Here is a 49,797-nt window from a genome sequence, read left to right as displayed (position 1 = left end):
ACCCTCCATCTAGTCGGGGCGGGGGGCGGCGTTTTGTTTATAACCCCCCGGGGTCAGGGTCCCGGGGGGGGGGGGGGGCGGGGGCCGGCCCCGCCAGGCGCTTCTTTCAGCTTGCCTTCTTGGTGACAAGGGTCAGCGCGCCATCGGTGGTCATGCTGGCGGCGACCACCTGTGCCGAGGTGAGCCCCTTGGCTTCGAGCGCCGACTTGATCTGCGGCGTCGCGTCGATCGAAGAGCGCAGTTTCTGCAGCCCGGCATCGCCACGCTGGGCAATCACCTGATTGACCTGCGTCTGGGTGGCCTTGGGCAATTCGCTGATATCGACGATGTTGACCTTCTGGATCGCCGGCGCCGCCGGCTGAGCGCTAGGCGCCGCCGGCTTCGGTTGCGGCGTGGGCTGCTGCTGGGCGCCGGCTACGGTTGCGGAGGCCAGCGTGGCGGCGGCTGCAAGAACGATGATTTTGCGCATGTATTTTCCTTTCATCGATTTGGCCAAGGGTTTGGCAAACGGGCGGTTTGGGGTGGCACGGCCACCTCAACGGCCAAATGGGATCAGAAGGTGTCGCCGGGCGGGTCATTGCATGACCATTGGATGGCGACGATGTGGAGTTCGGCTGCGGCCGGCCTCTCGTTTGGGGAGCATTGACTGATGGCTAGAATTACCCGCGCCGCCTACGCGCAGATGTATGGCCCGACGGTCGGCGACAGAGTGCGCCTGGCCGACACCGAGCTGTTTATCGAGGTCGAAAAGGACCTCACCGTCCATGGCGAGGAGGTGAAATTCGGCGGCGGCAAGGTCATCCGCGACGGCATGGGCCAGAGCCAGGTGTCGCGCGCCGGCGGCGCGGTAGACACGGTCATCACCAACGCGCTGGTGGTCGATGCCACGGCCGGCATCTTCAAGGCCGATATAGGTCTCAGGGACGGCCGCATCGCGGCGATCGGCAAGGCCGGCAATCCCGACACGCAGGACGGCGTCACCATCATCATCGGCCCCGGTACAGAGATCATCGCGGGCGAGGGCAAGATCCTCACCGCCGGCGGCTTCGACGCGCACATCCACTTCATCTGCCCGCAGCAGATCGACGAAGCGCTGATGTCGGGCATCACCACCATGCTTGGCGGCGGCACCGGCCCGGCGCATGGCACGCTGGCCACCACCTGCACGCCGGGACCCTGGCACATGGCGCGCATGATCCAGTCCTTCGACGCTTTCCCGATGAACATCGGCCTGTCCGGCAAGGGCAATGCCTCGCTGCCGACGGCGCTGGAGGAAATGGTGCTGGGCGGGGCCTGCTCGCTGAAGCTGCACGAGGACTGGGGGACGACGCCGGCGGCCATCGACTGCTGCCTGTCGGTTGCCGACGATTACGACGTGCAGGTGATGATCCACACCGACACGCTGAACGAATCCGGCTTTGTCGAGAACACCGTCGCCGCCATCAAGGGCCGCACCATCCACGCCTTCCACACCGAGGGTGCCGGCGGCGGCCATGCGCCCGATATCATCAAGGTCTGCGGCCTGCCGAACGTCATTCCGTCTTCGACCAACCCGACCCGGCCCTACACCGTCAACACGCTGGCCGAGCATCTCGACATGCTGATGGTCTGCCACCATCTGTCGCCATCGATCCCTGAAGACATCGCCTTTGCCGAAAGCCGTATCCGCAAGGAGACCATCGCGGCGGAAGACATTCTGCACGATATCGGCGCCTTCTCGATCATCTCGTCGGACTCGCAGGCAATGGGCCGTGTCGGCGAGGTGGCGATCCGCACCTGGCAGACCGCCGACAAGATGAAGCGCCAGCGCGGGTCATTGCCGCAGGAGATCGGCAACAACGACAATTTCCGCGTCCGCCGCTACATCGCCAAATACACCATCAACCCGGCCATCGCGCATGGCCTGTCCAGGGACATCGGTTCGATCGCGGTCGGCAAGCGCGCCGATCTGGTGCTGTGGAACCCAGCCTTTTTCGGCGTCAAGCCCGACATGGTGCTGATCGGCGGCATGATCGCCGCTGCCCCGATGGGCGACCCCAACGCCTCTATCCCGACGCCGCAGCCCATGCACTACCGCCCGATGTTCGGCGCCTATGGCAAGGCTAGGACCAACTCGTCGGTGACCTTCGTTTCAAAGGCCGCGCTGGAGTCCGGCCTGCATGGCCGGCTCGGCGTCGACAAGCAGTTCGTGGCGGTGGAAAACACCCGCGGCGGCATCGGCAAGCATTCGATGGTGCTCAACGACGCTACGCCGCATGTCGAAGTCGACCCGGAGACTTACGAGGTGCGCGCCGATGGCGAGCTACTGACCTGCGAGCCGGCAAGCGTGCTGCCGATGGCGCAGCGGTATTTCCTGTTTTGAGGCGAGGGGCGATTTGATCGACCCGGCAAATTCCGTTGCGACCCGGTCGGTCCCGCCGCAATATGCGGCTCAAAGAAACCGCGTAGCAGGTCATGGCCACCGAAATAGCCTCCGCCCACGATATCTTCCCGCATATCCGCATCGTCATGGGCATGGTGATCGGACTTGGCGTCGCTCGCCTCCTGTCGGGGGTGGCGCGGATCGTTCAGCATCCGGGCCAGTACAGGCTCTATCCCGTGCACCTCGGCTGGGTCGCCTCCATGCTGTTGCTGCTGGTGCATTTCTGGTGGTGGGAGTTCGGCCTCTACACCATAGAGGTCTGGACTTTCGGCAAGTACCTGTTCCTGATCTTCTACGCCATCACGCTGTTCCTGCTGTGCGCGCTGCTGTTTCCGGATTCGATGCTCGACTACACCAGCTATGAGGATTTCTTCTATTCGCGTCGCGGCTGGTTCTTCGGCCTGCTGGCGACGACCTATCTGCTCGATGTCGTCGACACGCTGCTGAAAGGACCCGAGCATTTCGCCCGCTACGGCAATGAATATCTGTTCCGAACGCCGGTTTTCGTGGTGTTGTGCATTGCCGCCATACTGGTGCGTGACCGCCGTTTCCACATCGCCTTCGTCGTGGGCACGCTGATTTACCAAATATCGTTCATCCTGCGGCTCTTCGACACCATCGTCTGAACAGTGGCTATGGTTTAGGGTCGCAGGAAAGAGGGTTCAACGATGTACAAGGCCATCGGATCGCGTGGATCCCGCGTCAGCCGCGTTCTGTGGATGCTCGAGGAACTCGGGCAGCCCTATGAATTCGTCGAGGTCAAATTGCGTTCGCCCGAAGCCTATGCGCTCAACCCGTCGGGCAAGGTGCCGATCCTGATCGATGGCGAACTGACGGTGACCGATTCGGCGGCAATCTGCGTCTATCTCGCCGACAAGCACGCCGACAAAGGCATGGGTGCCAATCCAGGTGTGGCCGGACGCGCCGAGATGGATTCCTGGATGCATTTTGCCCAGAGCGAATTCGAAGCGCCGCTGTGGAACAAGCTGCGCCACCGCTTCCTCTTGCCGAAGGACGTGCGGGTCGATGTCGGCCCCGCCGCCGCCTACGATTTCGCCTCGGAGGCCAAGGCGCTCGACGGCCGGCTGGAGGATCGGGAGTTTGCGCTGGGCGTCCGGTTTTCCGCCGTCGACGTGCTGTTGGGCGACATGGGCGGCTGGGCCCGCGCCGGAAAATTTCCGATCGAATCCGAGCGCGTCAACGCGTATTTCGACCGCGTCCTGGCGCGGCCTGCCCGTGCGAGAGCCCAGGCTAACGGTGGAGCCATGCGATGAAACTCAACCTGAACACCGACTTCACCAAGTTCCCGCGCGCCGTCTCGGTGGTGCCTGCCGGCACTGCCGGAACCACGGCCCCATCCGGCCGTGCCGTCCTGCCCCATGACGAGCGCCATCTGCGCCGCCGCGCCATCGAGCTTGCTGATGGTAGCAAGGTGCTGGTCGACCTGCCCGAGCCTGTGACCCTGAACGATGGCGACAGGCTGGTCTTGGAAGACGGCGGCCAGGTCGAGATCACCGCGGCACCCGAAGAGGTCTACGACATCCGCGCCCGCCACGCCGTGCATCTGACCGAACTCGCCTGGCATATCGGCAACCGGCATCTGGCGGCTGCAATCGAGCCCAGCCGCATCCTGATTTTGCGCGACCATGTCGTCAAGGCTATGCTGGAAGGGCTGGGCGCCACGGTGCGCGAAGTCTCCGAACCGTTCAAGCCGGTGCGCGGCGCCTATTCCGCCCAAGGTGCGCATGGTCACGATCATGGCCATGCGCATGCGCACGCCGAAGCGCATTCCCATGATGGACGTTCCCACGCACACACCGAGTCGCATTTGCACAGCCATCCCCATGACGGGCATCATCACGACCATGACTGACCAGCCATCCGGCATCGCTCTGCTGCGGCTGATGGCGTGGCTGTCGCCGGCGTTTCCCGTCGGCGGCTTTGCCTACAGCCATGGTCTCGAACGCGCCGTGCAAGACGGGCTGGTTGCCGATACCGCCAGCCTCGCCTTCTGGCTGGAGACGCTGGTCGAGATGGGCTCGGGCTGGAACGACGCCGTGCTCTTCACGGAAGCCTGGCGCCGCGCCCGCCACGGCGGCGACCTCCATGAAGGCGACCTCCATGAAATTGCCGATCTCGCCGAAGCGCTGGCCGGCTCGCGTGAGCGCCACACCGAAACCATGCTGCAAGGCGCCGCCTTCCTGAAAGCGGCAGCGGCGTGGGCGAATCCGGTGTTGGGCCGCCTGCCGGCCGAATGCGCCTACTGTGTCGCCGTCGGCGCCGTTGCAGGCGGCAACGGCATCGCGCTTCAGGACGCGATGTCGGCCTTCCTGCAGGCCTTCTTCTCCAACCTCGTCCAGGCGGCGATCCGACTCGGAATCATCGGCCAGACGGACGCTATGGCCTTGCTCGCCGGCTTCGAGCCGTTGGCGTTGTCGACGGCCGCGCGCGCCGCCGGCTCGACATTGGACGATCTCGGCGGCTGCGCCTTCATCTCCGACATCATGGCGATGAAGCACGAGACGCAGTATTCCAGGCTGTTCCGCTCATGATCGTCCTCGCCTTCGCCCTCTCGGCCGTCCTGCTGCTGATCACCGCGCTGCATGTCTATTGGGGCCTTGGCGGCATCTGGCCGGGCAGGGACGGCGTCTCCTGCGCCCACGCCGTCGTCGGCTTTCGCGGCGTCGACGAGATGCCGACGCCGTTTGCCTGTTTCGCCGTTGCCGCGTGCCTGTGCCTGGCGACCCTGTGGCCGCTGGCGCTGACAGGGGTCTTCGCCACCCCCTTTCCACGGGAAGGCCTTGCCGCCACAGCGCTGCTCATCGGGCTGGTCTTCCTCGGCCGCGGCATCGCCGGCTTCACGCCGTGGTGGCGCCGCCTGGCGCCGGAACAGCCTTTTGCGCGGCTCGATGTCAGCTTCTATTCGCCGCTCTGCCTGTTGATCGGGCTAAGCTTCGCCATCCTCGCCATCACGGAGTTTCCGGCATGACGGATTTTTCGCTATGACTCAGGCCAACGGTCCCCTGCGCATCGGCATCGGCGGTCCCGTCGGCTCCGGCAAGACGACGCTAACCGAAAAGCTCTGCAAGGCGCTGCGCGACGATTTCTCCATCGCCGTCGTCACCAACGACATCTACACCAAGGAAGACGCCATGATGCTGGCTCGCCTGCAGGCGCTGCCTGAGGACCGCATCGTCGGCGTGGAGACCGGCGGCTGCCCGCACACCGCCATCCGTGAGGACGCCTCGATCAATTTGCAGGCGATCGCCGGACTGAACAGGAAATTCCCCGATCTCGACATCGTCTTCATCGAATCCGGCGGCGACAACCTCGCCGCCACCTTCTCGCCCGACCTTGCCGACCTGACCCTCTATGTCATCTCGGTTTGCCAGGGCGAGGAAATCCCCAGGAAGGGCGGGCCGGCGATCACCCGTTCCGATTTCCTGGTCATCAACAAGAGCGATCTGGCGCCCTATGTGAACGTCAACCTCGATGTCATGGAGAGCGACGCCGCCCGTATGCGCGGCAAGCGCCCGTTCGGCTTCACCGATCTGTCGCGCGGAAAAGGCCTGGAGGAGGTGATCGACTTCATCGTCGAGCATGGCGGGCTGCAGTCGGCCCGTTCGGCGGCTTAATGCGTGTCGCCCAAAAGTGCGTAGCGGTTTTGGGACAACGGACAATGCGGAGACAGCCTGACCCACCAGTTTGCGGTTGCTGGCCACGGCTGAGCGCGGCATTCTCTTGAAAACGGAGGTTTTTCGGATGAGCATCGCCCGCCTGCAAAAGGAAACGCTGACCAACCTGCCCTATTATGAGGAGCGCGTCGATCTGGCCGCCGCCTTCCGCTGGACGGCGCGGCTCAACATGCATGAGGCGGTGGCCAACCACTTCTCGCTGTCGGTCAACGAGGACGGCAGCAAATTCCTGATGAACCCCAACCAGGTGCATTTCTCGCGCATCAAGGCGAGCGAACTTTTGCTAATCGACGCCAACGATCCCGAGACGCTGACCGGTCCCAACGCCCCTGACCCTACCGCCTGGGGCCTGCACGGCGCCATTCACCGCAACGTGCCGCATGCGCGCTGCGCCATGCATGTGCATTCCATTCATGCCACTGTGCTTGCATCGCTGGCCGACTCGACTCTGCCGCCGATCGACCAGAACTCGGCCATGTTCTTCAACCGCCACGTCGTCGATGCCCACTATGGCGGGCTGGCCTTCGAGGAGGAAGGCGAGCGCTGCTCGCAACTGCTCACCGACCCGAAGGTCAAAGTGATGGTGATGGGCAATCACGGCGTCATGGTCATCGGCGACACCGTTGCCGACGCCTTCAACCGCATGTTCTATTTCGAGCGTGCCGCCGAGACCTACATCAAGGCGCTGTGGACCGGCCGTCCGCTGCGCACGCTCTCCGACGCCATTGCCGAAAAGACCGCCAGCGAAATGGACGACTATCCCGGCCAGGCGGAGCGTCACCTTGCCGAGCTGAAGGCGATCCTCGACGAGGAGGAGCCGGTGTACCGCAGTTGAATGAGTTCACCCTTCTCCCCGTTCACGGGGAGAAGGTCCCGGCAGGGGGATGAGGGGCAGCGCCGACGTTCATAGGCTCACTCAGAGTCCCAACTGAGCCCGCAACTCTTCCGCACTGTTGATCACGACAGCGCCCTTCGGTCCTGCCATCGGCGCTTCCGGCCAGAAGATCGTCCGCATCCCCGCGGCCAGGCCTGATGTGGCGCCGGTAACGCTGTCGTCGACGGCCACCGCGTCTGAAGGATCGACGCCGGCCAGCCATGCGGCGCGCAGGAACGGTTCGGGATGCGGCTTGCCTTCGCGCACGTCGTTTCGGCTGATCGTGCGCATGCCGGGATAGATCAGGCCGACGGCGCTCAGATTTGCATCGACGATCACCCGGTCGGAATTGGACACCACCGCCTGCTGCACGCCGAGCGCGCGCAATTCGTTGAACACTTCGATCGCGCCGGGGCGCGGCTTCAGCGTCTCGGCCATCGGCATGTAGTGATCGTATTTGCGCACGATCCAGTCGTCGAAGGGCAGGTCGAGGCCGAACTCGCTGCGCAGCATCTCGTAGACCGGTGCGGCGGCGACGCCCAGCACCCGCTCATGCAGGTCGGCCGGCGGCGTGATACCGACGCTGCGCAGCGCCGCCACCAAGGCCGCCTCATGCAGCGGCTCGCTGTCGACCAGCGTGCCGTCCATATCCCAGAAAACCGCTTTCGGCGTCATGCGAGGCTCCTTTGCCGATCCCCTTAAAGCGTTTGTATCAGGAGATAAACCGCCGAGCCCGTCCGCTGGCGATTTTCGCTTGGTTGGTTGCCGCGCGGCGGCCGGATCGAAGCAGCAAGCAATTGCCCTGCCGATAGACAATTGCGCGCCGACACATTCCCTGCAAGACTATGACGCTTCGCCTAAGGGCGGGCAAAGGGGCAGGGCTGGAGGCACATTTTGAATTCGCGGCAAGACGGCGGCAGCAGCAGGCTGGACGAGGCAGCGCGCGCCGGCTGGCTTTATTATGTTGCCGGCAACACCCAGGACCAGATCGCCGCCACGCTCGGCATTTCCCGGCAGACGGCGCAGCGGCTGGTGTCGCTGGCGGTATCGGAGGGGCTGATCAAGGTTCGCGTCGATCACCCGATCGCCAATTGCCTTGATCTCGCAGCTAGACTGAAGTCGCGCTTCGCGCTCGACCTGGTCGAAGTGGTGCCGAGCGATCCGACCTCATCCTCGACCACGATCGGCATTGCCGAGGCGGCCGCGGCCGAGATCGAGCGGCGGCTGCGGTCACCGACGCCCATCGTCTTGGCCATCGGCACCGGCCGCACGCTGAAGGCGGCGATCGAGCAATTGCCGCCGATGGAATGCTCGCAGCACAAGGTTGTGTCCTTGACCGGCAACATCTCGCCCGACGGTTCGGCCGCCTTCTACAACGTCATCTTCACCATGGCCGACCGGGTCAAGGCGCGTTCGTTCCCGATGCCGCTGCCGGTCATCGCCTCGTCGCCGGAAGAGCGCGAGATGCTGCTTGCCCAGCCGATGATCCAACCGACGCTGGCACTGGCCGCGGAAGCCGACGTCACCTTTGTCGGCATCGGCGATCTCGGCCCGAAGGCGCCGCTCTACGAGGACGGTTTTATCTCGGAAAGCGAGTTGAAGGCGTTGCAAAAGGCTGGCGGCGTCGCCGAGATCGTCGGCTGGGTGTTCGATCGGGAAGGCCGCATGATCGAGGGCATCACCAACGACCGGGTATCGTCGGCAGCCTTGCCGTCACGCGAAAAGTCGCTGGTCATTGCGCTCGCCATGGGCGAGCGCAAATTGCCGGGCATCCTGGCCGCTGTGAACCGCCGGCTGGTCAATGGCCTCATCACCGACGAGCGGACCGCCACGGCCTTGCTCGACGGTTCCTGATAGATTAAGCGGCCCATCGATAAAATCCAACACGTTTATTTGCAGCGCCCGGACGGGTCGTTGCCGTCGAGAAAACCCATGTCGCGCTGCAGATGCGGCGACAACTCCCGGACGTCGACGTAGCCGCGCCGGCGGTGCACAAGCAGGGAAAATTCATGCACCAGCAGGGAAAACCAGCTCTGCGCCGGGGTCGAATGGAGCTTTTGCTGTACCGTGGTCATGATCTTCAGCCTCCGCTATGCTTGAACTTGATTGATCGTTGACACCAGATATCGGCCTGATTGGCTCTTGCCGCCAATCAAACGTCGATCACGACCCATAAGGAGGGCTTATGCCCGATCTCAAGGCACCACAGCTCGCCCAGTTGCCGCCGCTGCAGGCCATCAGGGTGTTCGAAGCCGTCGCGCGGCATCTCTCCTTCACCAAGGCCGCGCAGGAACTCGGCATGACGCAGGCCGCCGCCAGCTACCAGATCAAGCTTCTGGAAGAGCGCATCGGTTCGCCGCTGTTCCTGCGCCAGCCGCGCCAGATTGTGCTGACGGAACCCGGCCAGCGCCTGGCGCCCGCCGTCAGCGAGGCGTTCAGCCTGCTCTCAAGCGCCTATTCCGCCGCGCGTGGGGGCGCCGATGGTGTGCTGTGCGTCTCGACGCTGCTGACCTTTGCCTCGAACTGGCTGGCGCAGCACCTCGGCTCCTTCCAGGTCGCGCATCCGTCGCTGGCGGTGCGCGTCGATACCTCGAACAGGGTGATCGATTTTGCCCGCGAGGACATGGACATCGCTATCCGCTCCGGCAGCGGCAAGTGGCCTGGAGTGGAGACCCATCTTTTGTTCAAGGCCGATTTCACCCCGGTGCTGAGCCCGGCACTCGCTGCCACCATAGGTGGCGTCCACGAACCCGCCGACCTGTTCAAGCTGCCCATTCTCGATCCCGGCGACATCTGGTGGCGGGAATGGTTCGCCCTTGCCGGCGTCCCGGCGGACGAACTTGCCAGGCGCACCGGCACCAGCATGGGCGCGCAGGCCTATGAGGCGAACGCGGCCATCGCCGGCCATGGTGTGGCGATCCTGACCACCGCATTGTTCAAGACCGAGCTCGCCGCCGGCCGCCTGATCCAGCCCTTCGACCTGGTCGGCGACGACGGCCACGCCTATTGGCTGGTCTACCCGACGGCGCGTCGCAACGTGCCGAAGATAAAGGCCTTCCGCGACTGGATCCTGGCCGAGATCGCCTGCGCCTGAAGGCGAGCGATTCGCGGATTGATTTCCGAGATGCAAAGCGAGCCATGGATCCGCGACGAATGCTCCTTTCGCGGACCAACAGCTGCGATCAGGCCGCCGGGTTAACCAAGCTTGACAAAAACGCTGTCGATATCACTCGCCCGGCATAGGCTTGTGCTTGTGACGACCCAATTGAGCAGGATCAATCGTCTGCAGATTGAAACAGGGTCGATCAGCCGGCTGATGAAAGTCTATCGCGTCGAAGAAATCGAAAACAACACCGTGCGCACGACGCAGGTGATCGAAGCATTTACGCCGTTTCAAGCTGCCGTGAAGGCAATCGGCCGGGAAGTTAGGCTGCGCAAGGACGAGCCCAGCTGGATCCAGGTGACGGAAGTGCTGACCAGAGCCAAGCAAACACGCGACGGCAGGGTTTTCGAATATTCCGTGGGAAGCTACCCGTCCCACGGCTGATGGACTCGGCCCTATCGCTCCCCTGGCGCGACGATTGGGTTGCGATGGGTCGGCATCAACGCGCTCTCACATCCCCTGCAAACAGCTTCCCAAATCCGTTCAATATCCTCTACGCGCGCAACGCCGCGCTCCGCCTTGCGTGCTGCGCTGCAGCATCGAATCTGGCTTGACATAATTTATGCCAAGTGAGTAATTGCCCATTACCAAGGCAAATGCTCATCTTGGTTCATGGGAGGAATTTGATGAAACTGCGCACGCTCACCCTGGGCTTGTTGTCGGCCAGCGCTTTCGCTTTTGCCGCACACGCCGAATCCATCACCATCGCCACGGTCAACAATGGCGACATGGTCCGCATGCAAAAGCTGACGGACGACTTCACCAAGGCGAACCCCGACATCCAGCTGAACTGGGTCACGCTCGAAGAGAACGTGCTGCGCGAGCGCGTCACCACCGACATCGCAACCAAGGGCGGCCAGTATGACGTGATGACGATCGGCACCTACGAGGTTCCGATCTGGGCCAAGCAGAGCTGGCTGTTGCCGCTCGACAAGCTCGGCGACGACTATGACGCCAAGGACATCATCCCGGCCATCGCCGGCGGCCTCTCGGTCGACGGCAAGCTCTATGCCGCGCCCTTCTACGGCGAAAGCTCCTTCGTCATGTACCGCAAGGACCTGATCGAGAAGGCCGGGCTGACCATGCCCGATGCCCCGACGTGGGACTTCATCAAGCAGGCGGCCGACAAGATGACCGACCGCGCCAATGGCGTGAACGGCGTATGCCTGCGCGGCAAGGCCGGCTGGGGCGAGAACACGGCGTTCCTGACGGCCATGTCCAACTCGTTTGGCGCCCGCTGGTTCGACGAGAACTGGAAGCCGCAGTTCGACCAACCGGAATGGAAGAACACACTGCAGTTCTATGTCGACCTGATGAAGGCCGACGGTCCGGAAGGCGCTTCGTCCAACGGCTTCAACGAGAATCTGGCTCTGTTCCAGCAAGGCAAGTGCGGCATGTGGATCGACGCCACCGTGGCGGCGTCCTTCGTCTCGGATCCGAAGGCCTCGAAGGTGGCCGACAAGGTCGGTTATGCTTTGGCGCCGGACAATGGCCTCGGCAAGCGCGCCAACTGGCTCTGGGCATGGTCGCTGGCGATCCCCGCAGGCACGCAGAAGGCGGAATCCGCCCAGAAGTTCGTCTCATGGGCGACCAGCAAGCACTATGCCGAACTGGTCGCTTCCAAGGAAGGCTGGGCCAACGTTCCTCCGGGAACGCGTTCCTCGCTCTACGCCAATCCCGAGTACCAGAAGGCGGCCCCGTTCGCCAAGATGACGCTGGACTCGATCAATGCCGCCGATCCGGCGCATCCGACGGTCAAGCCGGTGCCCTATGTCGGTGTGCAGTTCGTCGCCATTCCTGAGTTCCAGGGCCTCGGCACAACCGTTGGCCAGCTGTTCTCGGCGGCGCTCGCCGGCCAGACCAGCGTAGACGACGCGCTCAAGCAGGCGCAGGACGCCGCCACGGCGACCATGACCGAAGGCGGTTATATCAAGTAAGGCTCCTCCCGGTGCCGAACGCCGGTCGCCTCCTAACCGGCGATGGCCGCCCGAGTCCCAGTTCGGGCGGCCGCTTTTTCCCCGCTGTGAAAATTCAGTCCGACTAGTGAAGGGTGACCGTCATGGCTACTCAGCAGACCCGTTCGCTTGCCCGCTTCATGATGGCGCCGTCCGTCGTGTTGCTGTTCGTCTGGATGATCGTGCCGCTGGTCATCACCTTCTGGTTCTCCTTCCAGCAATACAATCCGCTGAACCCGATCCGCGACGGCTTCGTCTGGTTCTCGAACTACTCGCTGTTCTATTCCAACCCGGCATTCCTGCAATCGATCCTGAACACGCTCGTCCTGGTCGGCAGCGTGCTGCTGATCACCGTGATCGGCGGCATCATGCTGGCGCTGTTGATCGATCAGCCGATGTGGGGACAGGGGATCGTGCGCATCCTCGTCATCTCTCCGTTCTTCGTCATGCCGCCGGTGGCTGCACTTGTCTGGAAGAACATGATCATGCACCCGCAATACGGCGTCTTTGCCGACATTGCGCGCTTCTTCGGCGCCCAGCCAATCGACTGGTTCGGGCAGCACCCGATGCTGGCCATCATCATCATCGTCGCCTGGCAATGGCTGCCCTTCGCAACGCTGATCCTTTTGACCGCCCTGCAGTCGCTCGACGGCGAGCAGAAGGAAGCCGCCGAGATGGACGGCGCCGGCTTCGTCAGCCGCTTCATCTATCTGACGCTGCCGCACATGTCGCGCGCCATCACCGTCGTCATCCTGATCCAGACCATCTTCCTGCTGTCGGTCTATGCCGAAATCCTGGTCACCACCAATGGCGGACCCGGCTATGCCTCCACCAACCTGCCCTTCCTCGTCTACCAGAAGGCATTGCTGGAGTTCAAAATCGGCCAGGCATCGGCCGGCGGTGTCATCGCCGTCATTCTCGCCAACATCGTCGCCTTCTTCGCCATGCGCGCGGTCGGCAAGAACCTGGACAAGTAAGGGAGGATACGATGGCACGTGCAGTCACCACCCAACACAAGGTCATTGCGACAGGCGCCGCCTGGATCGTCGCGCTGCTGATCTTCTTCCCGATCCTCTACACGATCATCACCTCGTTCAAGTCGGAGCAGGAGGCCATCCAGGGCTTCGCGCTGATCCCGTCGGGGACGTTCGAGAGCTATACCGAGGTCCAGGCGCAGAGCGGCTACTTCAAGTTCTTCTTCAACTCGGTGCTGCTCTCGGTCGGCTCGACCATCCTGGCCCTGATAGTCGCGGTTCCGGCCGCCTGGTCGATGGCCTTCTCGCCGGGCAAGTGGACCAAGGACATCCTGATGTGGATGCTCTCGACCAAGATGATGCCGGCGGTTGCCGTGCTATTCCCGATCTACCTCATCTTCCGCGATGCCGGACTGCTCGACAGCCGCATCGGCCTGATGATCATGCTGATGCTGATCAACCTGCCGATCGTGATCTGGATGCTCTACACCTACTTCCGCGAAATCCCCGGCGAAATCCTGGAGGCGGCACGCATGGACGGGGCCACCCTGTGGGGCGAGATCGTCTATGTGCTGACCCCCATGGCCGTGCCGGGCATCGCCTCGACCATGCTGCTCAACATCATCCTGGCATGGAACGAAGCGTTCTGGACCATCCGCCTGACCACCACCGAGGCGGCGCCGCTGACGGCCTTCATCAGTTCGTTCTCAAGCCCGCAAGGCCTGTTCTGGGCCAAGCTTTCGGCGGCCTCGACGCTGGCCATCGCCCCCATCCTGATCATGGGCTGGTTCAGCCAGAAGCAGCTGGTGCGCGGCCTGACATTCGGCGCGGTAAAATAACGGACGTTGCCTGAAGCAATCCGGCCAAATAACCCCTCGGGGAGGAAACCATGGGAAACATCACGCTCAAGAACGTCTCCAAGCATTTCGGATCGACGGTCATCATTCCAGGCCTCGACCTGGTCATCGAGAATGGCGAGTTCGTCGTCTTCGTCGGGCCGTCGGGTTGCGGCAAGTCCACGCTGCTGCGCCTCATCGCCGGGCTCGAGGACACCAGCGGGGGCACCATCAACATCGATGGCCGTGACGTCACCGGCGAGGCGCCGGCCAAGCGCAAGCTGGCCATGGTATTCCAGTCCTATGCGCTCTATCCGCATATGACGGTGGCCAAGAACATCGGCTTCCCGCTGAAGATGGCGGGCGAGGATGTGGCGACGATCGACAGGAAGGTGAAGGACGCAGCCCGGGTCCTCAACCTCACCAACTATCTCGAACGCCGGCCCGGCCAGCTCTCCGGCGGCCAGCGGCAACGCGTCGCCATCGGCCGCGCCATCGTGCGCCAGCCCTCGGCATTCCTGTTCGACGAGCCGCTGTCCAACCTCGATGCCGCACTGCGCGGCACCATGCGGCTCGAAATCAGCGAGCTGCACCATCAGCTCAAGACGACGATGGTCTACGTCACCCACGACCAGATCGAAGCCATGACCATGGCCGACAAGATCGTCGTGCTCAACGCCGGCAACATCGAACAGGTCGGCTCGCCGATGGAACTCTACAAGTCGCCGAAGAACCTGTTCGTGGCGGGCTTCATCGGTTCGCCGAAAATGAACCTGATCGAAGGTGCGCCGGCGGCCAAATACAACGCCAAGACCATCGGCATTCGTCCTGAGCATATGGGGATATCGACCACAGCGGGTGACTGGAAAGCCCTTGTCGGCGTCGCCGAGCATCTGGGCTCCGACACCTTCCTGCATGTCCAGGCCGACGGCGTCGGTCCGCTGACGGTACGCGCCGATGGCGAACTGGCAGTACGCCACGGCGACACCATCTATTTGACGCCCGACAAGGTCCGCATGCATCGCTTCGGCCCCGACGGAAAGGCGCTGACGCAGTGAGACTGAAAGGCAAATCGGCGCTGATCACCGGATCCGCGCGCGGCATCGGCAGGGCTTTTGCCGAAGCCTATACGCGCGAGGGTGCCACGGTGGCCATTGCCGATATCAATCTGGCGGCTGCCGAAAAGACGGCCGCCGAGATTGGCGCCAACTCCTATCCGGTCAGGCTCGACGTCAGCGACCTTGCTTCGATCCATGCGGCGGTCAATGCGGTCGAAACAAAGACCGGCGGCCTCGACATCCTGATCAACAACGCTGCCTTGTTCGACCTGGCGCCGATCGTCGAGATCACCAAAGCAAGCTACGACAAATTGTTCTCCGTCAACGTCGCCGGCACCTTGTTCATGCTGCAGGCAGCGGCGCGTTCGATGATCGCAAGGGGCAAGGGCGGCAAGATCATCAACATCGCCAGCCAGGCAGGACGGCGCGGCGAGCCGCTGGTCGCCGTCTATTGCGCCACCAAGGCCGCGGTGATTTCGCTGACCCAGTCCGCCGGGCTCGATCTGATCAAGCACCGCATCAACGTCAATGGCATCGCGCCCGGCGTCGTCGACAGCGATATGTGGGATGAGGTCGATGCGCTGTTTGCCAAATATGAGAACCGGCCGAAGGGCGAGAAGAAGCGGCTGGTCGGCGAGGGCGTGCCCTATGGCCGGATGGGCAAGCCGGAGGACCTGACCGGCATGGCGGTCTTCCTGGCCAGCGACGACGCCGAATACATCGTCGCCCAGACCTACAATGTCGATGGCGGCCAATGGATGAGTTGATGGGCCGGGATCACGAAGGCCGCAGCCCGGCCAAAAGGGTAGAAAAATGACCGTGAAACTCTCCTCCTCGATCCTCTCGGAACTCCCCGCCAAGGTCGCCGGTCCCAGATATGATCGCTCCAGGCTCAAACCCGGTATCGTCCATTTCGGCGTCGGCAATTTCCATCGCTCGCATCAGGCGGTCTACCTCGACGATCTCTTCAATTCAGGCATCGGCCATGACTGGGCGCTGGTCGGCGCCGGGGTCTTCGAGGGCGAAAAAATCGGCCGTTCCAAGCTGCAGGAGCAGGACTGGCTGACCACCGTGGTCGAGCAGGATTCCGACCATATGAGCGCCCGCGTCACCGGCGTCATGATCGACTTCCTGACGCCCGGCGATGCCGATGCCATCATCGACCAGCTCGCCGATCCGGCGATCAAGATCGTCTCGCTGACCATCACGGAAGGCGGTTATTTCATCGATCCGGCCTCCGGCAAGTTCAACCCGACCCACCCCGACATCGTCGCCGACGCACAGGCAGGCACGACGTCGAAGACGGTGTTCGGCCTCATCCTTGCGGGCCTGATGCGCCGCCGGGCCGACGGCATCGTGCCGTTCACCGTCATGTCCTGCGACAACATCCCTCATAATGGCCATGTCACCTCGGATGGCGTCATTGGGCTGGCCCGGCTGATCGACGAGGATCTGGCGAACTGGGTCAGCGACAATGTCGCCTTTCCCAACGGCATGGTCGACCGCATCACCCCCGCCACCTCCGACCGCGAGCGCGGTATTCTCGCCTCGGAGTTCGGCCTCGAGGACAACTGGCCGGTGTTCTGCGAGCCGTTCAAGCAATGGGTGCTGGAGGACCATTTCACCGACGGCCGCCCGCCGCTGGAAAAGGTCGGTGTGCAATTCGTGAGGGATGTCGCGCCCTATGAGCTGATGAAGATCCGCATCCTCAATGGCGGTCATGCCACGATCGCTTATCCCGCAGGGTTGATGGACATCCATTTCGTCCATGAGGCGATGCAGGAGCCGCTGGTGCGCGGCTTCCTCGCCAAGCTCGAGCATGACGAGATCATCCCGACCGTGCCGCCGGTGCCGGACACCGTGCTGGAGGATTATTACCAGCTCATCGAGCACCGCTTTTCCAACCCCAAGATCGGCGACACCATCCGTCGGCTTTGCCTCGACGGTTCCAACCGGCAGCCGAAATTCATCATCCCGACCATTGCCGACCGGCTGAAGGCCGGCAAAGGAGTCGCGGGTCTGGCGCTCGAGTCGGCGCTGTGGTGCCGCTATTGTTTCGGCACCACAGACAGCGGCGCGGTCATCGAGGCCAACGACCCGAGCTGGGACCGGCTGCAGGCAAGCGCGAAGGCGGCGAAGGACAAGCCCGGTGCCTGGCTTGCGATGGAAGATATATATGGCCACGTCGGCCGCTCGGCGCCGTTCGCCGAGGCCTTTGCCCATGCGCTCAACGTCTTGTGGGCGAATGGCACGCGCGCGACGCTGACGCGCTACATCTCCGGCAAGCTCTGACGCCAGCCGCAATGACGCCCGAACTGGTCATCTTCGACTGTGACGGCGTGCTGGTCGACAGCGAGGCGCTGTCGGTTTCGGCTCTGCTCGGAATGATCTCTGCCGCCGGGGGCTCGGTCAGCGAAGATACCGCCTACGAGCATTTCCTAGGCAAGAGCATGAAGAGCGTGCGCGAGATACTTCTTCGCGATTTCACCATCGACATCACCGACTTGCATCTTACCGACATGCGCGTCGAACTGATGCGCAAATTCCGCGAGGAGCTGAAGCCGATTCCCGGCATCAGCGACATCCTGCCGAGGCTGGGCGTGCCCTGCTGCGTCGCGTCCTCCGGCACGCTCGACCGGATACGCTACGCGCTCCACGTCACCGGTCTGCTCGGCCTGCTCGAGCCGCATCTGTTCAGCGCCACCATGGTCGCGCGCGGCAAGCCGGCGCCGGATCTTTTTCTCCATGCCGCCGCCGCCATGGGCGCGCATCCCGGTAATTGCATCGTCGTCGAGGACAGCCCGGCCGGCATCGCCGCGGCGCGTGCCGCCGGCATGCGCGTCTTTGCTTTCACCGGCGGTTCCCACGCCGGCAACCCGGCCTTGAAAGCGCGGCTTGCGTCGAGTGAACCGGACTTTATATTCGCGGACATGCTGCAATTGCCCGATCTGATTGCAGGCTAGAGCATGATGCCGAAAAGTGTGAAGCGGTTTTCGGACGACATCATGCTCTACTTCTTTGATTTAGAGACGGATTCAGATTTCGGATCGAACAGACCTGAAATCATCCGGCTCTAGGGAGCGAGAGTAAAGGCATCTTGACGAAAAGCTTCGTTTGCGCGGTCGATGTCGGCACCGGGAGCGCCCGCGCGGGCATTCTCGATACGTCAGGCACCTTGCTCGGCCGCGCCGAGCATCCGATCGTCATGAACCAGCCGAAGGCCGATCACGCCGAGCACAATTCGCAGGATATCTGGTCGGCGGTCTGCATCGCGGTGCGTGCCGCGCGCGAAAAGGCCGGTGTGTCAGCCAACGATATTGTCGGCATGTCGTTCGACGCCACCTGCTCGCTGGTGGTGCTGGACAGGAATGCCGGCCAGCTCAGCGTCTCGGTGACGGGCGAACGGCGCTGGGACACCATCGTCTGGCTCGACCATCGCGCGATCGCCGAGGCAGATGAATGCACCGATAGCGGCCACGCCGTACTTGACTATATCGGCGGCGTCATGTCGCCGGAAATGGCGACGCCGAAGCTGATGTGGCTGAAGCGCAATCTGCCGGGAACATGGCATGAGGCCGGCTACCTATTCGACCTTACGGATTTCCTTACCTGGAAGGCGACCGGTTCGCTGGCGCGCTCGCAATGCACGCTGACCGCCAAATGGACCTATCTGGCGCATGAGGAAACCGGCTGGCGCCGTGACTTCTTCGACAGGGTCGGGCTTGGCGATCTGTTCGAACACGGCAGCCTGCCGGAGAAGGCAAGTGCTGTCGGCGCAGACATCGGCACGCTCACGCCTGAAGCGGCGGCGGAGTTGGGCTTGAGCGAAAACTGTCGGGTCGGCGCCGGCGTCATCGATGCTTATGCCGGCGCGCTTGGCGTGCTCGGCGGCTTTGCCGGCGACGAACAGAATATCGGCCGCCATCTGGCATTGATCGCCGGCACCTCGTCCTGCGTCATGGCCATGTCGCCCGATCCGCAGCCTTTCGCCGGCGTCTGGGGTCCATACTATGGCGCCGCACTGCCAAAGCTCTGGCTGTCGGAAGGCGGCCAGTCGGCTACCGGGGCTTTGCTCGACCACATCATCCGCTGGCACGGCGCCGGCGGCGAGCCGGATGCGGCCATGCATGCCAAGATCGCCAGGCGCGTCGCTGAACTGCGCAACCTTGAGGGTGACAAGCTGGCGGCGAGGTTGCATGTGCTGCCGGATTTCCACGGTAACCGCTCGCCGCTTGCTGACCCGCATGCCGTCGGCGTGGTCAGCGGGCTGACGCTGGATTCCTCTTTCGACAGTCTGTGCAAGCTGTATTGGCGCACCGCCGTCGGCATCGCACTCGGCGTGCGCCATGTGCTGGAGGCGCTGAACGAGAACGGCTATCTCATCGACACGCTGCATGTCACCGGCGGCCACACCAAGAACCCGTTGCTGATGGAGCTTTATGCCGACGCCACCGGCTGCGCGGTGATCGAGCCGCTGGCCGACGAAGCCGTTCTGCTCGGCACCGGCATGGTCGCCGCCACCGCGGCCGGTCTGTTCCCGGACCTGAATGCCGCTTGCGTCGCCATGCAGCAAGGCGGCAGGGCGCGCACCTCGAACCCGGCCGCGTCAGGCCGCTTCGACCGCGACTACAGGATCTTCCTCGAAATGCACCGCCAGCGGCAGGCGCTCGACGCGATCGGCTAGAGCAATTCCAGGAAAAGTGTGAAACGGTTTTCCGTCCGGAATTGCGTACAGATTTAGGCTTCTCGCCGGCGCAAGGATGCGCCGGTCGCCGCGTCGAACAGATGCACGCTCTCCTCCTCGAACGTATAGCGCACAGGCGCGCGCAACGCCGGGCATTCGCGGGCCGATACCAACGCGCCGACCTCCTTGCCGCCGCAGGCGAACGTTACCAGCGCGTCATTGCCATGGAACTCGATAAGGTCGGCGGTGCCTTGCAGAAGATTGACGCTCTGAGCGCCGGCGGTCTTCAGGTCCGGCGGTCGGATTCCAAGCACGGCGCGCTGGACGCCGCGCAGATCGAAGCCCGAGCCTTCTATGAAGAAGGTCGAGCCGCCGCCTGTCAGCGTCCAGCGTTCGTCCTTCCGCCCGACGGCCACGTCGATGAAATTCATGTTCGGCGTACCGATGAAGCCGGCGACGAACAGATTGCCCGGCTGGCGATAGATCTCGGCCGGCGAGCCGATCTGTTCGATGACGCCATCCCTGAGCAGCACTATCCGGTCGGCCAGCGTCATCGCTTCGAGCTGGTCGTGGGTGACATAGACGGTAGTGGTCTTCAGCGACTGGTGCAGGCGGGCGATTTCGACCCGCATATGGTTGCGAAGTTTGGCGTCGAGATTCGACAGCGGCTCGTCGAACAGGAACACTTTCGGCGTCTTGATCATGGCGCGCGCAATCGCCACGCGCTGCTGCTGCCCGCCGGAAAGCTCGGTTGGTTTGCGGGCGAGGTAAGGTTCGAGGCCGAGCGTCTTTGCCACCGCCTCGACCCGCTTCCGGATCTCGGCCGGGGCTACTTTCTGTCGCTTGAGCCCAAAGGCGATGTTGTCGAAGATCGTCATATGCGGGTAGAGCGCATAGTTCTGGAAAACCATGGCAATGCCGCGCTCGCCGGGCTCGAGATCGTTGACCACTTTGCCGCCGATCGACACTTCCCCGCCGCTGATATCCTCCAGTCCGGCCAGCATCCTGAGCAATGTCGACTTGCCGCAGCCGGACGGGCCGAGGAATACGACGAATTCGTGCTCCTCGATCGAGAGATTGAGGTCGCGAATGACGGTGGTGGCGCCGTAAGCCTTGTCGACATGGGAGCAAACGATCGCGGACATGGTCAGCCCTTCTCGCCGGTAAGAAGGATTTGCAGCTTGACGTCTTGCGGCTTGCCTTGGGCCGCCCGCTCGAAGGCCTCGATGCTGTCCGAGAAATCATAAGTGCCGGTGATCAGCGGCTTGAGGTCGACCTTCCCCGAGGCGATCAGCTGCAGCGCGCGGTCGAAGATGTTGGCGTAACGGAACACCGTCTCGATGCGCACTTCCTTGGAGATCGCCGCCGGAACGTTGAGGCTGACCGGTTCGACCGGCAGTCCGACCAGCACCACCGCGCCGCCCGGCCGCACGACATCGAACAGGTCGGCGAATGCCTTCGGGCTGCCGCTCGCCTCGAACACGATATCCGCGCCCCAATTGTCGGTCGCGGCGGAGACTGCGTCGACCAGCGATTGCTCGCCGATATTGACCGGCACGATGCCGGGATATTGCGCGGCAATCTTGAGCTTGGGTGCGGAAAAATCGGAGATCAGCACCTTCGAGCAGCCGCCGGCCAGCGCCGCCAGCGCGATCATGATGCCGATCGGGCCGCAGCCGACGACGACGGCGACGTCGCCCGGCACGATGCGGGCGCGGCTCGCCGCCTGCATGCCGATGGCAAAGGGTTCGACCATCGCGCCTTCGGCGAAGGTGACATTGTCCGGCAGTCTGTAGGTGAAGGCGGCCGGGTGCACGGCATAGGGCGCCAGCACGCCATGCACAGGCGGCGTCGCCCAGAAGGAGACGTCAGGGTCGACATTGTAGATGCCGAGCCTCGTCGCGCGCGACGACAGGTTCGGCACGCCCGGCTCCATGCAGACGCGGTCGCCGACCTTCAGCGTGCCGACATTGGCGCCGATCTCGACGATCGTTCCCGCGGCTTCGTGGCCGAGCACCATCGGGGCCCGCACGACATAGCTGCCGATGGCGCCATGGGTGTAATAGTGCACGTCGCTGCCGCAGACGCCGACCGTGTGGATGGCTATCTTGACATCGCCCGGTCCGACCTCGAGCGGCAGCGCGATCTCGCGCAACGACAGTTCGCCTTTTTTCTCAAGCACCAGTGCCCGCATCGGTAAGTCCTCGCATCAAGTCTTTTTTTGCCGGAAAACGGAATTCAGGAAGCCGCTGAGCACGCCGAGGAACAGCAGCGGCGGTAGCGACAACAGCACGACCGAGGCGTTGAGGATTCCCCACGGCACGTTCATGCCTTGCTGTGAAAGTTCGGAAGCGACGATCGGCAATGTCTTGGCGTTGGAACTGGACAGCATCAGCGCCATCAGGAATTCGTTCCACACCAGCACGAAGCTGAAGGCGACGGCGCCGATCAGCGAGCGCGCCGCTACCGGCAGCGCAATCCGCCAGAACACCGAGTAAGCGCCGTAGCCATCGACGAAGGCGGCTTCCTCGATTTCCTTCGGCACGGCCTGGAAGGCGGGAATGGCGAGCCACATGATCACCGAGATGGTGAGCAGCGAATAGGTGACGATCAGCGCCGGCAGCGTGTCGTAGAGGCCGATCTGCAGCCAGATCACCATCAGCGGAATGGCGACTGCCACCGGCGGCAGGAAGCGCAGCGACAGCACGAAGAACTGGATGTCGGCGGCGAAGCGGTTGGGATAGCGCGCCACGGCATAGGCCGCCGGCAGGCCGAGCACGACGCCGATCAGCACGGCGCAGCCGCAGGCGATGACCGAATTGTAGAGCCCGGTCATGACGCTGTCGCGGCCAATGATGTAGCTGATATTTTCGAAGGTCGGCGTAAACACCAGGCGCGGCACGCGGGTGATGATGTCGACATTGTTCTTCAGCGAATTGACCGCCGTCCAGGCGAGCGGAAACACCGCCATGAAGCCGGCGAGGGCCAGGATGATCTTGCCGATGAGGCGGCCCGGTCTCATGCGATACGGTCTCATGCGATTCGACTTCATGCCTGCACCCGCTTCCACAGCATGGTGAACGTGATGACGGTGGCCATCATCATCAGCACCGCCATGGCCGAGGCGTAGGACACCTTGCCGGACTCGATGAAGCCTTGCGAGAAGGCGTACATGTCGAGTGTCTCGGTCGCCACGCCCGGCCCGCCGCGCGTCATCACATAGATCAGGTCGAAGGAGCGCAGCGATTCGATCATCTTGACGAACATCAGGCTGATCAGCGGCGCCTTCAGCATCGGCAAGGTCACATAGGCGTGGATCTGCCAGCGCTTGGCATGGTCGAGCCGCGCTGCCTCGATCGGCTGCGGCGGCAGCGTTTCCAGCAGCTTCAGCACGATGACGGCAAAGAACAGTCCCCACTGCCACACATCGACCGAGGCGACGGCAAACAGGGCCGTCGCCGGCTTCGACAGCGGGTCGAAGATCAGCCCGCCGGTGATCAGCCGGTAGGGGTAGGTGGCGATGCCGTAGAGCGGATGATAGGCGAACTTCCACACGAAAGCCGCCGACACGCGCGGCAACAGCACCGGGATGATGAACAGCAGGCAGTAGATGTTGCGCAGCCGCGGCGACGCTACTTCGAACATCAGCACGCCGAGCCCGATCGCCACCATCATCGTCGCCACCACGGTGACGATTTCCCACTTCACCGAAACCCAGACCGCGTTGAGGAAACGCCGGTCGGCGAACAGGTCGATGAAGTTCGACAGCCAGACCCAGGAATAGTCCGAGGAGCTCAGCTCGCGGTTCTGCAGCGCAATGACGACGGCGTAGAGCGTCGGCACCATCGACAGCACCAGAAGAATGGCGAGCGTCGGAACCAGAAACGTCACGGGCAGGGAAGAGCGTCGGCGCATGGCCTATCCTCGGGCTGTGCCTTTTTGGAGAGACCCGCGGCGCACAGTCCCGGCATCCAGTCGAATGCCGTGGACCGCGCGCCGCGGGCGGGAGGATTACTTCTTCTTCACCAGCTCGTTGGCGTAGGCCTCGAGTTCGTCGAGGCCGCCCTTGACGTCGGTGCGCGTGCCGGTGACCAGCTCTTCCAGGATGATGCCCCAGCGGTCGCCGAGATCCGGCCAGCGCGGATCCTGCCAGAAGTTCACCGCCGTCACCTTGCCGGTATCGGCAAGCGCCTGGCCGAGATCGGCGCCGTAAATGTCGGCGAACTCCTTGCTGGACAGCACGCTGGTCCGGTTGAGCTCGCCGAATTGGTGCGCGTCGAGCCGGCGCTTCTCGTTCCCCTTCGACGTCGCCCAGGCGATGAACAGGCCGGCGCATTGCTTCGCGGCGTCATCGGCATTGGCCTTGGCGGCGATGGCGAGGCCGTGGCCGTAGCCGCCGCCGGTCAGTGGCGAGGGCGGCGGCAGGAAGCCGATCTTGCCGACCACTTGCGAGGTCTTCGGGTCGACCGCCATGCCCGACAGCGGCGTCGATTCGACCAAGATGGCAACCTGGCCCGACAGGAAGGCGCCGGTCGATTCATCCCAGCTGCCGGTCTGCGTGCCGGGCGCTGAATCCTTGAACAGTTTAAGATAGGTCTCGGTCGCTTTGACCGCGGCCTCGGAGTTGAAAGCCGGCTTGTCACCGTCGAACCATTTTCCGCCATAGGCCTTGAAGAACGGCATCCAGCGCCAGACATTGGCGCCCGAGCCGCGCGCGCCGCGCAGCGCGATGCCGTACATGCCCTTGTCGGGATCGGTCAGCTTCGGCACGTCGGCGATCAACTCGTCCAGCGTCTTCGGCGGCTGGATGCCGGCGGCTTCCAGAATGTCCTTGCGGTAGACCATCAGGTCGCCGCCGCCGGTCAGCGGCGCGAACCACACCTTGCCGTCATAGGTGGCGACCTTCTGCCGGCCCGGATCGAAATCGGCGTAGTCGTAGTCAGCCGGGTAATAGTCGGTGAGCGGCACGATCCATTTCGACGAGGCGAACAGCGCGACATTGGCTTCGTCGACATAGTAGACGTTGTAGTTGCCGACCGTGGACGCATCGGCGCGCGACTTTGCCCGGCGGTCGTTCTCGTTGAGATAGTCGATCTGGAAGCTGGCGCCGGCCAGTTTCTGGAACTCGTCCTTGGACGCCTCCAGCAGCGTCAGCCCGTCACGCGGTTGCGCCAGCACCTTGACCGGCGCCGAGCAGACCGGCGCCGCCAGCGCCATGGTCGAGAGGGTCGTGGTAAGCATGAAAGCTGCGCTTATGCTCGCAGCGAGCCGAATTGGTTTCATTGATTTTCTCCTCCAGGAACAGTCGCAGGAAGCGGAAGTCTTCGGTTGCGCGATCCTCGCCATCGCCCGAGCGACAAGCCACCCATCGCCAAAATGAGGAGTTGCTAAAGGCCGCGCTAGAAGCCCCGTTGCAGCAGACCTGTACTTTTATGCATTGTGCGCTGCAAAATCCGGCTCGCCTGCACGGCCTCTGTCACATGAGTACCGATGGAGTGAGGAAGGCCGGTTTTCAGGCGCGCATCGTCATCCGCTGCTTCGACAGCTTGCGGTAGGATGACGGCGTCATCCGGTGCTTGCGCAGGAAGGCGCGGTTGAAGTTGGAGATGTTCATGTAGCCGACCTGGAAGCAGATGTCGGTGATCGGAATATCGGTGTCCGCCAGCAGCTTGCAGGCTTGCCAGAGCCGGAGCTTGGCGATGTGGTCGCTGAAACTGTTGCCGGTGTTTTTCTGGAAGAAGCGCGAAAACGTGCTTTCGCTCATCCCCGCCAGCTCCGCCGCCTCCGGCAGCTTCAGGTCCTCGGCGAAGTGCTGGAAGAGATAGGTCAGCGTGCGCTGGATGATGTCCAGCGAGGTTGCGTCGAGCGCGGGTGAGAAATCCGGCGAGGACAAAAGCTCGTATTCGTCTGTCCTGGCCAGCAGATCGACCAGTTCGAGGAAGAGGCAAAACCGGGCGAGCCCGTGCACGGTGCCCATCCTTTCCATCAGCGCAGCGCCGTCGAGCGCGGCGCGGCCATGGAAGACGATGCCGCGCAGCGATCGCTCCAGGAACGGTTCCAGTTCGCGCAGCTCCGGCAGCAGTCCCGCCGAGCCGCGCAGCCGCTGCGGATCGAATTGCAGCACGATGTCGCGTCCTTCGATCAGCTCGCCGGGTTGCACCGATGTCACCCAGTCATGCGGCAGCCCGCCGCCGACGATGCTCAGGTAGCCCGGCCCGAATTCGCCGATGTGATCGCCGACCAGCGCGACCCCGGAAGACTTCCTCAGGAGATGGATCTCGTATTCCGGATGAAAATTCCAGACATTGCGCTCCCAGGGATAGTCGTCGAGCCGCCACAGGAAACTGTCGCTCGCCTCGGTGACGATGTGCTCGAAAGCCGGCACCGTGCGAGGGATCGCGGCCGTGTTCTTTCTGCGCCTGAATGCCATCGTCTGCTCTCCGGGGCGTATGAGGAAGCGACTGGTTTCGGGTAATCCGTAGCAGTCTGTCGCCCGCAAGTGAACGATGTCTGCCTCAGCGATTTCAACGCCGGCTCTCGATGATCTCGATGAAGCGGGCGAACAGCCCGGCCTGGGATTTGATGCCGAGTTTGCGATGGATGTTGCGGCGATGAACCTTCACCGTTCCCGGCACGATGCGCATGGCTCTCGCGATCGACTCGGTGGAATGCCCCTGCAGCACCAGATCGACGACATGCTTTTCGCGCGGGGTCAGCGACAGGCTTTCCCAAATGTGGGCGCGGTCGAACTCGTTGACGGCGGCGATCGTCTCGCCCTGCTCCGCTTCGTCCTGCTCCTCGGCCGCAAGTGCGGGCCAGCGCAACCGGGCGAAGTTGATGACCGCCGGCGCCATGTCGCGCAGCAGCCTGGCATCGGCGGTGCCGAAGGGACCCGAGGCGTGCAATCGCATCAGCGACAGCACCAGGGCATCCTTGCCGGGCAGCGGCACGAAGAAGCCGACCTCCTCGGCCAGCCTTGTCTGGCTATAGTAGGTGCGAAAATACTCGCTGGCATAGAAGCGGTCGGGCGCCAGTTCGCGCATGCGCCAGAACCCCTCCTTGCGCTCCACCGCCGCGTGATGAAATGGGTCGAGCAGATAAGGTCCTTCCTGATAGAGCGTGACGAAGACATGGCTCTCGGCCGGCGAGAAGGTTTCGAACAGCAGCGGCGGTCGCGAGGCGCCGCGGTAACCGAAGATCACGCAGTGGTCGAAGCCGACATGCTGGCTCAACCAGCCGACCATTGCCTTGCCGAATAGGTCGCCGCTCGTCTCCCGTGTCGCCGCGACAAGGGCTGCGAGCCGGCTGTATTCGTCGCTGCGGGACGCACTCAATCTATACCCCCTCAAACGAGAAAATAGATCAGATATACCACCAGCGAGGTATATACTAGACGCCATTGGCTCTGGTAGCGTCCTGGAATAGCCCTGTTGCTGGAGCCAGCACTTTGACCGCAGTGCCCGACATCGAGTTTCGCGGCGTCACCAAGCGCTATGGCGCCGTGACCGCTGTCAGCGGCATCGATCTGGCTGTGCCGCCCTCCGCCTTTGTCGCCCTTCTCGGACCGTCCGGCTGCGGCAAGACCACATGCCTGCGCATGATCGGCGGCTTCGAGCAGCCGAGCGAAGGCCAGGTGTTCATCCGCGGCCAAGACATGGCCGGCACACCGCCCTATCGCCGCCCGGTCAACATGGTGTTCCAGCAATATGCGCTGTTTCCGCACCTCGATGTCGAAGCCAATGTATCCTACGGGCTGCGCCAGGCACGGCCACGCCTGTCGTCGCAGGAAATCGGCCGTCGCGCCGGCGAGGCGCTCGAAATGGTGCGGCTCGCCGGCTATGGCGGCCGCAAGATCCACGAACTGTCCGGCGGCCAGCAGCAGCGCGTCGCGCTGGCGCGCGCACTGGTCAACAAGCCGGCCGTGCTGTTGCTCGACGAGCCGCTGGCGGCGCTCGACAAGAAACTGCGCACCGATATGCAGATCGAGTTGCAGAACCTGCAGCGCGAGATCGGCATCACCTTCGTGCTGGTCACCCACGACCAGGAGGAAGCGCTGTCGATGAGCGACTTCGTCTGCGTCATGAATGGCGGCCGCATCGTACAGCTCGGCCAGCCGAGCGAGATCTATGACGAGCCGGCCGACCTGTTCGTCGCCGACTTCGTCGGCAAGACCAATCTGTTGAGCGGCAAGGTTGCCGGGCATACAGGCGATCTTGTCAATGTGGCGCTGGCGGACGGAACCGTCATTGCCGCGCGCAAACGAACCGCCTTGCAGCAGGGCGAGACCGTTTCTGTCAGCCTGCGTCCTGAATCGCTAAGCCTCGGCGCCACCAAAGGCAGCCCTTTCAAGGGCATCGTGCGCAACCGGATCTTCTTGGGCTCGACGGCGGAATACGCCATCGAGGTGCAGGGCATCGGAACGCTGCTGGCCAAGGCCGACCATGTGATCGGCCATGGCAACCTCTTCAAGCCGGGTGAACCCGTCGCCATCGGCTTTGCCTCCGGGACGCCGCTGGCGTTTCCGGAGACCAAGAACAACGGGACCAACCAGAGGGTAGCAAAAAATGTCGAAATCATATCGTGACGGACTGCCGATTAGCCCTGAGAACTTCGTCGACCAGCTGATGCGCCTGAAGCGCGGCTCGATCGGCCGCCGCGACTTCCTCCGCCTCACCGGCCTTGGCATCGCAACCGCGGTGATGGCGCGCGAGCTCGGCATCATGCCGACGCCGGCCTTCGCCGCCGAAAACCTCGGCGACCGCATGTCGATCGCCACCTGGCCGAACTATCACGACCCGCAGACCTTCGAGAATTTCAAGAAGGACACCGGCGTCGCCGTCGAGGTCAACGTGTTCGGCTCCAATGAGGAGATGCTGGCCAAGCTGCAGGCCGGCGCCTCGGGCTGGAGCCTGTTCGTGCCGACCAACTACACGATCTCGACCTACAAGAAACTCGGCATCATCGATCCGCTCGACATGGCCAAGCTGCCGAATTTCGACAGCTCCCAGGAGGACCCGCGCTTCACCTCGGAAGGCACGATCGACGGCACGACCTACGCGGTGCCGAAGAACTGGGGCACCACGGGCTTTGCCGTCAACACCAAGAAGCTGGCCAAGCCGATGACGAGCTGGAAGGAATTCTGGGACGTCGCCATGGCTGAGGGTGATGGCCGCACCATGGTGCATGACTACCAGCTGACCACCATCGGCAACGCGCTGAAATATTACGGCTATTCCTTCAACTCGCTGAAGCAGGACGAACTCGCCAAGGCCGAGGAACTGCTGCTCAAGGTCAAGCCGCATCTGTTCGCGGTCTCTTCGGACTACCAGCCGGGCATGCGGGCGGGCGACGCCTGGATGACCATGTGCTGGACGAATGATGGCGCACAGCTGCATCGCGATATCCCGGAGATCGCCTATGTGCTGGGTAAGGAGGGGGGCGAGATCTGGACCGACTTCTACGCCATCCCGAAGGACGCGCCGAACAAGCCGGCCGGCTATGCCTTGCTCAATTATCTGATGACCCCGGAGGTTGCTGTGAAGGAGCATCTCGCCAACGGCGCGCCCTCGACCGACGCACGCGTCAACAAGCTGCTGCCCAAGGAAGTGCTCGACAATCCGATCCTTTACCCGGCGGCCGACCTGTTGACACCGCTTGAGTTCGGCGCGGCGGCAACACTGACCGATCCGGGTCGCGCCGAGCTGATGGCGCGCTTCAAGTCGGCTTGAGGCTGGCCTGACGCAAACGGAAACCGGCGGGCCTCCGCCGGCATCGGGGCGGGTTCCATGCACGGCAACAGATTTCGGTATAACATCCTGACAGCGCTGCTGCTCGCTCCGGCTACAGCGTGGCTGGTGGTGTTTCTGGTGTTGCCGTTCGTCGCCATTGCCGTGTTCAGCGTCGGCGAGCGGGCGCCGGAGGGCGGCTACCAGGCCGCCTTCACGCTGGCGCAGTATGCCAATCTTCCGGCGCGGGCGACTGCTTTCTGGAACACGATGATGCTGGCGCCGGTGGGCGCGCTTGCCTGCCTGCTCGTCGCCTACCCGGTTGCCTACTACCTCGCCCTGAAGGCGCCGCAACGCTGGCGACTGATCCTGCTTGCGCTCGTCGTCATTCCCTTTTGGACCAGCCTTTTGATGCGCACCTATGCCTGGATGTACATTCTGGGCGGACGCGGCATTCCCGCACTGCTGGCCTTTGTCGGCATCGAGGATGTCAGGCTGATCAACACGCCGGGCGCCGTGCTGCTCGGCATCGTCTATGGCTATTTGCCCCTGATGATCCTGCCGATCTATGTCAGTCTCGAGCGGCTCGACCGAAGGCTGCTGGAAGCCTCCGCCGATCTCGGCGCGACCCCGCTCTCAACCTTTCTGGGGGTGACGCTGAAGCTGTCGCTGCCGGGCGTGATGACCGGCTTCTCGCTGGTCATGATCCTGTTGCTTGGCGAATACCTGATCCCGACCCTGCTTGGCGGCGGCAAGGTGTTCTTCATCGGCAACGCGCTGGTCGACCTGTTCCTGCAGTCGCGCAACTGGCCGTTCGGATCGGCCATCGCCATCACCTTGGTGGCGGTTTCGGTGGTGGTGCTGATTGCCGCCAACCGCATCTCGACGCGGGTGTCGGGCGCCCGCAGGGTGGATCTGATCTGATGCGCGCCTTCGTCACAGCCGTCTTCGCCTTCCTCTACCTGCCGATCGCGCTGGTCGTGCTGTTCTCCTTCAACGCCGGCCGCCATGCCAGCGAGTTCACCGGCTTTTCGGTGCAATGGTACGGCACCGCGCTGTCGAACCCGTTCCTGGTCGAGGCGCTGAAGAACAGCCTGTTCATCGCCACCACCAGCGCGCTTCTGGCGGCGGTGTGCGGCACGGCGGCCGCGCTCGGCCTGGCGCGGGTCGGGCTTAGGACTCGCGCCGTCTTCGACGCGCTGATGGGTGCCGCGATCGTCGTTCCCGGCGTCGTCATCGGCATCTCGACGCTCGTCGCGCTGGTCCAGTTGTTTGGCGTGCTCAACCCGTTCCTCGCCTCGATCTGGCCAAACGACCAGCCGCCGCGCCTGTCGCTCGGCTATGGATCGATCATCGCCGCCCACGGCCTGTTTTCGATGGCGTTGGTGACGATGATCGTCGGCACGCGTCTCGCCAGCCTCGACCGCAACCTGGTCGAGGCCTCGAGCGATCTCTACGCCACGCCGCTGACGACGTTTCGCTCGATCGTGCTGCCGCAGATCATGCCGGCGGTGATCGCCGGCTTCCTGCTCGCCTTCACCTTCTCCTTCGACGATTTCATCGTCGCCTTCTTCGTCGCCGGCGCGCAGACGACGCTGCCGATCTATGTCTTCGCCTCGATCCGGCGCGGCGTGACGCCGGAAATCAACGCCATCGCCACCATCGTGCTCGTCGCCTCGGTCCTGCTGGTGGTGCTTGCCCAATGGCAGCTGCGCCAGCGCCAGCCGTCAAACTGAACAAGCCATCCAGCTGAAAGACAAATTCATGCTCCTCAAAGACCGCATCGCCGTGGTGACGGGCGCCGGTTCCGGCATCGGCCGCGCCGGCGCCATGATCATGGCCAGGGAAGGCGCGCTGGTGGTCATCGCCGACCGGGATCTGGCCAGCGGCGAGACCACGGCGGCGGACATCCGGGCAGTGGGCGGGCAGGCCGAGGCCGTTGTCACCGACGTCTCTGACGACGCCGCGGTCGAGAAGCTCATCACAGGCACTCTCGGCAAGTATGGCCGCATCGACATTCTGCACAATCACGCCGGCATCCAGGTCGGCGGCACGCTGACCGAGGTCGAGGTCGATGGTATGGATGCGTCATGGCGCATCAATGTACGGGCGCAGTTTCTGGCCGCGCGGCTGGTCATGCCGGCAATGGTCGCGCAAGGCGGCGGCGTCATCCTCAACACGGCCTCGAACTCCGGCGTGTTCTACGACCGCGAGATGATCGCCTATGCCACGTCCAAACATGCCGTGGTGGCGATGACCAGGCAGATGTCGCTCGACTATGCCCGCCACAATGTGCGCGTCAACGCGCTCTGCCCGGGCTGGGTCGACACGCCCTTCAACGAGCCGTTCATCGCCCAGATGGGCGGACGCGAGGCGATCGAGACCTATGTCCGCACCAAGATCCCGATGGGGCGCTGGGCGAGCGCCGAGGAGATCGCCGAAGCGATCCTGTTCCTCGTTTCCGACCGCTCATCCTTCATGACCGGCCAGGCGCTGGTGATCGACGGCGGCGAAAGCATCGGCTGATCCAAGGGCGGCCGGATAGGAGGGTTCCCGCCTCTGGCTCAATCGCCGGCTGCCCGTCCTCCCTTGCCTTCATCTCGCATTTCGTCCAATAGAACGACACAAACGCCGCGAAACCGAAGGTTTTGCCGTTTGGAAGTGCGGCTTCCGGCCTCGTTGCCGACGCGCCGCAACCGGAAAAGAGCAGGACAATGTCTGCGATCGAAGCCGGCGCTCGTGCGCCGGAAAATCTTTGGCGTCAGGAAATCAGGGCGACACTGGCGCTGGCCTGGCCAATGGTGCTGACCAATCTCGGCCAGACCGCGATGACCGCGACCGACGTCATGATGATGGGGCGTCTGGGCGCGGACACGCTGGCCAGCGGCGCGCTCGGCGCCAATCTCTATTTCATGCCGCTGATCTTCGGCCTCGGCCTGATGCTGGCGACCTCGCCGATGATCGCCACCGAGCTTGGCCGCCGGCGCTATTCGGTGCGCGATTTGCGCCGTACCGTGCGCCAGGGCCTGTGGCTGGCGATCCTGATCTCGATCCCGATCTGGATCGTGCTGTGGCATGGCGAGGCCATTCTGCTGGCCATGGGCCAGGAGCCGGCGCTCGCCCACCAGGCCGGCATCTATCTGCGCTGGCTGGAATGGGCGGTGCTGCCGTTCTACGGCTATATCGTGCTGCGCTCGTTCATCTCGGCGCTGGAGCGGCCAGGCTGGGCGTTGGTCATCGTTTTCGTCGCCGTTGCCTGCAACGCCTTTTTCAACTGGGTGTTCATGTTCGGCAATCTCGGCGTCACCTCGATGGGCATTGCCGGTTCGGGGCTGGCGACGACGCTGTCGAGCACGCTGATGTTCTGCGGCCTGGCAGCCGTAGTGATGCTGGAGAAGAAATTCCGCCGCTACCGCCTGTTCGGCCGCTTCTGGCGCTCCGACTGGCCGCGTTTCAAGGGTCTGCTGCGGCTCGGCATGCCGATCGCCGGCATCCTCGCTTTCGAGGTTACGATCTTCAACGCGGCGGCCCTGCTGATGGGCCTGATCGATGCGGATTCACTGGCCGCGCACGCTATCGCCATCCAGATCGCCTCGATCTCCTTCATGGTGCCGCTCGGCCTCAACCAGGCGGTCACCGTGCGTGTCGGGCTGGCGCATGGCGCAGGCAATCCGGCAGGCGTTTCGCGCGCCGGCTGGACCGCCTTCGTCATCGGCGTCTCGTCCATGGCGCTGATGGCGCTGGTGATGGTGCTGTGGCCGCATCTGTTGATCAGCGCCTTCATCGACATGGCCGCTCCGGCCAATGCCAGGGTGATCGCGCTGGCCGTGTCGTTCCTGGCCTTTGCCGCGCTGTTCCAAATCTTTGACGGCGCGCAGGCCGTGGCCGCCGGGATGCTGCGCGGCCTGCACGACACCAAGGTGCCGATGATCTATGCCGCCATCGGCTATTGGGGCATCGGCCTGCCGCTCGGCGTGCTGCTCGCCTTCCATTTCGGCCTGCACGGCGTCGGCATCTGGATCGGCCTGGCGTCAGGTCTGGCCGTGGTGGCGGTGCTGCTCCTGGCGCGCTGGCTGCGGCGGGATCGGATAGCGCCACCGCTTGTCTTCAGCCATTAATGGCGCCCAAGCGGTCCGCCAGCTGCCCGAAGCAGTCACTGCAGAGCAGATGTCTGGTGTCGCCTTTTGGACCGGAAGCGGCCGAACGCTTCGGGCGTGGGATCTTCAAAAGCGGACTCTCAGTTCGACGCGAGCATCGTTGCGAGTGAACGATCCCAGACTCTCGCTGCTTTTCAGAACCGGGTAGAACGCTCTGCCGGTTGGGGCGACTTCAAGCCGTGGCAAGAGCATTCCGGATTGGCCGGAAGTCGCGCCGCGGTCTCCAGCGCAACCCGCGAGGCTGTCATAGAGAGGCTCGGCAGCACGTGCTCCTGCAGCAATTTCTGGCGCTCGCGGTCCATATAGTCGTTGAAGCCGGCCGTGACGAACGCCAGGGGCACGAAACAGGCGCCGATCTCGCGCGATAAGGTGGCCTCAGGGGCGATCGAGTGGTTGAGCACGTCCGCTCCCATGTTTCGATACGCCAGAGCTTCGGCGGGAGTTGTCAGTCGCGGCCCGTAGCAGTGGGCAGCCACCAACTGCTGCTCGATGCCATGGACGCGGCATCCGGCTGGCCAATGGCGCCGGGCGGTCTCGGCCAACAATGCCGCACATCTTGGACATACGATCTGCTTGCCCGAGCAGTCGAAGCTCTGGCGGCCAGGCAGAAGTGAAAACGGGGTCTGCGACAGTTCGATGATATCGGCGTTTACGACTATGTCGCCGGGCTGGATCGCCTTGTTGACGGCGCCAACAGTCGAGCAGGCCAGCACTTGCCTTACACCCGCTTTCATCAACACCCAGAACGCGCGGCGATGACAGGAATGGTCGATATGGTCTCGGGGATTGCCGTGCGAATACATGCACAGGGCACGTTTCGTTTTGCCCTCGACGGTAATAGATGCATCGAATTCGAGCAGTTTCCAATTGTCGCTGGGACCGAAAGGGGTTTCGAAACTCATGTCTCGTTGCAAGGTGCGGACGCCATCGACTTCGACATCTTCCGGAAAGGCGAGACCCCAATTCGCCGAGCCGGTGATGATCGCCAACCCCACCTGGGGTATGTCCGTTGAATGATCCGCCAGATCGTCGGCTGCATGATGATTGTTGGGCATGTTTCCAATCTCGGTCAGGATTTTTGGCGAAGGGTCACGACGAGGACAACGACCACGACGATGACGGTCCACAAGGTCGAAATCGCCGCAATGGTCGGGTCGATCTGATCGCGCAGCGACAGGAACATGAGCTTCGGCAGCGTGCTGTTTTGACCACTCGCGACGAAGATCGAAATGACGGATTCATCGAGCGAGGTCAGGAAGGCCATCAGCGTGGCCGACAACAGACTTATCCGAAGTTGGGGGACAATTATTCCGCCAATGGCTCTTGCCCAGTTTGCGCCCAGGCTGCGCGCCGCCTGAACCTGGTTCCAGTCAAAGCGGGCCAAGGCGGGCACCAACACAATGCAGGCGACCGGAATGGCCAGCACCACATGTCCGACCAGGACACCGAACAGCGTTCCGACCAGACGTTGGGCCGCCAAAACAAAGAAGAGACCAATCGCGAGCAGGATTCCCGGCACGATAGAAGGGGTTAGCAGAATACCCTGAATGGCAATGGCGGCCTTTCCGCCGAGCCGATTTATCGAAATGCAGGCCAGCAGCCCCAGGGGCACTGCGATCATAGCCGTCAATGTGCCAAGGATCAGGCTCGTCCTGAGTGCGGCCATCCATGCCGCCGAACCGAAGAAAGCCTCGTACCAGCGCAACGAGTATGCGCGCGGCGGGAACTCCAAAAGATTAGACGCCGAAAAAGAGAGCGGCACGACGACGAGCGTCGGCAGCATCAGGAACGCCATAACGAGCGCGCAAAAGCTCCACAGGAGGATGCGGGCCAGCCTGCTATCTGGATAGGCTTCAAGCATGGGCTGTGCCGATGCTGCGTCCGGCAATCAGCCGCCGCGCAGCCAGGAACGTCACCCCCACCAACGCCATTAGTACGAGGAGCAGGATGCCCAGGACGCTCGCCGAGCCCCAATCCTGGAAGGTCGATAGCGTGCGCTCGATCCGGGTGGAAAGAGGGTTTACCTTGCCGCCGCCAAGCACCGCGGGCGTGATGAAGAACCCTATGGTGTAAATGAAGACGATGATCGAACCCGAGAAGATGCCGCCGGCCGAAAGCGGCAGAATGACCGTGCGGATCGTTTGTCCGAGCGTGGCGCCCATGCTCGCCGACGCGCGAACGAGGTTTGCATCGATATCGCGCATCGCCGCATAAACGGGCAGCAGGAAGAGCGGCAGCATGTAGTGAACCATGCCGATGAGCGTTCCCGTTAAGTTGTAGACCAGCGGCAAGGGCTCAGCTGTCAGGCCTGAACCGGTCAAAGCCGCGTTGATCAGGCCATCGCGTCGCAACAGAACGAGCCAGCCATAGGTGCGCACCAGAATGGAGGTCCACAACGGCAGCATGACGAAGGCCATCAGCAAATTGGCCACCCTTGGTCTGGTGCTGGCCAGGGCGAGCGCCAAGGGGGTACCGAGTAGAATGCAGATCGCCAGCGTGCCCACGGACAGCTCAAGGGTGGTGACGAGTGCCGACCATGTCAGTCCGCTCGAAAGCACTTTCTCGTAGTTGCCGACGGTGTATTCACCCGCTGTGGTGAGGAAGGATTGCCGGATAATCCAGACGATGGGCAGGATCGCCGCCAGCCCAACGATCAAAAGCGCGGGCACTGAAAGCGACAGGAAGAACCGCCGCTCGCGTCGTGCGTCTGCCGCGAGCGCAGGATCGGCGATGACGGTCACGCTCCTGCTCCCGGTATCGCGTGAACTTTCGCTGCCGGTGCATATGCGGTCACTCGCTGACCGGTCGCAAGCTCGCCGCAGCCGCTGGCCATCGCCGCCGGAACGCAGACAAGAATCTCTTGCCCGCCGTCAAGCGCCAGCGTCAAAAGCCAGTTCTCGCCGCGAAACGCCTTGGCGCGCAGCGTTCCCTCGAGCGCCACCCCGTCTCGCCCGACGAGCTTCGCATCAAGATGGAAACTTTCGGCGCGGATCATCAGAGCTTCGCTTGATGCATCGGCGCCGTCTATTCTGCGCACCGCGCCCGGGGCCACAATGTTGGCCTCACCCATGAACTCCGCGACAAAGCGGGTCGATGGACGATCATAAATCCGCTGTGGCGTGTCGATCTGCTGAATACGGCCGGAATTCATCACCGCGACCCGGTCTGACATGATCAGTGCTTCGCGCTGGTCATGCGTCACATAAATCGTGGTGATCCCCAGATCATCGTGCAGACGCCGGATCTCGTACTGCATGGTTTCGCGCAAATTCTTGTCGAGCGCCGACAACGGCTCGTCCATCAGCATCACGCGCGGCTCGAAGACGATCGCCCGCGCTAACGCAACCCGCTGGCGCTGGCCGCCGGACAATGCGGCAATGTTGCGCTCCGCCAAACCTTCGAGCTTCACGCGGTCCAAAGTGTCGAGCGCCCGCTGGCGGGCGTCGGCTTTCGGTACCTTGCGCAGCACCAGCGGATACTCAACATTTGCCAGAACGTTCATGTGGGGAAACAGGGCGTAGTTCTGGAAGACTATGCCGATGTTGCGCCTGTTCGGGGCCAGGCGGGTAATGTCGCGATCGCCCAACAGAAGTCTACCGGAATCCGGCCGGACAAAGCCGGCCAGAGCCATGAGCAGCGTGGTCTTGCCCGATCCCGATGGCCCCAGCAGCGTGAGGAATTCGCCAGCCCGAATGTCGAGCGAGACATCGTCCAGCGCGACGTAAGATCCATAGGTCTTGCGCACGCTGTCGATGGTGATCGGGAGCGACTTCATCATGTGCTCAAGCCTTAGAGCTGAGACTCAGCGGGCCATCATCTCATCGAAGGCTTTTTGGGCAGCCTCGCCATTCCTGACCCACCATTCTGAATTCGAAAACACCGAAGTGCCGGCATTTTCAGGCGCGGTCGCCAGCGTCTTGAGACGGTCCTCGGGGATAAGGCCACCCTCATAGCCAGCAGGATTGACCGGGCCATAGGCTATGAAGTCGGTCAGCTTCGCCACGCGCGCGGGCTGTGTCATCGCTGCGATGAGCTTCATAGCTGCTTCCTTGTTCGGCGCCCCTTTCGGCACCGCAAGACAGTCGGTGCCAATGACGGAACCCTTGAACGTGTAGTCGGCCGCGCCGCCATCTGCTTTTACGGTTTGGGCCCGCCCGTTCCAGGTAACGACCAAATCCGCCTCACCATCTTTCAGCAACTGCGCCGACTGCGCTCCCGAGGTCCACCAAACGGCGACATTTGGCTTGAGTGCTTCGAGCCGCTTGATAGCGCGATCCAGACCCTCTGGCGTGCTGAGAACGGGATAGACGTCCGCCGGTGCTACGCCATCGGAGAGCAGCGCGATCTCGATCGAGTCCTGGGCATTGGCACGCAGCGCACGACGGCCGGGGAATTTGGCAACGTCCCAGAACTCCGCCCATGTCTTCGGCGGGTTTTCGCCATAGGTCTTGGTGTTCCACGACAAGACGGTGCCATAGGAGTCGAATGGATAGCAGTAGTCGGACTTTGCGCCGTCCGGCACGGCCTTTGGGTCGATGATCGTGTAGTCGAGCGGCTCCAGCAGCGACTGTGCGGCGGCCTGCGCGCCCTCCGGTGAGCCCAGGTGAATGACGTCGGTTGTGACCGCGCCCGAGGTAACCTGCATCTTCAGGGCGGCCAAGCCGTCGCTGAGGGTCTCCTCGCGGACAGCATAGCCAAGCTCTTTTGCAGCGGGGGCCCACATGGCTTCCTTCATGGCGTTGCCATAATCGCCGCCCGCGGTCGTGATGGTGACTGATTGGGCATAGACCGGCACGGCGGCCGAGAATGCGAATGCCGTCAAGGAAATGCGTAACCAAGACATAGGTTCTCCTCCCTAGAATTTGTTGAGACGCGCTAAAAATGGCCAATTCTCGCCAATCGTAACGTTACGATTGCATCCAATTGCAGGAGAGTCAAGCTGCTTTAGCGAGAGCTTGGATTGACCGTGAGGTGGAATTCGGTCACGTAGTGGAAGTCAGCAAATCAGCCGGCGCTTTCGCAAATGAGGTCGGGCGACATGACCAACCTGAAACAGATCGCGGCGGAACTTTCCCTTTCGGTGACCACCGTATCCCGCGCGCTGAAGGATGGGCCGGAGGTTCATCCCGCCACCATCGCTCGCGTCAAGGAAGTGGCGCAGCGGGTCGGCTATGTGCCAAATCATCATGGCTTCGCGCTCAAAACTGGCCGCACGCTGACGATGACAGCAATCTACCCGATGGAAACACAAGATCATCTGTCCGATCTGTTGAAGCTTCCGTTAATCGAAGGCATGACGCTGGCGGCGCGGCAAGCGGGTTATAGTCTATCCATCTACTCCACCACGCCCGATGATGACCCCATCGAGAGTGTGCAGCGACAGCTTCAGGCGGGCAGCACAGACGGACTGATTATCACGCGCATGGTCTCGGGTGATCCACGCGTTAAGCTATTGCTGGATAGAGGCATGCCATTCGTCGCGTTTGGAAGAACTGACCTGGATACAGCATATCCTTATGTCGACATCGACAATGAACAGATTGCCTACGAGGCGACCCGGCGGCTCATGGACAAGGGCTGCCGACGCATTGCGCTGCAACTTCTCGTTCCGGGCGACCAGGCGAGTGCCATGCGTCTTTCCGGGTATGGAAGGGCAATGGCCGAGGCTGGTATTCCGATCGACCAGTCGCTGATCGGTCATGGAATGTTCACCATGGAATCGAGCGCAGCCTGGTTCGATCGCATGCTGGCCTGGTCAGATCCGCCGACGGGCTTGGCTTGCGCCAACGAACTGGGCCTTCTGGGGGCACTACACGCTCTTGGCAGAAGAGGTCTCGCGCCCGGGAGTGACATCCACATTGTCACTCGGGACAGCACGCGGCTGTCACGTTTCTTGCCTGCGAAGATCGGCGTTCATTTCGTGGACATATCGGGTGTCGGACGCAAACTTGTCGAAGTCCTGGAGAGCCGGATCGTCAATCCCCTCGGGCCGGTGAAGACAGTCTTGTTCAAAGGTGAGTTCGACCCTGGCGAATAGTCGGGCGAAGAAGTCAGTTGTCCGCTTTCGAGGAGCACTTAGGTTCACCCCTGAGTCCGAGATGAGGCGCGAAGCTGCCGCCTGCGCGAGTGCTAGGGTGCACTCAGCACCTTCATGGCATTGGTGGTCTGAGCAGCGATCGAGGGGTGCTGTACTGGTGCTGTTACTTAGAATGATTGCGCTCAGCTCCCGTCCGACGACATCGCGCCGAGCAGCCTGCGTATATCGCCGAACCTGGCGATCGAGCCGAACACCAGTGCCGCCACCGCGACGAAGAACACCGACACCGAAGCCATGGTCGGTGTGTAGCCGTAGCGCAGCGCGTTGAAGATCTTGATCGGCAGCGTCTCGGTGGTGAAGCCGATCGTCATGTAGGCGACGATGTATTCGTTGAGCGACAAGACGAAGGCGAAGGCGTAGCCCGAGACGAGGTAGGGCAGGATCAGCGGCAGCACCACGGTCTTCAGCACCGTGCGGTCGTCGGCGCCCATGGTGGCGGCGGCCTCTACCAGCGAGCGGTCGATCGAGGCAAAGCCCAGCGACAGCGTCACCAGCGGCAGCGTCACGAAGAAGATAGCGTGGCTGATGATGGCGGTGAAGAACTGGCCGAACAGCCCGACCGTCGCCCAGAAGGAGAGGAAGCCGAGCGCGGTGATGACCGGCGGCAGGATGAAGGGCGCGAGGCCCAGCACCTGAAAAATGTTTGCCCATGGCGCGATGCGCCGCCACAGGAACCAAGCCAGCGGCAGCGCGACCGCCACGGCAATGGCCGCCGAGCAGACGGCCAGCGTCACCGAATGGATCAGCGCCAGCCGCCATTCCGGATCGGTGAAGATCTGGGCGTACCAGGCGAGCGAGAAACCGACCGGCGGGAAGGAGAGCTCCTGGCGCGAATTGACCGACACGCCGGCGACGACGATCAGCGGCGCCGCCAGGAACAGCGCGACGATGGTAAAATAGACACGGCGCAGCAAGGTCGCGGTCATAGGGCGTTCTCCCTTCGTCCGACGAGCAGTGTCAATCCGACCAGCGCCAGCGAGATCAGCACCAGGAACACCGCCATTGCGGCTGCGAACGGCATGTTGGACTGGTAGATCGCCTGGTCGGTGATCAGCACCGACAGCGTCCAGTGCTGCGGCCGTCCCAGAATCTGCGGCAGCAGGTAGGAGCCGAGGGCGAACACGAAGACCATGATCAGCGTCGCCACAATGGTGTTGCGCAATGCCGGCGCGACGACGTTGAAGAAGGCGCGGATCGGCGAGGCGCCGAGCGTGCGCGCTGCCTCGAGCAATGTCGGGTCGAGGCGCACGAGGGCGGGGTACAGCACCAGGATCGTATAGGGCAGCGCCTGGTAGACCATGCCGGTCAGCACCGCGCCAAAGGTCGGCAGCAGCGCCACCGGCTTGTCCATCAGCCCGATCGCCACGAACAGATTGGTGATGCCGGCGGTGCGCGAAAACAGCGTCGACCAGGCAAAGCCGATGATGACTTCCGACAGCGACAGCACCGACAGCAGGCCGACCAGCCACAGCGTCTGCACACGGCGCGGCCGACGGGTCAAAAGGTAGGTGAAGGGAAAGGCGATGGCCACGCAGCAGACGGCGACCAGCACCGCCAGCAGCAGCGAAAAGCCGAGCACGCCGCCGAAGAACACCGACAGGAAGCGGGCGTAATTGTCGAACACGAAATCCGGCGTGTAGAAACCGGACGGGTTGCGCTTGAAGAAGCTCACCGCGATCATCGTCGAGAACGGCACGACGAAGAAGACGATCAGCATCAGCGCCGGAAAGAACAGCGGCGTGTAGTCGGCTATCGACTTCGGCGCTTCGCGTCTCATGCGCCGAGCACCACGCAGCTTGCCGGCGGCAGTGTGACGCCGACCTTGGCGCCGACCGGCACATCATGCCGCTCGCGCGGCGTCGTCACCGCAATGATGCTGGTGCCGCCGACGTCGACGAAGGTCTCGATGGTGCCGCCGAGATCGCGCACGAAACTCACCTCGCCGGTGATGGCCGAGCCGCCGGGGCTGCCGAGATGCACATCCTCGGGGCGGACTGATACAGACGCTTTAGTCTGACCCGCCGGCATGGCAAGACCTGGAATGGCTGTGCCCAGAATGGTGGTGCGCCCGGTGCTGTCGATCTCGGCCGGCAGCAGATTGGTGATGCCGATGAAGTCGGCGACGAAGGCGTCGGCCGGCTTGCGGTAGATCTCGATCGGCGGCGCCGCCTGCAGGATCCTGCCGTGGCCCATGACGACGACGAGGTCGGCCATGGTCATGGCTTCGCGCTGGTCGTGGGTGACGACGATGGTGGTGATGCCCAACCGCTGCTGCAACTGGCGCAGTTCCACCTGCATGGCCTCGCGCAGTTTGGCGTCGAGCGCCGACAGCGGCTCGTCGAGCAGGAACAGTTTCGGCGACAGCGCCAAGGCCCGTGCAATTGCCACGCGCTGGCGCTGACCGCCCGACAGTTTGGCCACCGGGCGGTCGGCAAAGCCGGTCAGATGGGTGAGGCCCAGCAACTCGTCGACGCGCTTCTTCTGCTCCTCCTTCGAGGCGCCGCGAATGCGCAGCGCATAGGCAATGTTGTCGCCAACAGAGAGATGCGGAAACAGGGCCAGCGACTGGAACACCATGCCGAGATTGCGCTTGTGCGTCGGCAAAGGCGTGATGTCCTCGCCGTCGAGGACGATGGCGCCGCTGGTCGGCTCCTCCAGTCCGGCAATCATGCGCAGCAGCGTGGTCTTGCCGCAGCCCGATGGGCCGAGCAGACACACGAACATGCCATGCGGCACGTTGAGCTGGACATTGTCGACGGCGGCGAAGTTGCCGAATTTTTTTGTTACGGCGTTGATATCTAGTCCGGACATGCTCATCCCTCTCAGGCTGTGCGCTGGAGCAATTCCAGGAAATGGCCGCCGGAGGAAATCCGGCGGCCGATCAGTTTTCAAGCGGAACGGGCGGCTCAGCCGACGATCAGCTCGGTCCACTTCTGGTTGATCCAGTCGGCCTTCGACGTATAGAGGTCGTAGCGCGGGATGATCGGATCGATATCCGACGACACGGCTGCGAACTCTTCCGGCTTGAGGTCGAGCACCTCTTTCTTCAGCGTCGGCGTGGTTCCGACCTTGCGCGACATCAGGCCCTGCATCGACGGCTGGCTCATATAGTCGATGAAGGCATGCGCCTCGTCGACCTTGGTCGAGGCGCGCGACAGCACCCAATTGCCGGAGTCCTGGATGCCGCCTTCCTTCGGGAAGGTCGAGCGGACATGGAAGCCGTCGGCGACCGCGAGGCCGGTGACGTCGTGATAATACTGGCCCATCGGGATCTCGCCCGACTTCAGCGCCTGCTCGAACTGCGCCTCGTCGCGATACCACAGCCGGACATTCGGCTTGAGCTCGGCGAGCTTTTCGAACGCCTTGTTCAGTCCGTCCTCGGTGTCGAGCGCATTGGTGCCGCCCATGAAGGTCTTGGCCGTCACTTCGAGCAGGAACGAGTTCGAGGCAAGCGCCAGCAGGCCGAGCTTGTCCTCATTGGCCTTGTCCCACAGCGTCTCCCATGAGGTCGGCGCATCCTTGTAGACGTCGGTGTTGGAGACCAGCGTGATCCACCAGGCGACGGCGCCGATGCCAGCAACACGGCCATCCGGATATTTGTTGACGAAGCGCGGCAAGAGGTCGTTGTAGTGCTTGAACTTCGACGTATCGAGCGGCGTCCACAATTCGGTCGACTGGCCCTTCAGCGTCGAGGTCTGCGACATCATCGAAAGGTCGGCCGGCGCCTGGCCTGCCTTGGACGCCTGTTCGAGCTGCACCAGCCAGGCTTCGCCGGTCGGCTCGGCGACCGATTCCACTGCAATGCCGGTGGCCTTGGTGAAATCTGGGAAGACGTGCTCGTCAAAGGATTTCTTGAAATAGCCGCCATAGACGCCGACCTTCAGCGACTTGTCCTGCGCGCGCAGGATCGACGGCATGGCGAGCACGCCGGCTGTAGCGAGGCCCGCACCAAGCACGCCGCGCCGTGTCAGGGATTTTCCAATCAGTCTGTTCATCTGGTTTCTCCTCAGTTGATGCCGTTCTATTCCGGCAGGTTCCCTTGCCGCACTGTCGCCGCCTGGCGTCAGTGGGCCGCCGCTCGTTGTTCGAGCGTACGGGCGTATTGCGTCAGTGGAAAGCACATGACGAAGAAGATCAGCGCCACCAGCCCGTAGACCTTGAACGGTTCGAAGGTGGCGTTGTTGATGGCGTTGGAGGTTCTGACCAGCTCCTCGAAGCCAATGATCGAGGTCAGCGCCGTCGATTTGATCAACTGCACCAGGAAGCCGACGATCGGCGCCCTTGTGATCGAGAACGCCTGCGGCAGGATGATCAGCCTGAGCTCCTGCAGACGGTGCAGGCCAAGGCTGGCGCCGGCGTCCCACTGCCCGCGCGGCAGCGCATCGACGCCGCTGCGCCAGATCTCGGCCAGATAGGCGCTGGCGAAGAAGGTCAGGCCGAGCACCGCTGCCGTCCATGGCTCGATGCGCAGGCCGAGCATCGGCAGGCCGAAGAACATCAGGAACAGCTGCATCAACAGCGGCGTTCCCTGGAACAGGGCGATGTAGCCGGAAGCGATGCGCCGGCTCCATTTATTCTCTGCGATCCTGAAGAACAGCACGATCAGCCCGACCAGCGCGCCGCCGACAAAGGCCGCCAGCGACAACAGCACCGTCCAGCGGGCGGCGAGCAGCAGATTGCGAACGATGTCCCAGAAGGTGAATTCGATCATGTGACACCTGCCCCCAACACGCGGCGCCCGCCTGTGACCAGCAGCCGGCGCAAGGCCATGGACAGGACGAGGTAGACCAGGGTCACGACGAAATAGGTTTCGAAGGACCGGAAGGTGCGGGCTTGCAGCATGTCGGCCTCATAGGTCAGCTCACGCACGGCGATCTGCGACACCACGGCCGATTCCAGCATCATGATGACGATCTGGCTGGTCAGCGCCGGATAGATCACCTTGAGCGCCTGCGGCAGCACGATCTTGACAAACACCTGGCGTGGCCGAAGCCCGAGTGCCAAGGCGGCTTCCGTCTGTCCGCCGGGCACGGCATCGAGACCGGCGCCGACGATTTCAATCGTGTAGGCCGCCATGTTGAGCGTCATTGCCAGCATGGCGGCCAGGATCGGATCGAGCCTTATGCCGAGGCTGGGCAGGCCGAAGAAGATGAAGAACAGCTGCACCAGGAACGGCGTGTTGCGCATCACCTCGACATAGACCGCGATGGCGCGCTTCACGAATACCGGGCCGTTGCGCCGGCCGGCAGCGCCCAGGATGCTGAGCAGCGTGCCCACGAGCGTGGTCACGACGATCAACAGGATCGTCGTGGCCGCGCCGCGCGCGATGTCGCCCACAGCACCTGGGAGCCAGGCAAAGGCCACGAGAACTCAATCCTTGAGGTTGTCGGGATTGAGCGGCGTCTTCAGCCAGGCCTTCGAGCTCTCATCGAGCTTGCCGTCGGCCAGCATCTTGGCAACCGCATCATTGACCGCCGTCTTCAGCCGGTCCTCTTTCTTGTTAAGGCCGATATGCGAAGGCGAGGTCAAAAGCTGGAACTTCTGCTCCGGCTTCAGCGCGTCCTGCTTGGCCAGCACCTGGGCGCCGACATCATTGCCGACCACCATCAGCTGGGTCTGGCCGGAGATGAAGGCCTGGATGACGGAGTTGTAGTTGTCGAAGCGCTTGATGTCGGCCGATGCCGGCGCCGCTTCGGTCAGCGACGTATCCTCCAGCGTGCCGCGATTGACGGCGATCGACTTGTCGGCGAGATCTTCCTTGCCTTTGACCGAAAGCGCCGCCGGACCGATGACGGCGATGTAGTAGGGCGCATAGGCGGCGGCGAAATCGATCACCTCCTCGCGCTCCTTGGAATAGCCGACGCTCATCAGGATATCGACGCGCTTGTCGGTGAGATACGGGATGCGGTTCTGGCCGGTGACGCTGACCAGATTGAGCTTCACCTTAAGTGAATCGGCGATCGCCTGCGCGACGTCGACGTCGTAACCCTTGATGCTCATATCGGCGCTGGCCGAGGAGAAGGGCGGAAAGTCGGAGAAGATGCCGACATTGATGGCGCCGGCCTTGGTGATGTCGTCGACGGCGTCGGCATTGGCCTGGGAGGCGAAGCCGAGGCCGGCGAGCATCAGCGCAGCGGCGATGGTTGATTTCATATGGATTGTCATTGGTATTCCCCTTCTGGAAGCTTGTTTGTTTTGGAAACGGCCGCCGGCTCCAGCGCGGCGGCCGCCTTTGCATGTGAAATCCGTCAGGCCCCCTTGCCGGTGATCGCCGGGCTGAACACCATCAGGCTCAGGATCTCGAACAGGACCTGGGCGCCGACATGGGCGGTGTTGGTAGTCGCGTCATATTGCGGCGCCACCTCGACGACATCGCCGCCGACAATGTTGAGGCCTTTCAAGCCGCGCAGCAGTTCGAGCACCTCGCGCGTCGTCAGGCCGCCGATTTCCGGCGTGCCGGTACCCGGCGCGAAGGCCGGATCGACACTGTCGACGTCGAAGGAAATGTAGGTCGGGCCGTCGCCGACGATTCTGCGCGCCTTCTCGATGATGGCCGGAATGCCGAGACCCGTCACCTCTTCGGCATGCACGACCGTCATGCCGGATTCGTAGGTGAACTCCCACAGATATTCGGCCGAGCCGCGGATGCCGATCTGGATGGTGCGGGTGGGGTCGAGGACGCCGTCCAGCACCGCGTTGCGGAACGGGCCGCCATGGTGGAACTTGGTCATGTCGAACAGCCCGCTTGTGTCGCAATGGGCATCGATATGGATCATGCCGACCGGCGCCTTCTTGCCGACCGCCTTCAGGATCGGATGGCTGATCGAGTGGTCGCCGCCGACCGAGAGCGGCAGCACGCCGGCATCGACGATCTGGTTGGTGCGGCGCTCGATATCCTCGTGGCTGATCTCCAGCCGGTAGCGGCTGCGGAACGGCGTATCGCCGATGTCGGCGACGCGAAGCTCATGCGTCGGGGCGCATTCCAGCACGTGGTTGTAGGGTCCGATGCGCTCGATGGCGCGCAGCGCCCTGGGTCCAAAGCGCGAGCCGGGCCGGTTGGTGACGCCGAGATCCATCGGCACGCCGATGATCGCCACCTGCAAATCGCCGAAATCGGGATTGTCGGCTGCGATTTCGCGATAGGGCGCGGCGAGGAAGGTCGGGATGCCGGCATAGGGCGCGAGTCGGGTGCCGCTCTTGGAGAAGATCTTGTCGGCGACCTTGCGGAACTTCGGGTCGAACATCTCGCCGCCATGGCTCTCGCCATACTTGCGGCGCAAGGCTTCCAGCTTGCCTCTGTCATAACCCATGTCGGTCTCCTCCTGCCGGGCTGATGCATGCGGCCGTGGCGACATCTGCGAACTGACCGTCACCCGGCCGGGTCGCTGTCCCGCTGGCTGCCTGCAGATTTCACATCATTGATGCTGTTGACCTGCCAAAGTGTCCGGCAGCCGCATTGAAAAATCAATTGATATTGTTACGGTGCTGATTGTGAGAAAATCTCACAAAGTATCCGGTTGCTCATGGCCAAGCGTCTGCCCCCCTTGAATCCCTTGCGCGCCTTCGAGGCGACGGCGCGGCATGCCTCGCTGACCAAGGCGGCGAGTGAGCTCAACGTCACCCACGGCGCAATCAGCCACCAGATCAAGGCGCTCGAGCAATCACTCGGCGTAAAACTGTTCGAACGCACCGGACAGCGGGTAAAGCTCACCCCGCACGGCGCCGAATTGCTGCCGGCGGTCTCGACCGCCTTCGACGGCATCGCCGCCGCCACCCAGCGCATGACCAGGCCAGCCAGCGCCGGTACGCTGTCGGTCTCCTGCGTGCCGGCGCTGCTGCTTCTGTGGATGACGCCGCGGCTCGGCAGCTTCATGGCGCAATATCCTGATATCAGGTTGACGCTGATCCCGTCCAACGACCCCAAGGACATCCGCGCCCCACAGGTCGATGTCTGCGTGCTCTATGGCGACGGCAGCTGGACCGATTGCTGGATGCGCAAATGGTCGGGCCTCGAACTGTTCCCGGTGGTCAGCCCGACGCTGATCAACAACCGGCCGCTCCGCATCTGCCGGGATCTTGCTGGCCATGTCATCCTGCATGGCGATGATGGCCGCGAATGGCACACCTGGCTGGCCGCCGCCGATGGGCTCGACCTCGAACGTGGCCGCCGCCACCATCTCGGCGACGCCCGTACGGCGATCGAAGCCGCGGTGCACGGACATGGCGTGGCGCTCGGCGATTCCGTCACCGCCAGCATGCTGCTCGCCAGGGGCCTGCTGGTGGCGCCGTTCAGCCTGTCGGTGCCGGCGGTCGACGATTTCTATGTGGTCTGCCGCAACGAGATGCGTTCGGCGCCGATCGTGCAATTGTTCGTCGACTGGCTGTTCGCCGAAAAGGAACAAGCCGACAGCCGCGCCGACGCGCCGGTGGCCGGCCGCATCGGCAGCCGCCGGAAGCGTCCGGCGCTGAGGGTGGTGGGCGCCAAGAGTTGAGGCTGGACCGGAGCGACTGCTTTTTGTCGGGCCAGCCCGGAAAGCGGGAGGCGCTTTCAAAAATTCAATGCTAATAAGCTCTTGCCGGGCAATTCCAGGAAAACTGTGCGGCGGTTTCCCGTCCGGAATTGCGTAAGAAAGACGTGAGCAGCGAAGGCGACGGCAGGACATGGCAAGAACCGATATAGCGCGGCGCGTCTATAACCACACCTGGAAGCTGGACCCGATCGTCCGCAGCCTGCTCGACACCGATTTCTACAAGCTTCTGATGCTGCAGATGATCTGGGGCATGTACCCCAAGGTCGACGCCACCTTTTCGCTGATCAACCGCACTACCTCGGTGCGGCTTGCCGACGACATCGACGAAGGCGAATTGCGCGACCAGCTCGACCATGCCCGCACGCTGCGCTTCTCCAAGAAGGAGATGATCTGGCTTGGCGGTAACAATTTCTATGGCCGCAAGCAGATCTTCGAGCCGGAATTCCTCGCCTGGCTGGAAGGTTTTCGGCTGCCCGACTACGAGCTCTCCAAGCGCGACGGACAGTACGAGCTCTCCTTCAGTGGCCCCTGGATGTACACTACGCTGTGGGAAATCCCGGCGCTGGCGATCATCAATGAGCTTCGTTCCCGCGCCGCCATGCGCGCCTTCGGTCCCTTCGCGCTTGACGTGCTCTATGCACGCGCCAAGGGGAAGATGTGGGCCAAGACCGAACGCTTGAAGGCGCTGCCCGGCATCCGCATCTCCGATTTCGGCACCCGCCGCCGCCATTCCTTCCTGTGGCAGCGCTGGTGCGTCGAGGCGCTCAAGGAAGGCATTGGCGAAGCCTTCACCGGCACCTCGAACGTGCTGCTGGCGATGGACAACGACCTCGAAGCGCTCGGCACCAACGCGCATGAATTGCCGATGGTTTTTGCCGCCCTTGCCAAGTCGGAAAAGGAATTGAAGGAATCGCCCTACAAGGTGCTGCAGGACTGGCAGCGCTATTACGGCGGCAACCTGCTGATCGTGCTGCCCGACGCTTTCGGCACCGCATCCTTCCTGCGCGACGCCCCGGACTGGGTCGCCGACTGGACCGGCTTCCGCCCCGACAGCGCGCCGCCGATCGAAGGCGGCGAAAAAATCATCGACTGGTGGCGCGAGAAGGGCAAGGACCCCAGGCAGAAGCTGCTGATCTTCTCCGACGGTCTCGAGGTCGAAACCATCGAGGAGACCTACAGGCACTTCAAGGGCAAGGTGCGCATGTCCTTCGGCTGGGGCACCAACCTCACCAACGATTTCGAAGGCTGCGCGCCGACCGAAACCAACAGCCTGGATGCGATATCGCTGGTCTGCAAGGTAACGGAGGCCAATGGCCGGCCGGCGGTGAAGCTGTCGGACAATCCGGCGAAAGCGACGGGCGACAAGAAGGAGATCGAGCGCTATCTCCGGATTTTTGGGGCGAAGGACCGCGTGGAGCAGCTGGTCAAGGTTTGAGGGTCGGCGGGTGCCTTGCTGGACGAAATGGAAATCGCGATAGCGTGAGTTCCCGCCCACCCCCCTCTGTCCTGCCGGACATCTCCCCCGCAAGGGGGGAGATTGGCAGCGTCGAGTACCGCGCCTCTTTCTTCACCCTTGAAAGTTGGCGAAAGCCCCGGCGACATCCAATCTCCCCCCTTGCGGGGGAG

General features: G+C 63.1%; 51 protein-coding genes. 28 read left to right on the top strand and 23 right to left on the bottom strand.

The features are described from left to right. Window positions 1-106: 106 nt before the first annotated feature. Window positions 107-469, bottom strand: a complete 363-nt coding sequence (locus NKI88_RS27205; protein ID WP_023671233.1) for a hypothetical protein — start codon at window positions 467-469, stop codon at window positions 107-109. Between the two features lie 180 nt (window positions 470-649). Here NKI88_RS27205 and ureC point away from each other — a divergent pair, with 180 nt between their 5' ends. The 8 genes from ureC (at window position 650) to NKI88_RS27165 (ending at window position 6,952) form a co-directional block, all read left to right on the top strand. Further along, window positions 650-2,362 carry an urease subunit alpha gene (gene ureC, locus NKI88_RS27200; RefSeq protein ID WP_502909498.1) on the top strand — a complete coding sequence of 571 codons (1,713 nt, stop codon included), beginning with the start codon at window positions 650-652 and terminating at the stop codon, window positions 2,360-2,362. Between the two features lie 92 nt (window positions 2,363-2,454). Next, window positions 2,455-3,048 carry a hypothetical protein gene (locus tag NKI88_RS27195; RefSeq protein WP_023732688.1) on the top strand — a complete coding sequence of 198 codons (594 nt, stop codon included), beginning with the start codon at window positions 2,455-2,457 and terminating at the stop codon, window positions 3,046-3,048. 42 nt (window positions 3,049-3,090) lie between these two features. Then, window positions 3,091-3,696 carry a glutathione S-transferase family protein gene (locus NKI88_RS27190; protein WP_352658492.1) on the top strand — a complete coding sequence of 202 codons (606 nt, stop codon included), beginning with the start codon at window positions 3,091-3,093 and terminating at the stop codon, window positions 3,694-3,696. After that, complete coding sequence (gene ureE / locus NKI88_RS27185) at window positions 3,693-4,295, top strand: urease accessory protein UreE (RefSeq protein ID WP_352658490.1); 603 nt, start codon at window positions 3,693-3,695, stop codon at window positions 4,293-4,295. Before NKI88_RS27190 ends, ureE begins: the two co-directional genes overlap by 4 nt. Continuing rightward, on the top strand, window positions 4,288-4,974 hold the full coding sequence (locus tag NKI88_RS27180) for an urease accessory protein UreF (protein ID WP_352658488.1): 687 nt from the start codon (window positions 4,288-4,290) through the stop codon (window positions 4,972-4,974). The genes ureE and NKI88_RS27180 overlap by 8 nt, the downstream gene beginning before the upstream one ends. After that, window positions 4,971-5,411: a DUF3995 domain-containing protein gene (locus tag NKI88_RS27175; RefSeq protein ID WP_352658486.1), complete on the top strand. Its 441-nt coding sequence runs from the start codon at window positions 4,971-4,973 to the stop codon at window positions 5,409-5,411. Before NKI88_RS27180 ends, NKI88_RS27175 begins: the two co-directional genes overlap by 4 nt. A 13-nt stretch (window positions 5,412-5,424) precedes the next feature. Continuing rightward, window positions 5,425-6,057, top strand: coding sequence for an urease accessory protein UreG (gene ureG, locus NKI88_RS27170; protein WP_352658484.1), 633 nt, complete (start codon window positions 5,425-5,427; stop codon window positions 6,055-6,057). A 127-nt stretch (window positions 6,058-6,184) separates the two neighbouring features. After that, window positions 6,185-6,952: a class II aldolase and adducin N-terminal domain-containing protein gene (locus tag NKI88_RS27165; RefSeq protein ID WP_352658482.1), complete on the top strand. Its 768-nt coding sequence runs from the start codon at window positions 6,185-6,187 to the stop codon at window positions 6,950-6,952. Between the two features lie 81 nt (window positions 6,953-7,033). Here the strand turns inward: NKI88_RS27165 and NKI88_RS27160 are convergent, their stop codons facing one another. Continuing rightward, window positions 7,034-7,666 carry an HAD family hydrolase gene (locus NKI88_RS27160; protein WP_023671242.1) on the bottom strand — a complete coding sequence of 211 codons (633 nt, stop codon included), beginning with the start codon at window positions 7,664-7,666 and terminating at the stop codon, window positions 7,034-7,036. A 219-nt stretch (window positions 7,667-7,885) separates the two neighbouring features. On the opposite strand from NKI88_RS27160, the gene NKI88_RS27155 reads away from it, so the two are divergent. Beyond that, window positions 7,886-8,845 (top strand): sugar-binding transcriptional regulator, encoded by a 960-nt coding sequence (locus NKI88_RS27155; protein WP_023671243.1) that lies wholly within the window; start codon window positions 7,886-7,888, stop codon window positions 8,843-8,845. Between the two features lie 35 nt (window positions 8,846-8,880). On the opposite strand, the gene NKI88_RS27150 is transcribed toward NKI88_RS27155, so the two are convergent. After that, complete coding sequence (locus NKI88_RS27150; RefSeq protein WP_023671244.1) at window positions 8,881-9,066, bottom strand: hypothetical protein; 186 nt, start codon at window positions 9,064-9,066, stop codon at window positions 8,881-8,883. Between the two features lie 110 nt (window positions 9,067-9,176). Between NKI88_RS27150 and NKI88_RS27145 the strand changes: the two genes are divergently transcribed. From NKI88_RS27145 to NKI88_RS27100, 10 genes are all read left to right on the top strand, one after another. Continuing rightward, window positions 9,177-10,085, top strand: coding sequence for a LysR substrate-binding domain-containing protein (locus NKI88_RS27145; RefSeq protein WP_023671245.1), 909 nt, complete (start codon window positions 9,177-9,179; stop codon window positions 10,083-10,085). A 111-nt stretch (window positions 10,086-10,196) separates the two neighbouring features. Next, a complete protein-coding gene (locus tag NKI88_RS27140; protein ID WP_155923262.1) occupies window positions 10,197-10,538 on the top strand; it encodes a hypothetical protein in 342 nt (113 codons plus the stop codon). Between the two features lie 242 nt (window positions 10,539-10,780). Continuing rightward, a complete protein-coding gene (locus NKI88_RS27135; protein ID WP_023746514.1) occupies window positions 10,781-12,091 on the top strand; it encodes an ABC transporter substrate-binding protein in 1,311 nt (436 codons plus the stop codon). Window positions 12,092-12,213: 122 nt separating this feature from the next. Further along, window positions 12,214-13,086, top strand: coding sequence for a carbohydrate ABC transporter permease (locus NKI88_RS27130; RefSeq protein ID WP_023711367.1), 873 nt, complete (start codon window positions 12,214-12,216; stop codon window positions 13,084-13,086). Between the two features lie 11 nt (window positions 13,087-13,097). Next, entirely contained in the window at window positions 13,098-13,922 is an 825-nt protein-coding gene (locus NKI88_RS27125; protein ID WP_023671250.1) for a carbohydrate ABC transporter permease, read from the top strand. A 50-nt stretch (window positions 13,923-13,972) separates the two neighbouring features. Further along, the gene (locus NKI88_RS27120) at window positions 13,973-14,977 is read left to right on the top strand and encodes an ABC transporter ATP-binding protein (protein ID WP_023700460.1); all 1,005 of its coding nucleotides are present in this window, start codon (window positions 13,973-13,975) and stop codon (window positions 14,975-14,977) included. Further along, complete coding sequence (locus NKI88_RS27115; RefSeq protein ID WP_023700459.1) at window positions 14,974-15,744, top strand: L-iditol 2-dehydrogenase; 771 nt, start codon at window positions 14,974-14,976, stop codon at window positions 15,742-15,744. Before NKI88_RS27120 ends, NKI88_RS27115 begins: the two co-directional genes overlap by 4 nt. A gap of 46 nt (window positions 15,745-15,790) precedes the next feature. After that, window positions 15,791-17,269: a mannitol dehydrogenase family protein gene (locus NKI88_RS27110; RefSeq protein ID WP_352658479.1), complete on the top strand. Its 1,479-nt coding sequence runs from the start codon at window positions 15,791-15,793 to the stop codon at window positions 17,267-17,269. A gap of 11 nt (window positions 17,270-17,280) precedes the next feature. After that, the gene (locus NKI88_RS27105) at window positions 17,281-17,940 is read left to right on the top strand and encodes an HAD family hydrolase (protein WP_352658477.1); all 660 of its coding nucleotides are present in this window, start codon (window positions 17,281-17,283) and stop codon (window positions 17,938-17,940) included. A 134-nt stretch (window positions 17,941-18,074) separates the two neighbouring features. Continuing rightward, window positions 18,075-19,661: an FGGY-family carbohydrate kinase gene (locus NKI88_RS27100; RefSeq protein WP_352658475.1), complete on the top strand. Its 1,587-nt coding sequence runs from the start codon at window positions 18,075-18,077 to the stop codon at window positions 19,659-19,661. Window positions 19,662-19,714: 53 nt separating this feature from the next. Here NKI88_RS27100 and NKI88_RS27095 read toward each other — a convergent pair whose 3' ends face one another. From NKI88_RS27095 to NKI88_RS27065, 7 genes are all read right to left on the bottom strand, one after another. Further along, a complete protein-coding gene (locus NKI88_RS27095) occupies window positions 19,715-20,806 on the bottom strand; it encodes an ABC transporter ATP-binding protein (RefSeq protein WP_352658473.1) in 1,092 nt (363 codons plus the stop codon). A 2-nt stretch (window positions 20,807-20,808) separates the two neighbouring features. Next, window positions 20,809-21,855, bottom strand: a complete 1,047-nt coding sequence (locus NKI88_RS27090; protein WP_023671258.1) for an NAD(P)-dependent alcohol dehydrogenase — start codon at window positions 21,853-21,855, stop codon at window positions 20,809-20,811. A 15-nt stretch (window positions 21,856-21,870) separates the two neighbouring features. Continuing rightward, a complete protein-coding gene (locus NKI88_RS27085) occupies window positions 21,871-22,683 on the bottom strand; it encodes a carbohydrate ABC transporter permease (RefSeq protein ID WP_352658471.1) in 813 nt (270 codons plus the stop codon). Between the two features lie 26 nt (window positions 22,684-22,709). Next, window positions 22,710-23,576, bottom strand: a complete 867-nt coding sequence (locus tag NKI88_RS27080; protein ID WP_352658469.1) for a carbohydrate ABC transporter permease — start codon at window positions 23,574-23,576, stop codon at window positions 22,710-22,712. 96 nt (window positions 23,577-23,672) lie between these two features. Next, window positions 23,673-24,944 (bottom strand): ABC transporter substrate-binding protein, encoded by a 1,272-nt coding sequence (locus tag NKI88_RS27075; protein ID WP_352658467.1) that lies wholly within the window; start codon window positions 24,942-24,944, stop codon window positions 23,673-23,675. A 229-nt stretch (window positions 24,945-25,173) separates the two neighbouring features. Further along, entirely contained in the window at window positions 25,174-26,091 is a 918-nt protein-coding gene (locus NKI88_RS27070; RefSeq protein ID WP_023671262.1) for an AraC family transcriptional regulator, read from the bottom strand. A gap of 94 nt (window positions 26,092-26,185) precedes the next feature. Beyond that, the gene (locus NKI88_RS27065) at window positions 26,186-26,995 is read right to left on the bottom strand and encodes a helix-turn-helix transcriptional regulator (RefSeq protein WP_023693096.1); all 810 of its coding nucleotides are present in this window, start codon (window positions 26,993-26,995) and stop codon (window positions 26,186-26,188) included. A 113-nt stretch (window positions 26,996-27,108) separates the two neighbouring features. Here NKI88_RS27065 and NKI88_RS27060 point away from each other — a divergent pair, with 113 nt between their 5' ends. From NKI88_RS27060 to NKI88_RS27035, 6 genes are all read left to right on the top strand, one after another. Then, a complete protein-coding gene (locus NKI88_RS27060; RefSeq protein WP_023823950.1) occupies window positions 27,109-28,245 on the top strand; it encodes an ABC transporter ATP-binding protein in 1,137 nt (378 codons plus the stop codon). After that, on the top strand, window positions 28,226-29,389 hold the full coding sequence (locus NKI88_RS27055; RefSeq protein ID WP_352658464.1) for an ABC transporter substrate-binding protein: 1,164 nt from the start codon (window positions 28,226-28,228) through the stop codon (window positions 29,387-29,389). The genes NKI88_RS27060 and NKI88_RS27055 overlap by 20 nt, the downstream gene beginning before the upstream one ends. 57 nt (window positions 29,390-29,446) lie before the next feature. Continuing rightward, window positions 29,447-30,310: an ABC transporter permease gene (locus NKI88_RS27050; RefSeq protein WP_023693099.1), complete on the top strand. Its 864-nt coding sequence runs from the start codon at window positions 29,447-29,449 to the stop codon at window positions 30,308-30,310. Beyond that, window positions 30,310-31,122, top strand: a complete 813-nt coding sequence (locus tag NKI88_RS27045) for an ABC transporter permease (RefSeq protein ID WP_023671267.1) — start codon at window positions 30,310-30,312, stop codon at window positions 31,120-31,122. Before NKI88_RS27050 ends, NKI88_RS27045 begins: the two co-directional genes overlap by 1 nt. Window positions 31,123-31,150: 28 nt before the next feature. Then, window positions 31,151-31,912, top strand: coding sequence for an SDR family NAD(P)-dependent oxidoreductase (locus NKI88_RS27040; protein ID WP_023752495.1), 762 nt, complete (start codon window positions 31,151-31,153; stop codon window positions 31,910-31,912). A gap of 188 nt (window positions 31,913-32,100) precedes the next feature. Continuing rightward, a complete protein-coding gene (locus NKI88_RS27035) occupies window positions 32,101-33,504 on the top strand; it encodes an MATE family efflux transporter (protein WP_352658462.1) in 1,404 nt (467 codons plus the stop codon). A gap of 173 nt (window positions 33,505-33,677) precedes the next feature. Here the strand turns inward: NKI88_RS27035 and NKI88_RS27030 are convergent, their stop codons facing one another. Genes NKI88_RS27030 through NKI88_RS27010 form a run of 5 tightly spaced genes read right to left on the bottom strand, consistent with a single transcriptional unit; the run spans window position 33,678 to window position 38,365 of the window. Further along, window positions 33,678-34,598, bottom strand: coding sequence for a phosphorylase family protein (locus NKI88_RS27030; RefSeq protein ID WP_352463626.1), 921 nt, complete (start codon window positions 34,596-34,598; stop codon window positions 33,678-33,680). A gap of 14 nt (window positions 34,599-34,612) precedes the next feature. Next, window positions 34,613-35,404: an ABC transporter permease gene (locus tag NKI88_RS27025; RefSeq protein WP_023703703.1), complete on the bottom strand. Its 792-nt coding sequence runs from the start codon at window positions 35,402-35,404 to the stop codon at window positions 34,613-34,615. Beyond that, window positions 35,397-36,284, bottom strand: a complete 888-nt coding sequence (locus tag NKI88_RS27020; protein ID WP_352658460.1) for an ABC transporter permease — start codon at window positions 36,282-36,284, stop codon at window positions 35,397-35,399. Before NKI88_RS27020 ends, NKI88_RS27025 begins: the two co-directional genes overlap by 8 nt. Continuing rightward, the gene (locus NKI88_RS27015) at window positions 36,281-37,318 is read right to left on the bottom strand and encodes an ABC transporter ATP-binding protein (protein ID WP_023700444.1); all 1,038 of its coding nucleotides are present in this window, start codon (window positions 37,316-37,318) and stop codon (window positions 36,281-36,283) included. The genes NKI88_RS27020 and NKI88_RS27015 overlap by 4 nt, the downstream gene beginning before the upstream one ends. A 27-nt stretch (window positions 37,319-37,345) precedes the next feature. Further along, complete coding sequence (locus NKI88_RS27010) at window positions 37,346-38,365, bottom strand: ABC transporter substrate-binding protein (RefSeq protein ID WP_352658458.1); 1,020 nt, start codon at window positions 38,363-38,365, stop codon at window positions 37,346-37,348. Between the two features lie 216 nt (window positions 38,366-38,581). On the opposite strand from NKI88_RS27010, the gene NKI88_RS27005 reads away from it, so the two are divergent. Next, window positions 38,582-39,580: a LacI family DNA-binding transcriptional regulator gene (locus NKI88_RS27005; protein WP_352658456.1), complete on the top strand. Its 999-nt coding sequence runs from the start codon at window positions 38,582-38,584 to the stop codon at window positions 39,578-39,580. A 182-nt stretch (window positions 39,581-39,762) separates the two neighbouring features. Here NKI88_RS27005 and NKI88_RS27000 read toward each other — a convergent pair whose 3' ends face one another. The 8 genes from NKI88_RS27000 to speB all read right to left on the bottom strand — a co-directional run bounded on the left by NKI88_RS27000 (window position 39,763) and on the right by speB (window position 46,950). Continuing rightward, window positions 39,763-40,566, bottom strand: coding sequence for an ABC transporter permease (locus NKI88_RS27000; RefSeq protein ID WP_023671272.1), 804 nt, complete (start codon window positions 40,564-40,566; stop codon window positions 39,763-39,765). Further along, a complete protein-coding gene (locus tag NKI88_RS26995; protein WP_023703699.1) occupies window positions 40,563-41,417 on the bottom strand; it encodes an ABC transporter permease in 855 nt (284 codons plus the stop codon). The genes NKI88_RS27000 and NKI88_RS26995 overlap by 4 nt, the downstream gene beginning before the upstream one ends. After that, window positions 41,414-42,451: an ABC transporter ATP-binding protein gene (locus tag NKI88_RS26990; RefSeq protein ID WP_023829338.1), complete on the bottom strand. Its 1,038-nt coding sequence runs from the start codon at window positions 42,449-42,451 to the stop codon at window positions 41,414-41,416. Before NKI88_RS26990 ends, NKI88_RS26995 begins: the two co-directional genes overlap by 4 nt. A 95-nt stretch (window positions 42,452-42,546) precedes the next feature. Then, window positions 42,547-43,635 (bottom strand): ABC transporter substrate-binding protein, encoded by a 1,089-nt coding sequence (locus NKI88_RS26985; RefSeq protein ID WP_023671275.1) that lies wholly within the window; start codon window positions 43,633-43,635, stop codon window positions 42,547-42,549. 68 nt (window positions 43,636-43,703) lie between these two features. After that, window positions 43,704-44,351 carry an amino acid ABC transporter permease gene (locus NKI88_RS26980; protein WP_023683572.1) on the bottom strand — a complete coding sequence of 216 codons (648 nt, stop codon included), beginning with the start codon at window positions 44,349-44,351 and terminating at the stop codon, window positions 43,704-43,706. Next, the gene (locus tag NKI88_RS26975) at window positions 44,348-45,004 is read right to left on the bottom strand and encodes an amino acid ABC transporter permease (protein WP_023683571.1); all 657 of its coding nucleotides are present in this window, start codon (window positions 45,002-45,004) and stop codon (window positions 44,348-44,350) included. The genes NKI88_RS26980 and NKI88_RS26975 overlap by 4 nt, the downstream gene beginning before the upstream one ends. Before the next feature lie 6 nt (window positions 45,005-45,010). Then, window positions 45,011-45,805, bottom strand: coding sequence for a transporter substrate-binding domain-containing protein (locus NKI88_RS26970; protein ID WP_023689188.1), 795 nt, complete (start codon window positions 45,803-45,805; stop codon window positions 45,011-45,013). Window positions 45,806-45,888: 83 nt separating this feature from the next. Then, a complete protein-coding gene (gene speB, locus NKI88_RS26965; protein WP_023700439.1) occupies window positions 45,889-46,950 on the bottom strand; it encodes an agmatinase in 1,062 nt (353 codons plus the stop codon). Window positions 46,951-47,163: 213 nt separating this feature from the next. Here speB and gcvA point away from each other — a divergent pair, with 213 nt between their 5' ends. Both gcvA and pncB read left to right on the top strand, forming a co-directional pair. Further along, window positions 47,164-48,132 carry a transcriptional regulator GcvA gene (gcvA, locus tag NKI88_RS26960; RefSeq protein WP_023671280.1) on the top strand — a complete coding sequence of 323 codons (969 nt, stop codon included), beginning with the start codon at window positions 47,164-47,166 and terminating at the stop codon, window positions 48,130-48,132. 169 nt (window positions 48,133-48,301) lie between these two features. After that, entirely contained in the window at window positions 48,302-49,606 is a 1,305-nt protein-coding gene (gene pncB / locus NKI88_RS26955; protein ID WP_023683568.1) for a nicotinate phosphoribosyltransferase, read from the top strand. The last annotated feature ends 191 nt before the right edge of the window (window positions 49,607-49,797 follow it).

The sequence above is a fragment of the Mesorhizobium sp. M0317 genome, from assembly GCF_040321555.1.
Lineage (GTDB): Bacteria > Pseudomonadota > Alphaproteobacteria > Rhizobiales > Rhizobiaceae > Mesorhizobium.
The sequence above is the reverse complement of the archived record's forward strand: the minus strand, read 5'-3'. Positions and strand labels throughout refer to the sequence as shown.

Bases quoted from the DNA above. Each gene is read 5' to 3' on its own strand.
- ureC (WP_502909498.1), top strand. From the start codon at position 650: ATGGCTAGAATTACCCGCGCCGCCTACGCGCAGATGTATGGCCCGACG.
- NKI88_RS27070 (WP_023671262.1), bottom strand. From the start codon at position 26,091: ATGGCATTCAGGCGCAGAAAGAACACGGCCGCGATCCCTCGCACGGTG.
- ureG (WP_352658484.1), top strand. From the start codon at position 5,425: ATGACTCAGGCCAACGGTCCCCTGCGCATCGGCATCGGCGGTCCCGTC.
- NKI88_RS27005 (WP_352658456.1), top strand. From the start codon at position 38,582: ATGACCAACCTGAAACAGATCGCGGCGGAACTTTCCCTTTCGGTGACC.
- NKI88_RS27120 (WP_023700460.1), top strand. From the start codon at position 13,973: ATGGGAAACATCACGCTCAAGAACGTCTCCAAGCATTTCGGATCGACG.
- NKI88_RS27050 (WP_023693099.1), top strand. From the start codon at position 29,447: ATGCACGGCAACAGATTTCGGTATAACATCCTGACAGCGCTGCTGCTC.
- NKI88_RS27180 (WP_352658488.1), top strand. From the start codon at position 4,288: ATGACTGACCAGCCATCCGGCATCGCTCTGCTGCGGCTGATGGCGTGG.
- NKI88_RS27190 (WP_352658492.1), top strand. From the start codon at position 3,091: ATGTACAAGGCCATCGGATCGCGTGGATCCCGCGTCAGCCGCGTTCTG.
- NKI88_RS27035 (WP_352658462.1), top strand. From the start codon at position 32,101: ATGTCTGCGATCGAAGCCGGCGCTCGTGCGCCGGAAAATCTTTGGCGT.
- NKI88_RS27075 (WP_352658467.1), bottom strand. From the start codon at position 24,944: ATGAAACCAATTCGGCTCGCTGCGAGCATAAGCGCAGCTTTCATGCTT.
- NKI88_RS27040 (WP_023752495.1), top strand. From the start codon at position 31,151: ATGCTCCTCAAAGACCGCATCGCCGTGGTGACGGGCGCCGGTTCCGGC.
- NKI88_RS27145 (WP_023671245.1), top strand. From the start codon at position 9,177: ATGCCCGATCTCAAGGCACCACAGCTCGCCCAGTTGCCGCCGCTGCAG.
- gcvA (WP_023671280.1), top strand. From the start codon at position 47,164: ATGGCCAAGCGTCTGCCCCCCTTGAATCCCTTGCGCGCCTTCGAGGCG.
- NKI88_RS27085 (WP_352658471.1), bottom strand. From the start codon at position 22,683: ATGAGACCGGGCCGCCTCATCGGCAAGATCATCCTGGCCCTCGCCGGC.
- NKI88_RS27110 (WP_352658479.1), top strand. From the start codon at position 15,791: ATGACCGTGAAACTCTCCTCCTCGATCCTCTCGGAACTCCCCGCCAAG.
- NKI88_RS26995 (WP_023703699.1), bottom strand. From the start codon at position 41,417: ATGAGACGCGAAGCGCCGAAGTCGATAGCCGACTACACGCCGCTGTTC.
- ureE (WP_352658490.1), top strand. From the start codon at position 3,693: ATGAAACTCAACCTGAACACCGACTTCACCAAGTTCCCGCGCGCCGTC.
- NKI88_RS27150 (WP_023671244.1), bottom strand. From the start codon at position 9,066: ATGACCACGGTACAGCAAAAGCTCCATTCGACCCCGGCGCAGAGCTGG.
- pncB (WP_023683568.1), top strand. From the start codon at position 48,302: ATGGCAAGAACCGATATAGCGCGGCGCGTCTATAACCACACCTGGAAG.
- NKI88_RS27130 (WP_023711367.1), top strand. From the start codon at position 12,214: ATGGCTACTCAGCAGACCCGTTCGCTTGCCCGCTTCATGATGGCGCCG.
- NKI88_RS27055 (WP_352658464.1), top strand. From the start codon at position 28,226: ATGTCGAAATCATATCGTGACGGACTGCCGATTAGCCCTGAGAACTTC.
- NKI88_RS27165 (WP_352658482.1), top strand. From the start codon at position 6,185: ATGAGCATCGCCCGCCTGCAAAAGGAAACGCTGACCAACCTGCCCTAT.
- NKI88_RS26970 (WP_023689188.1), bottom strand. From the start codon at position 45,805: ATGACAATCCATATGAAATCAACCATCGCCGCTGCGCTGATGCTCGCC.
- NKI88_RS27025 (WP_023703703.1), bottom strand. From the start codon at position 35,404: ATGCTTGAAGCCTATCCAGATAGCAGGCTGGCCCGCATCCTCCTGTGG.
- NKI88_RS27105 (WP_352658477.1), top strand. From the start codon at position 17,281: ATGACGCCCGAACTGGTCATCTTCGACTGTGACGGCGTGCTGGTCGAC.
- NKI88_RS26990 (WP_023829338.1), bottom strand. From the start codon at position 42,451: ATGTCCGGACTAGATATCAACGCCGTAACAAAAAAATTCGGCAACTTC.
- NKI88_RS27030 (WP_352463626.1), bottom strand. From the start codon at position 34,598: ATGCCCAACAATCATCATGCAGCCGACGATCTGGCGGATCATTCAACG.
- NKI88_RS27080 (WP_352658469.1), bottom strand. From the start codon at position 23,576: ATGCGCCGACGCTCTTCCCTGCCCGTGACGTTTCTGGTTCCGACGCTC.
- NKI88_RS27045 (WP_023671267.1), top strand. From the start codon at position 30,310: ATGCGCGCCTTCGTCACAGCCGTCTTCGCCTTCCTCTACCTGCCGATC.
- speB (WP_023700439.1), bottom strand. From the start codon at position 46,950: ATGGGTTATGACAGAGGCAAGCTGGAAGCCTTGCGCCGCAAGTATGGC.
- NKI88_RS27195 (WP_023732688.1), top strand. From the start codon at position 2,455: ATGGCCACCGAAATAGCCTCCGCCCACGATATCTTCCCGCATATCCGC.
- NKI88_RS27125 (WP_023671250.1), top strand. From the start codon at position 13,098: ATGGCACGTGCAGTCACCACCCAACACAAGGTCATTGCGACAGGCGCC.
- NKI88_RS27160 (WP_023671242.1), bottom strand. From the start codon at position 7,666: ATGACGCCGAAAGCGGTTTTCTGGGATATGGACGGCACGCTGGTCGAC.
- NKI88_RS27000 (WP_023671272.1), bottom strand. From the start codon at position 40,566: ATGACCGCGACCTTGCTGCGCCGTGTCTATTTTACCATCGTCGCGCTG.
- NKI88_RS27090 (WP_023671258.1), bottom strand. From the start codon at position 21,855: ATGCGGGCACTGGTGCTTGAGAAAAAAGGCGAACTGTCGTTGCGCGAG.
- NKI88_RS27205 (WP_023671233.1), bottom strand. From the start codon at position 469: ATGCGCAAAATCATCGTTCTTGCAGCCGCCGCCACGCTGGCCTCCGCA.
- NKI88_RS26985 (WP_023671275.1), bottom strand. From the start codon at position 43,635: ATGAACAGACTGATTGGAAAATCCCTGACACGGCGCGGCGTGCTTGGT.
- NKI88_RS27175 (WP_352658486.1), top strand. From the start codon at position 4,971: ATGATCGTCCTCGCCTTCGCCCTCTCGGCCGTCCTGCTGCTGATCACC.
- NKI88_RS26980 (WP_023683572.1), bottom strand. From the start codon at position 44,351: ATGATCGAATTCACCTTCTGGGACATCGTTCGCAATCTGCTGCTCGCC.
- NKI88_RS27095 (WP_352658473.1), bottom strand. From the start codon at position 20,806: ATGTCCGCGATCGTTTGCTCCCATGTCGACAAGGCTTACGGCGCCACC.
- NKI88_RS27135 (WP_023746514.1), top strand. From the start codon at position 10,781: ATGAAACTGCGCACGCTCACCCTGGGCTTGTTGTCGGCCAGCGCTTTC.
- NKI88_RS27015 (WP_023700444.1), bottom strand. From the start codon at position 37,318: ATGAAGTCGCTCCCGATCACCATCGACAGCGTGCGCAAGACCTATGGA.